The 57671-nt window shown below is 54.2% G+C and carries 48 protein-coding genes and 1 pseudogene (2 of these 49 cut by a window edge); 23 read left to right on the top strand and 26 right to left on the bottom strand.

What is annotated here, in order from left to right:
* The 4 genes from ACZ1HF_RS11290 to ACZ1HF_RS11275 all read left to right on the top strand — a co-directional run.
* Nucleotides 1–1002 carry the 3' portion of an ammonium transporter gene (locus tag ACZ1HF_RS11290; protein ID WP_472657595.1) on the top strand. It extends 339 nt beyond the left edge of the window, so 1002 of the gene's 1341 nt are visible here — the last part of the coding sequence; its start codon lies beyond the left edge, outside the window; its stop codon occupies nucleotides 1000–1002.
* Between the two features lie 253 nt (nucleotides 1003–1255).
* The gene (locus ACZ1HF_RS11285; RefSeq protein ID WP_472657594.1) at nucleotides 1256–2230 is read left to right on the top strand and encodes a tripartite tricarboxylate transporter substrate binding protein; all 975 of its coding nucleotides are present in this window, start codon (nucleotides 1256–1258) and stop codon (nucleotides 2228–2230) included.
* A 104-nt stretch (nucleotides 2231–2334) separates the two neighbouring features.
* Nucleotides 2335–2793 carry a tripartite tricarboxylate transporter TctB family protein gene (locus ACZ1HF_RS11280; protein WP_472657593.1) on the top strand — a complete coding sequence of 153 codons (459 nt, stop codon included), beginning with the start codon at nucleotides 2335–2337 and terminating at the stop codon, nucleotides 2791–2793.
* Nucleotides 2794–2796: 3 nt separating this feature from the next.
* Nucleotides 2797–4332 (top strand): tripartite tricarboxylate transporter permease, encoded by a 1536-nt coding sequence (locus ACZ1HF_RS11275; RefSeq protein ID WP_472657592.1) that lies wholly within the window; start codon nucleotides 2797–2799, stop codon nucleotides 4330–4332.
* 209 nt (nucleotides 4333–4541) lie between these two features.
* Here the strand turns inward: ACZ1HF_RS11275 and trxA are convergent, their stop codons facing one another.
* The 9 genes from trxA to regB form a co-directional block, all read right to left on the bottom strand.
* The gene (gene trxA / locus ACZ1HF_RS11270) at nucleotides 4542–4862 is read right to left on the bottom strand and encodes a thioredoxin (RefSeq protein WP_472657591.1); all 321 of its coding nucleotides are present in this window, start codon (nucleotides 4860–4862) and stop codon (nucleotides 4542–4544) included.
* Nucleotides 4863–4927: 65 nt separating this feature from the next.
* Nucleotides 4928–8287, bottom strand: coding sequence for a double-strand break repair helicase AddA (gene addA, locus ACZ1HF_RS11265; protein ID WP_472657590.1), 3360 nt, complete (start codon nucleotides 8285–8287; stop codon nucleotides 4928–4930).
* Entirely contained in the window at nucleotides 8284–11220 is a 2937-nt protein-coding gene (gene addB / locus ACZ1HF_RS11260) for a double-strand break repair protein AddB (RefSeq protein WP_472657589.1), read from the bottom strand. Before addB ends, addA begins: the two co-directional genes overlap by 4 nt.
* On the bottom strand, nucleotides 11213–11908 hold the full coding sequence (locus ACZ1HF_RS11255; RefSeq protein ID WP_472657588.1) for a nucleotidyltransferase family protein: 696 nt from the start codon (nucleotides 11906–11908) through the stop codon (nucleotides 11213–11215). The genes addB and ACZ1HF_RS11255 overlap by 8 nt, the downstream gene beginning before the upstream one ends.
* Nucleotides 11901–12917: an aminoglycoside phosphotransferase family protein gene (locus ACZ1HF_RS11250; protein WP_472657587.1), complete on the bottom strand. Its 1017-nt coding sequence runs from the start codon at nucleotides 12915–12917 to the stop codon at nucleotides 11901–11903. The genes ACZ1HF_RS11255 and ACZ1HF_RS11250 overlap by 8 nt, the downstream gene beginning before the upstream one ends.
* Nucleotides 12907–13407, bottom strand: coding sequence for a tRNA (adenosine(37)-N6)-threonylcarbamoyltransferase complex ATPase subunit type 1 TsaE (tsaE, locus tag ACZ1HF_RS11245; protein ID WP_472657586.1), 501 nt, complete (start codon nucleotides 13405–13407; stop codon nucleotides 12907–12909). Before tsaE ends, ACZ1HF_RS11250 begins: the two co-directional genes overlap by 11 nt.
* A gap of 185 nt (nucleotides 13408–13592) precedes the next feature.
* Nucleotides 13593–14624, bottom strand: a complete 1032-nt coding sequence (locus ACZ1HF_RS11240) for a PAS-domain containing protein (protein ID WP_472657585.1) — start codon at nucleotides 14622–14624, stop codon at nucleotides 13593–13595.
* On the bottom strand, nucleotides 14621–15037 hold the full coding sequence (locus ACZ1HF_RS11235; RefSeq protein ID WP_472657584.1) for a hypothetical protein: 417 nt from the start codon (nucleotides 15035–15037) through the stop codon (nucleotides 14621–14623). Before ACZ1HF_RS11235 ends, ACZ1HF_RS11240 begins: the two co-directional genes overlap by 4 nt.
* 54 nt (nucleotides 15038–15091) lie before the next feature.
* On the bottom strand, nucleotides 15092–16489 hold the full coding sequence (gene regB, locus ACZ1HF_RS11230; protein WP_472659037.1) for a sensor histidine kinase RegB: 1398 nt from the start codon (nucleotides 16487–16489) through the stop codon (nucleotides 15092–15094).
* 92 nt (nucleotides 16490–16581) lie between these two features.
* Between regB and ACZ1HF_RS11225 the strand changes: the two genes are divergently transcribed.
* The 3 genes from ACZ1HF_RS11225 (at nucleotide 16582) to ACZ1HF_RS11215 (ending at nucleotide 18180) form a co-directional block, all read left to right on the top strand.
* Nucleotides 16582–17196, top strand: a complete 615-nt coding sequence (locus ACZ1HF_RS11225; protein ID WP_472657583.1) for an SCO family protein — start codon at nucleotides 16582–16584, stop codon at nucleotides 17194–17196.
* Between the two features lie 70 nt (nucleotides 17197–17266).
* A complete protein-coding gene (locus tag ACZ1HF_RS11220; RefSeq protein ID WP_472657582.1) occupies nucleotides 17267–17821 on the top strand; it encodes an ActR/PrrA/RegA family redox response regulator transcription factor in 555 nt (184 codons plus the stop codon).
* A 2-nt stretch (nucleotides 17822–17823) separates the two neighbouring features.
* Nucleotides 17824–18180 carry a hypothetical protein gene (locus tag ACZ1HF_RS11215; protein WP_472657581.1) on the top strand — a complete coding sequence of 119 codons (357 nt, stop codon included), beginning with the start codon at nucleotides 17824–17826 and terminating at the stop codon, nucleotides 18178–18180.
* 9 nt (nucleotides 18181–18189) lie between these two features.
* Here ACZ1HF_RS11215 and trhO read toward each other — a convergent pair whose 3' ends face one another.
* Complete coding sequence (gene trhO, locus ACZ1HF_RS11210) at nucleotides 18190–19095, bottom strand: oxygen-dependent tRNA uridine(34) hydroxylase TrhO (protein ID WP_472657580.1); 906 nt, start codon at nucleotides 19093–19095, stop codon at nucleotides 18190–18192.
* A gap of 103 nt (nucleotides 19096–19198) precedes the next feature.
* Here trhO and pncA point away from each other — a divergent pair, with 103 nt between their 5' ends.
* Together pncA and pncB are read left to right on the top strand one after the other, a co-directional pair.
* On the top strand, nucleotides 19199–19807 hold the full coding sequence (gene pncA / locus ACZ1HF_RS11205; protein ID WP_472657579.1) for a bifunctional nicotinamidase/pyrazinamidase: 609 nt from the start codon (nucleotides 19199–19201) through the stop codon (nucleotides 19805–19807).
* Nucleotides 19800–21092, top strand: coding sequence for a nicotinate phosphoribosyltransferase (pncB, locus tag ACZ1HF_RS11200; protein ID WP_472657578.1), 1293 nt, complete (start codon nucleotides 19800–19802; stop codon nucleotides 21090–21092). The genes pncA and pncB overlap by 8 nt, the downstream gene beginning before the upstream one ends.
* Here pncB and ACZ1HF_RS11195 read toward each other — a convergent pair.
* The 10 genes from ACZ1HF_RS11195 to leuC form a co-directional block, all read right to left on the bottom strand.
* On the bottom strand, nucleotides 21089–22039 hold the full coding sequence (locus ACZ1HF_RS11195) for a phosphotransferase enzyme family protein (protein ID WP_472657577.1): 951 nt from the start codon (nucleotides 22037–22039) through the stop codon (nucleotides 21089–21091). The genes pncB and ACZ1HF_RS11195 overlap by 4 nt on opposite strands.
* Nucleotides 22032–23300, bottom strand: a complete 1269-nt coding sequence (locus ACZ1HF_RS11190; RefSeq protein ID WP_472659036.1) for an aspartate aminotransferase family protein — start codon at nucleotides 23298–23300, stop codon at nucleotides 22032–22034. The genes ACZ1HF_RS11195 and ACZ1HF_RS11190 overlap by 8 nt, the downstream gene beginning before the upstream one ends.
* Nucleotides 23293–23715, bottom strand: a complete 423-nt coding sequence (arfB, locus tag ACZ1HF_RS11185; RefSeq protein WP_472657576.1) for an alternative ribosome rescue aminoacyl-tRNA hydrolase ArfB — start codon at nucleotides 23713–23715, stop codon at nucleotides 23293–23295. The genes ACZ1HF_RS11190 and arfB overlap by 8 nt, the downstream gene beginning before the upstream one ends.
* Before the next feature lie 33 nt (nucleotides 23716–23748).
* Entirely contained in the window at nucleotides 23749–24708 is a 960-nt protein-coding gene (locus ACZ1HF_RS11180) for a DMT family transporter (protein ID WP_472657575.1), read from the bottom strand.
* A 64-nt stretch (nucleotides 24709–24772) separates the two neighbouring features.
* Nucleotides 24773–25654 (bottom strand): DUF2167 domain-containing protein, encoded by an 882-nt coding sequence (locus ACZ1HF_RS11175; protein WP_472657574.1) that lies wholly within the window; start codon nucleotides 25652–25654, stop codon nucleotides 24773–24775.
* A gap of 151 nt (nucleotides 25655–25805) precedes the next feature.
* Nucleotides 25806–26915, bottom strand: a complete 1110-nt coding sequence (gene leuB, locus ACZ1HF_RS11170) for a 3-isopropylmalate dehydrogenase (RefSeq protein ID WP_472657573.1) — start codon at nucleotides 26913–26915, stop codon at nucleotides 25806–25808.
* Nucleotides 26916–26973: 58 nt separating this feature from the next.
* Nucleotides 26974–27951 carry an endonuclease/exonuclease/phosphatase family protein gene (locus tag ACZ1HF_RS11165; RefSeq protein WP_472657572.1) on the bottom strand — a complete coding sequence of 326 codons (978 nt, stop codon included), beginning with the start codon at nucleotides 27949–27951 and terminating at the stop codon, nucleotides 26974–26976.
* Nucleotides 27952–28040: 89 nt separating this feature from the next.
* Nucleotides 28041–28967 (bottom strand): hypothetical protein, encoded by a 927-nt coding sequence (locus ACZ1HF_RS11160; protein WP_472657571.1) that lies wholly within the window; start codon nucleotides 28965–28967, stop codon nucleotides 28041–28043.
* 161 nt (nucleotides 28968–29128) lie between these two features.
* Nucleotides 29129–29734 carry a 3-isopropylmalate dehydratase small subunit gene (leuD, locus tag ACZ1HF_RS11155; protein WP_472657570.1) on the bottom strand — a complete coding sequence of 202 codons (606 nt, stop codon included), beginning with the start codon at nucleotides 29732–29734 and terminating at the stop codon, nucleotides 29129–29131.
* Nucleotides 29735–29904: 170 nt separating this feature from the next.
* Nucleotides 29905–31308, bottom strand: a complete 1404-nt coding sequence (gene leuC / locus ACZ1HF_RS11150) for a 3-isopropylmalate dehydratase large subunit (protein ID WP_472657569.1) — start codon at nucleotides 31306–31308, stop codon at nucleotides 29905–29907.
* Between the two features lie 249 nt (nucleotides 31309–31557).
* Here leuC and ACZ1HF_RS11145 point away from each other — a divergent pair.
* A pseudogene (locus ACZ1HF_RS11145) lies at nucleotides 31558–32945 on the top strand (mechanosensitive ion channel family protein).
* A 33-nt stretch (nucleotides 32946–32978) separates the two neighbouring features.
* On the opposite strand, the gene rsgA reads toward ACZ1HF_RS11145, so the two are convergent.
* Complete coding sequence (gene rsgA, locus ACZ1HF_RS11140; protein ID WP_472657568.1) at nucleotides 32979–34034, bottom strand: ribosome small subunit-dependent GTPase A; 1056 nt, start codon at nucleotides 34032–34034, stop codon at nucleotides 32979–32981.
* A gap of 681 nt (nucleotides 34035–34715) precedes the next feature.
* On the opposite strand from rsgA, the gene ACZ1HF_RS11135 reads away from it, so the two are divergent.
* Nucleotides 34716–35546: a LysR family transcriptional regulator gene (locus tag ACZ1HF_RS11135; RefSeq protein ID WP_472657567.1), complete on the top strand. Its 831-nt coding sequence runs from the start codon at nucleotides 34716–34718 to the stop codon at nucleotides 35544–35546.
* Between the two features lie 13 nt (nucleotides 35547–35559).
* Here the strand turns inward: ACZ1HF_RS11135 and ACZ1HF_RS11130 are convergent, their stop codons facing one another.
* Nucleotides 35560–36720: a DegT/DnrJ/EryC1/StrS family aminotransferase gene (locus tag ACZ1HF_RS11130; RefSeq protein ID WP_472657566.1), complete on the bottom strand. Its 1161-nt coding sequence runs from the start codon at nucleotides 36718–36720 to the stop codon at nucleotides 35560–35562.
* A gap of 220 nt (nucleotides 36721–36940) precedes the next feature.
* On the opposite strand from ACZ1HF_RS11130, the gene ACZ1HF_RS11125 reads away from it, so the two are divergent.
* The 6 genes from ACZ1HF_RS11125 (at nucleotide 36941) to ACZ1HF_RS11100 (ending at nucleotide 43949) form a co-directional block, all read left to right on the top strand.
* A complete protein-coding gene (locus ACZ1HF_RS11125; RefSeq protein ID WP_472657565.1) occupies nucleotides 36941–38824 on the top strand; it encodes a polysaccharide biosynthesis protein in 1884 nt (627 codons plus the stop codon).
* A gap of 1 nt (nucleotide 38825) precedes the next feature.
* On the top strand, nucleotides 38826–39644 hold the full coding sequence (locus ACZ1HF_RS11120) for a trypsin-like serine peptidase (RefSeq protein ID WP_472657564.1): 819 nt from the start codon (nucleotides 38826–38828) through the stop codon (nucleotides 39642–39644).
* Between the two features lie 129 nt (nucleotides 39645–39773).
* Nucleotides 39774–41093, top strand: coding sequence for a UDP-glucose dehydrogenase family protein (locus ACZ1HF_RS11115; protein ID WP_472657563.1), 1320 nt, complete (start codon nucleotides 39774–39776; stop codon nucleotides 41091–41093).
* A 67-nt stretch (nucleotides 41094–41160) separates the two neighbouring features.
* Nucleotides 41161–42579 carry a pyridoxal phosphate-dependent decarboxylase family protein gene (locus tag ACZ1HF_RS11110; protein WP_472657562.1) on the top strand — a complete coding sequence of 473 codons (1419 nt, stop codon included), beginning with the start codon at nucleotides 41161–41163 and terminating at the stop codon, nucleotides 42577–42579.
* 87 nt (nucleotides 42580–42666) lie between these two features.
* Nucleotides 42667–43320 carry a peroxiredoxin gene (locus ACZ1HF_RS11105; protein ID WP_472657561.1) on the top strand — a complete coding sequence of 218 codons (654 nt, stop codon included), beginning with the start codon at nucleotides 42667–42669 and terminating at the stop codon, nucleotides 43318–43320.
* A 119-nt stretch (nucleotides 43321–43439) separates the two neighbouring features.
* A complete protein-coding gene (locus ACZ1HF_RS11100) occupies nucleotides 43440–43949 on the top strand; it encodes a hypothetical protein (protein WP_472657560.1) in 510 nt (169 codons plus the stop codon).
* Here the strand turns inward: ACZ1HF_RS11100 and ACZ1HF_RS11095 are convergent.
* The 4 genes from ACZ1HF_RS11095 to ACZ1HF_RS11080 all read right to left on the bottom strand — a co-directional run bounded on the left by ACZ1HF_RS11095 (nucleotide 43946) and on the right by ACZ1HF_RS11080 (nucleotide 49100).
* Nucleotides 43946–44506: a L,D-transpeptidase gene (locus tag ACZ1HF_RS11095; protein WP_472657559.1), complete on the bottom strand. Its 561-nt coding sequence runs from the start codon at nucleotides 44504–44506 to the stop codon at nucleotides 43946–43948. The genes ACZ1HF_RS11100 and ACZ1HF_RS11095 overlap by 4 nt on opposite strands.
* A 159-nt stretch (nucleotides 44507–44665) precedes the next feature.
* Nucleotides 44666–46690: a PhoX family protein gene (locus ACZ1HF_RS11090; RefSeq protein ID WP_472657558.1), complete on the bottom strand. Its 2025-nt coding sequence runs from the start codon at nucleotides 46688–46690 to the stop codon at nucleotides 44666–44668.
* A gap of 152 nt (nucleotides 46691–46842) precedes the next feature.
* Entirely contained in the window at nucleotides 46843–48258 is a 1416-nt protein-coding gene (gene ppsR / locus ACZ1HF_RS11085; protein ID WP_472657557.1) for a transcriptional regulator PpsR, read from the bottom strand.
* A 65-nt stretch (nucleotides 48259–48323) separates the two neighbouring features.
* The gene (locus ACZ1HF_RS11080) at nucleotides 48324–49100 is read right to left on the bottom strand and encodes a hypothetical protein (RefSeq protein WP_472657556.1); all 777 of its coding nucleotides are present in this window, start codon (nucleotides 49098–49100) and stop codon (nucleotides 48324–48326) included.
* A 311-nt stretch (nucleotides 49101–49411) separates the two neighbouring features.
* On the opposite strand from ACZ1HF_RS11080, the gene bchF reads away from it, so the two are divergent.
* The 6 genes in view from bchF to bchM are tightly spaced (at most 28 nt apart) and all read left to right on the top strand, a layout consistent with a single transcriptional unit that may run on beyond the window.
* The gene (bchF, locus tag ACZ1HF_RS11075; RefSeq protein ID WP_472657555.1) at nucleotides 49412–49876 is read left to right on the top strand and encodes a 2-vinyl bacteriochlorophyllide hydratase; all 465 of its coding nucleotides are present in this window, start codon (nucleotides 49412–49414) and stop codon (nucleotides 49874–49876) included.
* Complete coding sequence (locus ACZ1HF_RS11070) at nucleotides 49873–51138, top strand: ferredoxin:protochlorophyllide reductase (ATP-dependent) subunit N (protein WP_472657554.1); 1266 nt, start codon at nucleotides 49873–49875, stop codon at nucleotides 51136–51138. The genes bchF and ACZ1HF_RS11070 overlap by 4 nt, the downstream gene beginning before the upstream one ends.
* On the top strand, nucleotides 51135–52643 hold the full coding sequence (gene bchB, locus ACZ1HF_RS11065; RefSeq protein WP_472657553.1) for a ferredoxin:protochlorophyllide reductase (ATP-dependent) subunit B: 1509 nt from the start codon (nucleotides 51135–51137) through the stop codon (nucleotides 52641–52643). The genes ACZ1HF_RS11070 and bchB overlap by 4 nt, the downstream gene beginning before the upstream one ends.
* Entirely contained in the window at nucleotides 52633–56184 is a 3552-nt protein-coding gene (locus ACZ1HF_RS11060; RefSeq protein ID WP_472657552.1) for a magnesium chelatase subunit H, read from the top strand. Before bchB ends, ACZ1HF_RS11060 begins: the two co-directional genes overlap by 11 nt.
* A 28-nt stretch (nucleotides 56185–56212) precedes the next feature.
* Nucleotides 56213–57100, top strand: coding sequence for a ferredoxin:protochlorophyllide reductase (ATP-dependent) iron-sulfur ATP-binding protein (gene bchL, locus ACZ1HF_RS11055; RefSeq protein ID WP_472657550.1), 888 nt, complete (start codon nucleotides 56213–56215; stop codon nucleotides 57098–57100).
* A protein-coding gene (gene bchM / locus ACZ1HF_RS11050) for a magnesium protoporphyrin IX methyltransferase (RefSeq protein WP_472657549.1) crosses the window boundary here: on the top strand, nucleotides 57101–57671 show its 5' portion. The gene runs 104 nt beyond the window's last position; the window shows 571 of its 675 coding nt (coding positions 1–571); the start codon lies at nucleotides 57101–57103; its stop codon lies off the right edge, out of view. It begins immediately after the preceding gene.

The raw sequence follows: 57671 nt of genomic DNA, 5'->3' as shown, positions 1-57671 counted from the left end.
ACAGGGCTTGAACCGGTGGGCCTTGATGGGGCGGAGCCTGATCTAACCTACGCTTCGGTTGGGTCCGACTTCTTCTTTCAATTGATGTTCTGCGCAACCACAGCATCCATTGTGTCAGGGACATTGGCAGAGCGGATCAAGCTTTGGCCGTTCCTTTTGTTTGTTATCGCTCTGACTGCGTTCATCTATCCAATTCAGGCATCCTGGAAATGGGGCGGTGGTTTCCTTGCACCAGGCGTTGAAGGCCAAACTGATTTTCTCGACTTTGCCGGTTCCACAGTAGTCCATTCGGTCGGTGGCTGGGCGGCTTTGACAGGGGCGCTGATCCTTGGACCGCGCATTGGGAAATATGCAAAAGACGGCAATATCATCCCGATGCCAGGCTCGAACCTTGCGCTGGCAACATTGGGTACATTTATCCTGTGGATGGGGTGGTTCGGCTTTAATGGTGGCTCTCAGCTTTATATGGATACGGCCGGCAATGTTGCTGATATCTCTCGCATCTTTGCCAACACCAATACGGCTGCTGCCGGAGGTGCTGTGACGGCGCTAATCCTGACCCAGTTACTGTACAAAAAACCTGACCTGACCATGGTTCTGAACGGCGCTCTGGCTGGCCTCGTGTCTATCACTGCCGAGCCTCTGACCCCGTCCTTGGGTGCGGCGACTCTGATCGGTGCCGTGGGCGGCGTGATTGTGGTCTTTGCGGTTCCATTCCTTGACAAGCTGAAAATCGATGATGTTGTCGGTGCAATCCCGGTTCACCTGTTCGCAGGGATATGGGGAACAATCGCCGTGGTCTTCACAAATAGCGACGCGTCGCTGGGCGTGCAGCTTTATTCCATACTCGTTGTCGGGATTTTCACCGTCGTTGCTTCCGGTCTGGTCTGGTTCATCCTTAAAGCGGTCATGGGTATCCGTGTAAGCGAAGAAGCAGAGAGCGTGGGACTGGATATCTCTGAACTGGGTATGGAGGCCTACCCGGAGTTTTCCAAAGGCTGAGTTCGTTCCTTATCAGCCAAACTTTGACCCGAACTGCTTTAGCGCAGTTCGGGTTTTTTTAAGGGCGTATCCATAGCCAGACTAGCCATGTGGCGTCACGCTATAGTCAGGCTCGGCACCTATGAGCCACTTGCCCCAAGGGGACACTTCCTAAATTTTTAGCTTGATTTGTCAGGCTCCCGTCGATTTCATCTGCTGATATATCAGAACGTACGCACCAAAGTGCGAACGCAATATCCGTGGGAGGAAACAAATGTCAAAAATTCTTAAGGTAGCGCTTGCTACCGGCGCACTGCTGTGTGGGACGCTTTCAATCGCGCAAGCTGATGGTCATCAGGTTGTTGGCGAAATCAAATTTCTCATTCCTGGTGGTGCTGGCGGTGGCTGGGACGGGACAGCCCGTGGCACAGGGGAAGCGCTGACCAAATCCGGACTTATCGGTAGCGCGACCTATGAGAATATGTCTGGCGGCGGTGGCGGCAAGGCAATCGCGCATATCATCGAGACCGCAGATCCGGACACTTTGATGGTGAACTCTACGCCGATTGTCATTCGGTCGCTCACCAAAGTTTTCCCGCAGAGCTTTCGCGACCTGACACCAATCGCAGGGACGATCGGTGATTATGGTGCAATTGTTGTCGGCAAAGATTCTGAAATTGCGGATCTTGCAGGTTTGGTAGAGGCTTACACAGCCGACCCGACAAATGTTGCTGTTGGTGGCGGTTCGGTTGCTGGTGGTATGGACCATCTGATCGTGGCTCTTGTCATGAAAAACGCAGGCACTGATGCCACAAAAGTCAAATACATTCCTTATGACGCGGGTGGTAAAGCTATGGCTGGCCTTCTGTCTGGTGAGATCAAAGCGCTTGCCACCGGATTTGGCGAGGCAGTTGAGCTTGCACGTCAGGGTGAGGTGAACATTCTTTGCGTGACATCAAAAGAGCGTAACGCGGCAATGGAAGATGTGCCCACCTGCGACGAGGCTGGATCAACCGGCACAGAATTCGTCAACTGGCGTGGTTTCTTTGGTGCGCCGGGTCTTTCGGATGAAAAGAAGGCCGCCTATATCGACGCGCTTGAGAAAATGTATGACACAGAAGACTGGGCAACCGTTCGTGATCGCAACGGCTGGGTCGATATTTTTAATTCAGATGCTGATTTTGTGAAATTCCTTGAAGATCAGGAAAAGCAAATCGGTGATCTGATGAAGGAACTTGGCTTCCTTTGATCTGCTGACGCTTCTGACCCCGGCCATACCAGTGCTTTGGGCACGTGTGGCCGGGTATCTTCCCCTTTAGCCTCGCATGATCCTTTCGTGATCTGGAGATCGGCATGACCTTATCCAAAGACCGCCTTGGTGGCATTTTTCTTCTGATATTCTGCTGCTTCTACGCCTGGAAGATTGGTGATATTCGGTTGTTACCCTTTCAGGCCGCTCAAGCTTTCACACCGCGCACGATCCCGGAAGTTCTGGCCGTTTTGGGAGTCGGGTTGTCTCTGGCCGTTATTGCTTTTCCTTCTAATCGTGAAACTCTGCAATTACGCGATCTGAACTGGCCGCTTGGTCTTGCCTTTCTTGTCCTGATGTCCGCCTACGGATTTCTTGTGAGACCTTTGGGCTTTATCCTTGCGACCTCGCTGTTTCTGATGATCGGCTTTGCCATGCTTGGCGAACGCAGCATTCCCCGCCTTCTTTTGGTTGCTGTTCCCCTGGTTGTCATCTTCTGGGCACTTATGACGCTGGGTCTGAGCGTGTTCATTGAACCACTTCCAGCATTTTTGAAAGGCTGACCGATGATTGATGGCATACTCATCGGTCTTGCGACCGCACTTACATTCCAGAATTTGCTTTTCGTGTTGATGGGCTGTCTTGTCGGGACATTCATCGGAATGTTGCCGGGGCTTGGTCCGATGTCAGCGATCGCGCTGATGATCCCTATCGCCGCCTCGCTTGATCCTTCAGCCGGGATTATCCTGATGGCCGCGGTCTATTATGGCGCGATCTTTGGTGGCTCGACCTCGTCTATCCTGATTAATGCGCCGGGGGTTGCCTCGACGGTTGCCACGTCTTTCGATGGCTACCCGATGGCGAAATCTGGCAAGGCTGGCAAAGCTTTGGCCATCGCCGCGTATTCCTCGTTCTCTGGCGGGGTTATCGCAGCCCTTCTTTTGCTGGTCGCGGCTCCGTCATTGGCGTCGGTTTCGCTGTCTTTCCATTCAACCGATTACTTTGCCCTGATGGTGTTGGGCCTGTCCGCAGTCGCCGCCTTTGCGGGCAAGGGCGAGGTATTGAAAGCCCTGCTTATGACAGTCGTTGGCTTGATGCTGTCCACTGTTGGCACAGACCAGACCGTTGGCGTTCCGCGGTTTACGCTGGGTATGCTTGATTTGGTCGACGGTATTTCCTTCCTGTTGCTTGTTATGGCGACCTTCGCTTTGTCTGAGGCACTGATGGCAATCATCAAAAAGATTGACGAGGCCAAGCGCGAAGAAGAACGCAAAGCTGCTGCCGAACTGGGATCTATGGCCATCTCGCGTGAAGAGGTAAAAGAAATGGTGCCGGTGATTGGCCGATCATCTGTGCTTGGTTTTATCATTGGCGTTCTACCCGGTGCCGGGGCCACAATCGCAAGCTTTCTTGCCTATGGCACCGAACAGCGTCTTGCAGGGCCGGAGAAAGGTAAAGAGTTCGGCAAGGGCTCCGTGCGGGGGCTATCTGCGCCGGAAACGGCCAATAATGCCGCTGCAACCGGCTCTTTTGTACCGCTGTTGACACTTGGTATTCCGGGGTCTGGAACCACGGCGATTATGCTTGGGGCGCTCATTGGATACGGCATCCAGCCCGGCCCGCGTCTTTATATAGATCAGCCAGATGTATTCTGGTCAGTTATCGTATCGATGTGGATCGGCAATATCATCCTGTTGGTGCTCAATCTGCCATTGATTCCATACATCGCGCGCATTCTGGCGATCCCTGCGCGGTTCTTGTTACCGCTGATCCTGTTTTTCTCGCTGATCGGCGTCTATTTCGTATCCTTCAACACGTTCGATATTCAGTTGATGGTTCTTTTTGGCCTTGCAGCGACGATCCTGCGGCTGCTCACGTTTCCAATGGCACCTATGATCCTTGGATTCATTCTGGGCGGCATGATGGAGGAAAATCTGCGTCGGGCGTTGTTGATCAATAATGATAGCTGGTCATTCCTATGGGAACGCCCGCTAACGCTTTCGATCCTGCTTATCGCTGTGGCATGCCTGTTCGTTCCGATGTTGGTTCCCCTGTTCAAGAGGCTTCGTAACAAGACCAGCGACTCTCCCTCAGCGGATTGATGGATACGGTGGCTCAGTGTGGAACGTCGAGTATATTTGACCGGAGTTAGTCTTGCGGGCTTTGAGGCACTCATCACGGTTTTGGTCACGGATACCGCAACTTCGACAAATCTCTACATAGTAGCCATCAGCCCAAGGCTGGCTTTAAGTAAGTCAAAAGCGAAAAAGCGCCCCAGAGGGGCGCTTTTAGAAGAGATTTCAGAAAGGACTCAGACGGTTTCGTCGATCCAGTTCTGATATGTAGATTTTGGCGCTGCTCCGGACATATTGGACACCACTTCGCCGTCCTTGAACATGAACAACGCGGGAATGCCCCTTACACCCAAAGCCGCTGCTGTGTTCGGCGCATCGTCAAGGCGCATTTTGACGATTTTCACTTTGCCTTCATACTCTGAAGACAGCTCTTCCAGCGATGGGCCGATCTGTTTGCACGGACCACACCATTCAGCCCAGAAATCAACAAGAACCGGGACGTTCGACTCGCGAACTTCAGTGTCGAAAGTGTCATCTGTGACAGCAACAGTTGCCATGATTGTAGCCTCCTGGCGAGTTTAGGTGAGTTGGACACAGACCCTATGAAGCGCACGTCCGAAGGTCAAGATGTATGGTGTTGTGACAGTGCATACCTCACGATGTCGTGTGGTAGCAACATAAGTTGCGCTGTCTGTGTCCAAACAATTGCGGTCTCTATTTTTTTCTGTGGATAGATCAAGCTCAAAGCCGCTGCATAGGCACCCATCTGTTGCAAAAGGCCATCCGGAGTTTCCTGAGGGGTGCGTGGCACAAGGATGTTCGTTTTGAAATCCACAGCAAGGATTCGGTCAGGTTCGATGATCAACCTGTCGATGGCTCCACTAATCTGCCGGCCGCCCAAGGCGTCGAGTCTGGCGGTGATCGGCACCTCTGCCAATGTGCTTTGGGAAAACAAACTGGCCAGATCTGGGTTGGTCAGAACGCGCAACGCAATGGCGTAGAGGTCTTCGTCCAACGGGTTGTTATAGTCTTGCAGCAGCACATCTGCGGCATCGCGCCATTCTGCTTGTGGCAGGTTTGGCAGGTGCTCCAGCAATCTGTGAATGACCGTGCCACGGGCTTTTGCCTGATCTTCGTCCAGCCCGTTGGTTGGGCCGGGCAAAACCTTTGCGCCGCCAAGATCAGACGGGAATAAAATGTCAGGGGCTTTGATCGGCGGTGGGGTAGGCTGCAATGCCCATTGGGGTAGATCAGACAGGACAGGGTCCGTCACCAGGTCAGTATTTTCCTGATCTTTGGGCCAGTCGAGATACTCAAGCCTTTTGTGTTCCGTATCAGAAGGGCCAAGCAGGTCCATTCCGGCCTCGATGATGTCATACCAGCTTTTGCTGCTGGTCTTGTTACGCTTGCCTGCACCGCAAACCACCAGCCAACTTTCCGCCCGCGTCATCGCGACATAAAGAAGTCGCATCCGTTCTTCGGTTTGGCGCTCTTTCAACGCCACATTGAGCTGGCTTTGCACAAGCGGCATATCCTGCGCGCCCATTTTCCAAACGGGCATGCCTTCCAGATCGAAGATATTATTTTTCACGTCATTTTTGTTTTGCCCGGTGTCCGGCAGAATGACGACCGGGGCTTCCAGACCTTTGGCTCCATGCACGGTCATCACGCGTATTCTGTTGAATCTGTTGTCGATCTGGCGTTTGATTGTCACCTCATCCGAGGCAAGCCAAGTCAGAAAGCCGGTAAGGCTTGGGATATCTGTCCTTTCATAGGCCAGCGCTTGGCTGAGCATTGCGTCGATGCCTTCCTCGGCCTCCAACCCGAGACGGGCCAATAGCTTTTCACGGCCGCCATGCAGAGTCAGGGCGCGCTCCAGAATATCGTAAGGGCGCAGATAATCTGCCTGTTTGCGCAGGTCCTGTAGCATATTATATGCTGGCGCAAACTGCGCTTTCTGATCTTCCAAAGCCTGCCGCAAATACCCTTTTCGCCCATGGGCAAGATCATAAAGCTGCGCTTCGCTGATACCCCCCAGCGGGGATCGCAGAATGGTCGCCAAAGACAGATCATCTTCGGGTGTTGCGAGGTAGGACAAAAGCGCGGTGAGGTCTTTCACTGCAAGCTCTGCCCCGATGCGCAGCCGGTCGGCCCCGGCCATTGGCAGGTTTCGATCTTTGCAGGCGCGGATGATTTCGTGAAACAGAGCAGACCTGCTTTGCACAAGGATCAGAAAATCCCGCGGCTCCATCGCGCGTGTTTCTGGTTGGCCGTCCTTATTGATCAGCGTGATTTGTCCATGATCCAGACGGTCTTCGATAAAAGCCGCAATTTTGCGCGCAAGTTGAACGCTGTGATGGTTCTTGGCAATTGTATCGACTGGATCGAACCATGCTTTCTCGGCCTCGTCTTCGTTTTGATCGATCCATGGCCAAAGATCGACCCGCCCCGGCAGAGCGTCCTTGAAAGCCAGATGTTTTATATCTTCGCCCATGCCTTTGCGCAGGTCTGGTGTAAAAGTGACGTCTACAAGCTCAAGGATCGGTTTGGATGTTCGGAAGGAATACAGCAAATCCTGACGGTGCAGTTGGGTTTGTACTTTGCTCAACTCAGTGCTGAAATGGCTGCGCATACGCTCAAACGCGTCCGGGTCCGCACCCTGAAAGGAATAGATCGATTGTTTCTGGTCGCCTACGACAAAAACTGTGCGCTCCACCCCTTCGTGTGCGCTTTGTCCGGTTGTAAATTCTTGCGCCAGCAGGCGGATCACGTCCCATTGGTCTGGGGATGTATCCTGCGCCTCATCCACCAGAATGTGATCGATCCCGCCATCCAGACGGAACAGAACCCATGCGGCCACGCTGGGATCAGTTAGCAAAGCACGTGTTTTGAGGATCAAGTCATCGAAATCAAGCCAGCCAAGCTGCTGCTTGCGCCGTTCCAGACGCGGCAGGAAGCTATTAGCGAACAGATAGAGCGCAAGTGTTTTGTCATATGCAGAAAGGCGTAGCTGCATATCGCGCGCGTCCGCGACACGTTGCATGAAAGCTTGAAGCGGTTGTAGATCAGCGCCCAGCGCATCTTGAGCTTTCTTGGTTGGGACACTGGTGAATTTCGCTTCCGGCCTATGGCGGCCGTCCGATTTATAGAGAAAACAGTCAAACAGAAGGTTCAGATCAGCATCGCTGGGTGCATCAAAGTTCAAACTGGCAAGTTTTTCCGCCAAAGTAACCATCGTGGCGGTAAGCCCAGCAAGAACCGGACCAATACGCGTGATCAGATCGCGTTCTGAGCCATCAAAGGCAATCGATACCACGTTGTGTTGGGACAGCACATTGTCTGGTAAGTCAAACCGGTTTTGCAGTTTTGTCGCGTCGATCCTTGAGGCGAAGCTTTTTCGCTTCCCGGAAAGTTCTTGCAAAAATCTATCGGTCTCCTCGCCTGTGAAATACTTGGCGAAACCTGCCATGACAGCTGGCTCTGTCTCGGCGATCTGTTCCAGAATATCTGCGCGTAGGCGTTTCGCGGCACGGTCATCCATCTCGGTGAAGTTTGGCGATACACCTGCTTCTAGCGGGAAGCGACGCAAAAGGGATGCGCAGAACGAGTGGATCGTTTGGATTTTCAAGCCGCCGGGTGTTTCAATCGCCTTTGCAAACAAACGCCGCGCATTGCGCAGCATGTCGGGCGAGATATCACCGGGGGTAAGGCCTAGATCAACCAAGTTTGCCGACAAGTCCACATTGGGTTTCATTGCCCAAGCGCCAAGTTGCACGAAAAGGCGGTTCTGCATCTCGCTTGCGGCAGCTTTCGTGTATGTCAGGCATAGGATGCGCTGGGGTTGCACACCTTTCAAAAGCAACCGTGCTACACGGTTTGTCAGCACACGCGTTTTGCCTGATCCGGCATTTGCCGCCAACCATGTCGAGACATTCGGGTCTGCTGCCGCAATCTGGGCTTGGGTGGCGTCGTTTGCGATCATGGCCCCACCTCTTGCGGGTTAACCGGGTCGGTCTGATCCCATTCGCCAAAACGCGCCAGATGATCATAGTCCTGATCCCAGCGGCTTTCGTAAACGGCCCGGCGCGAGGAATAACCCCGTTCGCGATTGGTGTAGCTTGCAATCAGGCGGACAAGGCCATCCCAGATTTCGCCAAGCTGTCCGGGGTCGTATTCTGTGATCTGTTCATCGGTTTTTGCGCCAAGCCCGATATATCTGGTTTCAGCGATGCGGGTATCCATGATCCCCGTAAAACCACCCCGTTCCGCGATGCTCGCCAGAAGCGGAAGCTGTTTGTTAAAATGCTCTTGCTGATCTTTTGTAGGCAGAGCCCCGGTTTTGTAATCATAAAGGATCAATGTGCCGTCTGGCGTGCGATCAATCCTGTCGGCCCGGCCGTGCAGCGTAAATTCTGGTGCAATCATTTTCGTACTGCCGTCTATCTCGCAGGCGATTGGGGTTGCGATATCGCGTCGTGCAACCTCTGTATCCAGAAACCACGGGGCCACACTTAGCAGTTTCGCCCGCCACATGGCGCGTATGGCAGGCCATGGCACCTGATCGGCAAATACACGATCTGCGATAACCATCAGATGGTTCAGGGGATCATCCGGCAAGCCGTCTTTTGTGCTCTTGACGAAATCATGCAGCACATCGTGAAGTGCTTGACCTCTGAGTGGGGCATCAGCAGAGCTTTCAAGCTGGGTCAGCGGTTTCAGGTCCAACACATAGCGCGCATAAATCGCGTAAGGGTCGCGGATAAGCTTTTCGATACGGGTGACAGACAGTTTCTTGGGGCGTGCTGCCACCGGTGGGCGCGGCGAGGGTCTTGTAGCTGGTTTGACGGGTAGAACCGGTGTGTCGAGCTGGGCCGAGAGCTTCAGCCATTCATCACCCCGGGCCTTCATTGCGTCGTAACACCCCGGACCTTCGCCCGGCAGTCCGTTCAGAAGGTTTGACAGGCGATTGAGCCAGCGGGACGGGACAGTCTGTGCCTCAGCATCCCGGACCGCGCGGGTCAACCAGACCTGCGGTGCGGCGACGGCTTGCTGGAAATCATGGGCTGACAGGCCGATGCGGCGTTCTGGCAATAGCAGCCCTGCCTCTTGGCGCATCTTGCGGTTGAGCCAAGGATCAGGTTTGGGTGCTTCCGGCCAGATGCCATCGTTCAGACCTGCCAGAATAACCAGATCAGCCCCTTGAACGCGGGCCTCCAGCGTTCCCCAGATCATGATGGTCTCATGGGGTGTGAACGGATTGCGCACCTCTTCGCGCGCCAGTATCGCATGGATCAGATCCGCATATTCCGCAGGCGTCATATCTCCACCAGCGTGGGCGGCTTCTTTCAACGTCTCTACAGTTTGCAGCGCTTTTTCGCCGGGTTTTGCCAACCAAAGCCCGCCCGACCCCGGTTGATCCGGGCCTGCGGACAAGCGTTCGGTAATGCCAAGGTGATGGGCCAGCTGATCTGCTAAGGTTGCGGTGCCTGGGTGCATCAGACCCTCAAGGCAGGACCAGAGCCAGGTAATCCATGCCGTCACATCTGCATCATCTTTGCGTTTGGATGCCCATTTTTGCAGGTCTTCGAAAGACAGAAACGGAGGGCCACCCCGGAGCATTTCCAGCTCCAAATCGCGGGTGCGGCGTAGATGTTCGTTGCGCTGGGCTCCACAGACAAGCGGATGTTTCAGCAGCGCAAGCAACGCCTCTGGCGTGACACGTTTGCCCATAAGGCTTGCGGTTTGGCGCAACAGGCGGCCTGGTGCGGTCTGGGGCAAGGGTATGCCAGCGCTGTCATCCGGTTCGATCTTCCATCGTTGCAGCGCGGCTGTGACCTGCCGCGTCAAGGTCCGGTCCGGTGTGATCAGGGCTGCTGTGTGGCCGTCCTCGACGGCTTTTCGTAGTCGCAGGGCGATTGTGGTGGCCTCTGCGCGGGCGCTGGGCGCTTCAACCAATGTCAGCTGATCCGTGGCTTCGGTCAAATCTTTCAGGTTTGGCCCGTCTTCGAGCCAACGATCTGTGACGGGGGCAGGGCACAAGGCCAGTGAGATCAGTTTGTTGCGCGACCTGCTGACAGGTGTTTGGTCAATCCACGAGCCAATATCGTTTGGACCCAGTTCAAGATCCTGCATCAATCTGCGAAAGCGATATTGCGGATGATCTTCTCCTGTCAAAGCCTCATCAAGCTGAGCCCAAAGATGCGCCCCCATCTCAAAGTCAAATCCGGGCAGAACCACTGCGCCTTGGGGCAAACGCGCTACGGCTTCCATGAACAGTTTCGTTGTCCCGCGCGACCCGGTTGAGCCAGCCACAATGATCGGATGCTCTGGCGGGTGCATTTGCCAGCGTTCTATCAGACGGGTTACGATCAGTCGTTGCCGGGCCTCGGCATCCAGGGCGGTGTCATCGCCAAAGTAATCCTGCACAATAGTCAGAAACTTTTGGCTGCGCGCCCAATGGGCGGAATGTTGAGCCACATCTACGGAGGCAACTTTGTCCGGGGCGATGCCCTCGCCCTGCATTTCCTCCATAAGCGTCGCAAGGCTATCGGCCAGATCGAAGGCTGCGTCCTGCGGCGCGATATCAGGCTCTGCTGCGATCAGATGTTTAACCAGTTGTGCGAGCTCCAACCGCCTTGCCAACGGATTGGCGGCCGGTGTGACATCGGCAAAGGACATGTCATGTGCCAGATCGGTGATCAGGCGCAGGCGCGGCAGGAACGTGGCTGGCCCGTCCTGAAACAAGGTTTGCATCCGTCGTGCCATGCGGCGCGTATTTACGAAAAGCTCAACCTTTGCGATGACCTCGGGGGGCTGGCCTTGCAACCGTTGTATCAACCCGTCAATCAGGGCGCGCGGAAAGTCGATGCCGGGCGCAATGCCAAACAGACGGGGGGTCTTCGCGGGGTCAAACATCGCTACGGGCCAACATCTGTTCTGCTTTGAGAATACCGTCTGGTGTCCCCACATCGGCCCAATGACCGGGATATTCCACACCATAAAGTGCGCCATCCCGTTCCATCTGATCCCACACCTCATTGAGTGAGAACGCCTGTTTATCAACTTGCACTACACGTTCGGTTTTCAGAATTTGTGCGCCGGTATAAACAAGCCCATCAAGATTGCGTTGTAATTGCCCGGTGGTGGATCGTTGGAAGTTTCCGGCACGTGCGTAGGCGACCGTCCGGCTAAGGGGGACAAGCAGCAGCAAAGCTTCCATCCTGTCGGGGGCCCAGTGCTGATCTAGCAGGGATAGTGGGTTGGGACCGCGCCAGATCGCGTCCGGGTTCAGGGTGAAAACCGGGTGCGGTCCAAGGATTGGCAGTGCATTCTTCAAACCACCACCGGTTTCCAGAATGTCGGAGTCTTCTGTAATGATCGCGACATTATCCCGGCCTGCCAGATGGGATCGGATTTGGTCCGCTTTGTAGTGGGCGTTGACCAGCGCGGTTTTCTGACATGCGCTGACAAGATCCAGTGCATGGTCAATCAGGGGTCTGCCTGCCACGTTGATCAACGGTTTCGGGCGGTCTTTGGTCAATGCGCCCATACGTGTGCCGAAACCGGCCCCAAAGACCATAACTTGACGGGGCGTCTCAGACATGGGCTGCCTTGATATGATCAAGTATTTCGCGGGTTGGTGTCAGGAAACGCTGTGCCACAAAACTGCGCAGGTCTGACAAGGCAGGATGCGCCATATCATCCTGCAAATTGGCCCAGACACGTGGGATCAGGTCAGGGTAGTGACGCTTGTTATCGCGTACGCAAAGTCTGGTGAAGACGCCGATAATCCGCAAATTGCGCTGGGCACTGCACACAGCATATGCTGTGTGAAAGGCGGTTTTATCAACGCCGGTCTTGGTCATGAAATGATCGAGCATGGCTTGCTGCACATCCTGTGCGACGTCCCGGCGAGCGTCTTTCAGAAGGGATGCAAGATCGTATGCTGGATGCCCCAGCATAGCGTCCTGAAAATCCAGTAAACCCACACGGGTAAGACCGGAGCGATCTGGCATCCAAAGCAAGTTTTCTGCGTGGTAATCTCGGTGCACCAGAACCGGATCGCCAACAAGATGGGTCGTTAGCAAGTCATGGACCAGATCGTAATAAGTATCGCGATCCTTGCCAGAAGGCGCCGATCCAGCGCAAATGCGCATGTACCAGTCTATCGCCAGCATAGCGGTTTCAGACATTTGTTTCGGGCCATACTCTGGCAGACCCGCTGGCGCGCGCGTGTTTTGCATTTCTATTAGCGCGTCTACGGCAGCCTGATAAAGGGCCAGCTCTTGGGTTTGTTCATTTTCAAGAACACGCGCGAACAGAGCATCACCAAGGTCTTCCAGCAGCAGAAACCCATGCTTTGTATCGGCGCTGATTATCGTTGGGGCGCTTAGCGGAATGGTGTGCAGATGCTTGGCGATGGTCACGAATGCCTGGACATCTTCGCCCGTTTGCGGTGGTGCATCCATCAGAACGGCGGGTCCATGCTGTGGGTGATGCAGTCGCTCATAGCGTCTGTTGGACGCATCACCGGCCAAGGGAACGCGTTTTGCGTCAGTCCAGCCAGCATTTGACAGGAACGTGGCAAGATCAGTCGCGCGGTCAGGTATCATTGGAAAACTGCTCTGTAATACGGGTCAGCAAAGCCATCATGTCCGGACTGGTTGAAGACATGTGGCAAACCCGTGCGTCTACCTTGGGGCCAGATGTGAAGGTCAGGTTAATGGCATTGGGTGGCGTTAGATTGCCCAGCTTCTCGGGCCATTCAACCAGGCAAACACCTGCCTCAAAGGCTGTATCAAGGCCAAGTTCGATCAACTCATCAGAGCTGGTCAGGCGATAGAGATCAGCGTGCCAGATTTCCAGATCACCAGCGATGTAGGTTTGCACCAGTGTAAAGGTTGGGGAAGGTACGTCCTCGACAGTCCCGTGTTTTGCAAGACAGGTTTGGATAAGGGCGCGGGCGAAAAAGGTTTTACCGGCCCCCACGAATCCATGCAGTAGGAACACCATGCCAGGCTGAAGGTCCGCTGCAAATTTTTTGGCCAGCCGCGCCGTGTGATCGGGTGTCGGAAGCTCTATCTGTAGCTCTGGAAGGATCACATGTGGGATCATCCCACAAGTTTTACTGCAACTGGCTGCACCCGCAAGATGTTATCAGGGGCTCAGCATTGTTCCGGACAGTTTTGCCTCGATCGGTGGGGAGGCTACGGTTTCATTGGTGAAGCCTATCAATGTGGCTCCACCGGCCAGCGGGACCAGTCGACACGTCAATCCGCGGCCATCTGTTAGCTGTGCGTCTGTTTGCCAGGGCGCGCGTTCGCCAGTCCGCACGATGAAATTTCGTATCTCATTCCAAAGGGGGCTGGCGCACAGGCTTTTTGCCATATCCGCATGGCGTCAAGAATGCTGATCTGGCTAAGGGCGTCATTGGGATCAATCCCCCAAAGCTGTGCATAAGCAAGGTTCGACATGTTGATCACGCCATCGGCACCGAAAATTGCAATTGCCTCTTCAAAGCTGTCAAAAACGGATTGGCTGAGATCGAGTTCCTGCCGGAACTTCCGTGTGAGCGAGATTTCGGCCGTTATATCCTCAAACAGAAAGGCAATCGCACCTTCCGGGTGAGGGCGACCAAGTATGCGGTATGTCTGGCCCGATGGCAGTGTCCATGTCTCGCCATAGGTGCCATCAGTGGCGGATTTTTCCAGTGCCGTAATCTTCTGTCGCCAATCGTTGAAATCCTTGCGTTCTGGCAACATTCGACGTTCGCGCAGCATGTTCAAAAAATCATGCAGCGTCGGGCGCGCTATCAGCCATTGTGGCTCCAGAGAGGTCAGCTCGCTCAGTGCCGGATTGAAGGACACAAGCTGACGATTGCGATCAAATACAGCAAGGCCGGTAGGCAGATATGCAAAAGTTTGGGTCAGGGTTTGCATAAAATTGCGCCGCGATTCCTCGGCCTGAACAGCACTTGTCTCGTCAGACGCGAAATTCAGACTACCGCCTTCAATGCCAAAACTCGCGATTTCATACCACCTTGTATTACCGCGTCCTGTGTCCAGCGATACTCTATGAGGTTGCGCCGTATCCCCTGGCCGTGTGAGCGATGCGGGCATGAACAAACGCTTTGGCGGCCATGCCCCGCCATCATGCGATGCGCCTGCCTCTTCCAAGAGCGACAGATATGCGTGATTGACCCAGTCAATCACGCCGTTTCTGTCTTCACGCCAGATCGGGGTAGGGCATGTCTCAACCGTACCGCGCAGTGTTTTCAGCTCTTCCTGTGATGCTATCGCTTCCCTTTGATCAATAATCACTTTGCGAGAGAGGGGGCTGTGATGCCGATGATGGTGATCACCACACGATTGCCGGGAAAATCTGCCGTGAATTTTACTGGTCCATCTATGGTCACGTCAGACATTTTAAGGCTTGTCTTGTCGCGTTTCGCTGCGGCCATTTCGCTGCGCAGGTTTGGGAAGACCTGTTGCATTCGTGTCAAAAGCTGATCGTAGGCATCTTCATCAATATCTTCGATGTTCAACGCATCCTGTGCGGTTGGCGAAAGGGCCACCAGTTCACGGTTTTCGAATGTGAACACCTGCGCCGTTTCATTGATGACAGTGCTGGTCTGTGTGGTTTGCCTAAGGCGGTCAACCGCCCAGACAGCCAGAAAGCCCACGTAAAGGCTAAGACCGCACAGCGCAGTGATATCAAATACAGACCACATCATAGACCCCTGCTGGAAATCATCACTGCAAAGTGGCCTATGAGGGTTAATCTGACGTTAAATCTGGATTTGGCGGTTTTCACCCAACCCGGCAGAGCGTTGTTTATCGGGTGCGAGGATGCGCGCAGCAGGCCATGTGACCTCGGCAATAGCACCTCCACGATCTGATCGTTCCTGATCCGTCAGAAACGGATCTGATCCGTTGGCAAAGGAGATATCCGCGCCAGAGCGTTCAAGAAGCGTTTTGGCGATAAACAGGCCCAACCCCATTCCTTCATATTCCGGGCGTTCTGCAGTGTCGGAGTCAAAGCGTCTGCGGCGTACGAAAGGATCCCCGATGCGGCCCAATATATCCTGTGGATATCCCTCACCATCATCGATAACGCGGATGGAGATGCGATCCTTGCTCCAATTGACATCGATCCAGACAGTGCTTTTGCAGAAATCGACGGCATTCTGGATCAGGTTTCTTAGACCATGGATGATTTCGGGCTGACGCATGATATTTGGCATGGCCGTTTGATCTTCTGACAAAGGCGCAAAGCTGAAATGGATTTGTTTACCGCGGTCCAGATGCGGCTCTGCCGCTTCTTCCAGAAGGGCCCCCAAAGGCGCGCTGCGCAGATGCAGGTCATCCTTACCTGCCCGCCCCATGGATTGTAGAATATCCCGGCACCTGTCTGCCTGATCCCGGATCAGGGCTGCGTCTTCCTTCAAGTCCGGCCGGTCGTCCAGTTCTTCCAACAGCTCTGCACTGGTCAGCTTGATGGTTGCCAACGGTGTTCCAAGCTCATGTGCGGTTGCAGCGACCACACCACCCAGATCAGTTAATTTCTGTTCCCGCGACAAGGCCATCTGTGTGGCCAACAGGGCTTGGCTCATCGAATAGGTTTCTGTCGTCACGCGCCCTGCATAGATTGCAAGAAACACGATACCAATCATGATTGCGACCCAGAACCCAAAGGTGAAAAGGGGCGGCATTTGCAAAATGTCGCCCGTGTTTGACCTAAGCGGTGCATACCAAAATGCCAGAATGGTAATCAGAATAACCGCTAATACGCCTAAAAACAGTGTGGATCGTAGGCGCAATGTCATGGCCGATACCGTCACGGGGGCTAGGATCAATAACGCAAAAGGGTTGTTCAACCCACCCGTCAAATACAAAAGAAAAGCCAGCTGTGACACATCGAAAAGTAGGGTCAACATGACCTCGCGTTCGGGCAGACGCTTGTTGGGCGGATATATGAACCCGGCCACAAGGTTGGAAATTACTGACGCTGCGATTGCCAGAAAGCATAGGCCCAGTTCGATCTGAAGCCCCAGCACGAAACTGGCGATTAGGATTGTTGCGCTTTGCCCAACCACCGCCAGCCATCGCAATATGACCAGTGTTCTAAGACGAACAAGCCCATTGCGGGTCCTCTGCTGTAGCAGGTCAGACCGGGTGTCGGTCATCATGAAATTGTGATTGGGGGCGTCATAATGGCAGATTGATAGTCTGTTCGCGATGTTCGATCAATGGGTCAAGTTATATGAAGGACGCTATCATGAGCAAAGCATATGCCGTAACTGCCGCAAGCCTTGTGGTCGCCATGTTAGGTGGGATCGGGGCCTTTATATATATGAACAAGGGTCAGGAATACGGATCCTGCTCGGTCAGTACTATCGCTGAAGGAACCGCAATCGGTGGGCCGTTCACCCTTGTGGATAAGGATAGCCGAACTGTCACGGATACGGATGTCATCACTAAACCGTCTTTGGTCTACTTCGGGTATACTTTTTGTCCTGATGTCTGCCCGCTGGATGTTGCGCGGAATGCCGAGGCAGTTGACCTGCTGAAAGAAGATGGTCTGGATGTGCAGCCAGTTTTTATTTCGATTGATCCGGAGCGCGATACACCAGAGGTTGTCGGCGAATATGCCGATGTGATGCACCCTAATATGATTGGCCTGACAGGATCACCGGAACAGGTGAAAGCAGCCTCGCAGGCTTACAAGACATATTACAAACGCCAGCCCGGGGATGATGAATATTATCTGGTCGACCATTCGACCTTTACCTATTTAGTTATGCCAGACAAAGGATTTACAGAATTTTTTCGCCGCGAGGCAACGCCTGAAGATATGGCTAAAACGGTCGCCTGTTTTGTTGAGAATGGATGAGGTCGTTTGACGCGCTATCCTTTCAAACATAGATACTATTGCAGGTAATGTGGAAAAGGGACGAAACCCCATGACAGATCGCCCTTTGAGCGAGATAGGCGACGACAGGTCTCTTTTGATTGTCGATGATGACGAACCATTCCTGCGACGCTTAGCGCGGGCTATGGAAAAGCGCGGGTTTGAGCCCGAATGCGCCGAAAGCGTCGTCGCAGGCAAGGCGATTGCGACAGCAAGGCCACCTGCCTACGCCGTGATTGATTTGCGGCTTCAGGATGGTAACGGTCTTGATGTTGTAGAGGTGCTGCGCGCGCGTCGGCCGGAAGCAAAGATTATTGTTTTGACCGGTTACGGCGCGATTGCTACGGCGGTTGCCGCGGTTAAAATTGGTGCTACGGATTATCTATCAAAGCCGGCGGATGCGAATGATATTACGTCGGCCCTTCTGGCTGTGGGAAGTGAATTGCCGCCGCCGCCAGAAAATCCGATGTCAGCAGATCGTGTGCGCTGGGAACATATTCAGCGCGTCTATGAGCTGTGTGACCGCAATGTCAGCGAAACCGCGCGGCGGCTGAATATGCACCGACGCACGTTGCAGCGCATTCTTGCCAAGCGCAGCCCACGTTAAGTATGCGGGTTACGGTCGGAATATTTGGCATTGTCGTAAGTAGCCTGTTTGCAGCTTGCCAGCCCACAGAGCAGGCACCTACGACACAACGGACCAAACCGATTCCATATCAGTTTGACGGTGGCGGTGTGCAATTGGTGGGCAGCACCAAGCGCATCGATTTCGGCCGCACCGATCACAGCACGATCCCGGCGATGACCAAGCTGGTGGGTGCAGGGCCTGTCGCGCAATCCCAATGCGCCAATGGTGCCTCAAGAGTTACATGGCCTGGCGGGGTCACGCTGATCTTCGCGCGTAGCGAGTTTCGCGGCTGGGCATCCGGGGGACGGACTGCGGGTGTAGGATGTAGCGGGGCCTAATCCCTATGATCAGATTTCGCCCAAATGCGGTTCACCCCGTTCACGGGACAGGCGAATTTGCTTCTGGCGTTCTCTGAAACGGGCCCGGTCTTCGTCGGAATACTCATCAATGCATTGGTGGCATTGCACGCCCGCCTCGTATTCCGGGCGTTTGACATCTTCGGGCTGGATTGGGCGACGGCAGGCGAAGCATAGTATATGCGGACCTTCTTTCAGCCCATGCCCGACCGAGACACGGCCATCGAACACGAAACATTCCCCATTCCATGTGCTTTTGTCACGGGGCACCTCTTCCAGATATTTCAAGATACCGCCTTTGAGATGAAATACATCCTCCACCCCCTGCCCAAGCAGGTAGTTGGTGGATTTCTCGCAGCGGATGCCGCCTGTGCAGAACATCGCGATTTTCTTGTTGTGAAAGCGGTGTTTGTTCGCTTCCCACCACGCGGGGAATTCGCCGAAGCTTTTGGTATTCGGGTTAATCGCGCCATCGAACGTGCCGATCGCCACCTCGTAATCATTACGCGTGTCAATCACAGCAACATCGTTGCTGGTAATCAAATCGTTCCAGTCCGCTGGGGCAACATACTGCCCTGTGCCAGATGCCGGGTCTACGTCGGGTTGACCCATTGTAACGATTTCGCGCTTCAGACGCACCTTCATGCGCTTGAATGGCATCTCGCTGGCATGGCTTTCTTTATGTTCCAGATTTGCACATCCCGGAAGGGTTCGGATTAAAGCCAAGATGGCATCTATCCCGTCACGTGACCCGGCAATCGTGCCATTGATCCCTTCCCGCGCGACCAGAATTGTGCCTTTGATGCAGTGTTCGGCGCAGCATTCCACGATTCCAGACCGCAAGGCATCAGGATCGTCGAACTTGGTAAAATGATAGAGAGCAACAACGGTAAACATACTCTGCGAGATAGTGCAGGAACAGACCATATGGCAAGGGGCAGAGTTGACGCCCGCCTGCAGGGCGCATAGCAAGTTTGGGCGAATACCAAAGGGGGCCACTATGCGCGACGCAAATGAAGCGCTGATTGTCATTGACGTGCAGAACGATTTTTGTCCGGGTGGTGCCTTGGCTGTTACCGGTGGTGATCAGATCGTCGCGGGTATCAATGCGCTGATGACAGAGTTCCAGGCGGTTGTTCTCACACAGGATTGGCACCCGGCGGGGCATTCGTCTTTTGCCTCTTCCCATGCGGGTCAGTCGCCTTATGAGGTAATCGACATGGCGTATGGCCCGCAAGTTCTGTGGCCTGACCATTGTGTCCAAGGCACCGATGGCGCATCTTTTCACGCTGATCTGGCAGTGGACCATGCCCAGATGATCATTCGCAAAGGGTTTCGCCGTGACATCGACAGCTACTCGGCATTCTTCGAAAATGATCACAAAACTCCGACAGGGCTGGACGGCTACCTGCGTACCCGTGGCATTGAGAAGCTTACGATGGTGGGGTTGGCGACGGATTTCTGCGTGCATTACTCGGCCATTGACGGCGCTGGTCTGGGGTTCGATGTGACGGTCGAGCAATCTTTATGCCGCGCGATTGATCTGGACGGATCATTGGCCGCCGCTCAAAATGCCATGACATCATCTGGGGTGCGGTTGGATGGTTGATATTGCAACACGCGTCTATAACCACAAATGGAAGATTGACCCGATTGTGCGGTCACTGATCGATACGGATTTCTATAAGCTGCTGATGTGTCAATCGGTGTTTCGCAACAAGCGTGAAACCGATGTCACCTTCTCGCTTATCAACCGTACCAAAGATATCCGTCTGGCTGAGCTGGTAGATGAAGGAGAGCTGCGCGAACAGCTTGACCACATACGCTCACTCTCGTTGTCGCGGGGGGAAAGTACCTTTTTGCGCGGGAATACGTTTTATGGCAAACGTCAAATGTTCCGCCCCGACTTTATGGAGTGGTTCGAGAATTTCCGTATGCCAGACTACCATCTGGAAAAACGCGACGGGCAGTATGAGCTGACATTTGAAGGCAAATGGCCCGAGGTCATGCTGTGGGAAATTCCGGCTCTGGCCGTGTTGATGGAGCTGCGGTCGCGCGCTGTTCTGAAAGACATGGGCCGGTTCGAGCTGCAAGTGCTTTATGCGCGTGCGATGACGCGGCTTTGGGAAAAGGTAGAGAAGCTTCAGCATGTCGATGGCTTGCGCCTTGCTGATTTTGGTACACGGCGCAGGCATAGCTTCATGTGGCAGGACTGGTGCGTGCAAGCCATGCAGGAAGGTTTAGGGGATAAATTCGTTGGAACCTCGAACTGTCTGATCGCCATGCGCCGTGAGGTTGAAGCGATTGGGACAAACGCGCATGAGCTGCCGATGGTTTACTCCGCCCTGGCGGACAGTGATCAGGCTTTGCGACAAGCACCCTATGATGTTCTGGCCGATTGGCACGAAGAACATGAAGGCAATTTGCGCATCATTCTGCCTGATACGTATGGCACCGAAGAATTCCTGCATTGCGCGCCTGATTGGCTTGCAGGCTGGACGGGGATACGCATTGATTCCGGCGATCCTGCGCAGGGTGCTGAAACGGCAATACGTTGGTGGAAAGAGCGGGGCGAAGATCCGCGAGAGAAGCTTGTGATCTTTTCAGACGGGCTTGATGTAGACAAAATCATTGAGTTGCAGAAAAAGTTTGTTGGCCGGGTGAAGGTCTCATTCGGGTGGGGCACCTTACTGACGAATGATTTCCGTGGATTGGTGCCGGGCAACGGTCTTGCGCCATTCTCACTAGTTTGCAAAGCCGTACAGGCGAACGGGCGTCCTACGGTCAAACTGAGTGACAACCCCCGCAAAGCAATGGGGCCAGAGGCCGAAATTGAGCGCTATAAGCGTGTGTTTAACGTGGGCGCTCAGGCCGAGATGGAAGTTGTGGTTTAACGCAGATAAAGTGCTGCACATCGCAAAGCGCGTTCTGCATAAAAGCGTTGACGGGGATCGTCGGGTTTTGCACGCGATATTATCCACCCGCATGACGCCATAGCCCGCAACATCAGAAACAGTTTCAACGATTGTGTAGTTTGACCCATTTTCAAAGAGCTGTAACCCGATAGCAAGGCAGCGCTAAGACCGCGCAGCGCGGGATGCTCTGCGTGTTGGACAAGCGCTGTGCCTAAGTCATATCCGCGATATCCGATGCCACTATCATCGAAATCAATCAGCCACAGCCCATCCTGCTTTTGCAAGATATTCTCTTGTAACAGGTCTGCATGGATCAGCCCCATATCGGGCTGGTCAAACTCATGCAGATCGTGACGCGCTTGTGTTCTGGCGTCTTGCAGAAACGCTGTTTCCTTTGGCATCAGCGCAGGGTTTTCCCAAAATCTTCCCCATTGGGGCGCGTTTCCCAGCAATGCCTCAGTCGTCCAAGCCGGGCGGGTCATCTGGCTTGTGTCGATTGCGTCTGTTTGAAGATGCAGACGCGCAGTCAGGGCACCGACCTGTTCATAAAGCGTAAGCTGGTCTGCAATTGAACCCGTGAAATGCAAGCCATTCTCCCCTATGGGCTGAGCGTCAATCCAAGTAATGAGCGAGACGACCGTTCCGTCTGTTTGAATATGCGTCAGTTTACCTTGGACAGTGCGGATTGGGCGCGGGCAAGGGAACCCGCCTTCGGCCAGGGCATCGATCCAGAGTAGCTCTGACCGGATCGAGTCGTTGGTTTGGTAGCCCGTTCTGTGTAGGCGCAGGGCTGCGCGGGTCTGGTCCCGTAAAACAACTTCGAAAACAGCGTTTTCTCGGTTTCGGATCAGGCGAGGTGCGCAGGCGAGGCCACCCCAAGCCACTGCAGCGCTTTTGGCTAGTGCGATGATCTCAGCCTCAATCATAAGGTGTTGTCGCCAAAACATGGTCCAATATATCCATGGCCAAGTCTGCATTGTCCTTTGAGAAAGGCATTGGTGGGCGCATTTTCAGCGTATTCATGTGCCGTCCAATCCTGTTCAAGAGAACGTCGTTTTCACGCATAGCTTCTACAACGCGCGCGGTGAAGTCAGTGGCGGGTGTGCCATCGTCATTTACAAATTCAAGGCCAAAGAACAGCCCCAATCCGCGCGCTTCAGCCTTCAATGGATGGGATATGCTGTGCAGCCGTTCTAGGGCATACTCACCAACATTCCGGGCTTTGGTGATCAGGTCTTCTTCTTCGACCACATCCAGCGTTGCCAATGCGGCGGCGCAACTGACCGGGTTGCCACCGAATGTATTGAAATACCCAAAGGCGTCGCGGAAGGTTTTCATCAGGTCAGGTCGCGTGATCAGCGCCGCACAGGGATGACCGTTTGCCATCGGTTTGCCAAGCGTCACGACATCAGGGGCAAACCCTAGCCATTCATGGCCCCACCAATGGGTGCCTATGCGGCCAAATCCGGGCTGAACCTCGTCACACAGGATCAAACCACCTGCCTGCCTGATTACCTTCACAGTTGGGTCCAGAAATCCCGGCGATAGGGCTGGAAACCCCTCATTGGCGAAGGTTGGGCATAGCATTAAACCGGCGAAACCATGACCAGCGACTTCCAGTTCCCGAATGGCGTGGGCTACGTTTTCCGCAAAAGCGTCGGCTTGACCATCGTGCGTGCCGCCTACGGGGCGGACAGTATCCGGCGCGGGAACAAGCCGGATGTGATCCGGGTAGCCACCAATTGGCGGTCTGCGGGTTGATAGCTGTGAGACAGCAGTCGTATTGCCATGATATGTGTTGTCTGTGGCAATGAACCCGGTTTTGCCTGTTACGGCCTGTGCAATGCGTAAAGCGATGTCGTTCGCCTCGGACCCTGTGCAAACCATAATCATCTGGCTCAGATCATGGGAAAATTTTGCAGTCAGCCGTTCGGCATAGTCCAGAATACCTTCATGCAGATAGCGAGTGTGGGTGTTCAGTGTGGTGGCCTGTCGCGCGATAGCATCGACGACCTTGGGGTGACAATGACCGACATGAGGGACGTTATTGTAGCAATCGAGATATTTGCGCCCGTCTGCATCCCACAGCCAGACCCCTTCGCCTTTCACGATATGAACAGGGGTATCATAAAAGGTCGGCACATTGGGCCCCAGAAGGCGCGTGCGGCGGGTCAGAAGATCACTCATCATCCTGCACCTTCCCGCGCAGCAATTTAACAACGCCGCGTTGTTTCTTTGAAGCAATCCGGCGTCGCTTTGCCCCCAAAGTTGGACGTGTCGCAATTCGGCGTTTCGGCGTTTTCAGCGCTTCCCGGATCAGGTCAATCAGTCTTTGCTGGGCAATTTCACGATTTCGCGCTTGGGAGCGTGTGTCCTGCACAAAAATGATCAGCGCCCCATCCGCTGTCCAGCGCCGCCCTGCTAGCCGTTTCAGGCGGGCTTTGGCGGGTGCGGGCAGGTTGGGGGATCTTGCTGCCTCAAACCTCAGCTCAACGGCGGTAGAGACCTTGTTGACGTTCTGCCCACCCGGCCCCTGCGCGCGGGTAAAGCTTTCAGTCAGTTCCCAATCTTCAAGGGTGATGGTGTCATTCACGCGGATCATGGGCGCAAATTAAACATGATTTCCAACAAAGGGCTATTGGTCCGAGTTGCGGCGTAACATAGGACCTATACGCAGGGATGTGCCGGTCTCTGGGCGGCTGCGCGTGCGCAGTACGGGTTGTTCGGATGTATCGGATCGCCCTTCGCGCAACAGGATGTACAGCCCACTTGCGATAATGACGCCAGCACCAATGCCGGTTGGCCAATCGGGTTGTTCGTCGAAAAACAGATAGCCATAGGCAGTGGCCCAAAGGATTTGCGAATATTGCATCGGTGCAACAATCACTGCCTCGGCTGATTTGTAAGCGGCGATGATGCAAATCATCGCTATGAAGGCCAGCGCCGAGATCATCGCGAAGGCTCCAAAATGTACGATTGGCATCGGTTTGTAGACGAAGGGCAGAATCGCGGCCATGACGATGCAATTCGCAAGCATCGGATAGACAAGTAGAACCACGCTGCGTTCATCCCGCCCGATCTTGCGCACAATGATCGATGCCAAGGCGCCAAAAACCGCAGCGGTCAGCGCTGCCAGATGACCAAGCTCAAGCTCGGCCTGACCCGGCCTCAAAACGATCAACACACCGATTAGCCCAACGATGACCGCAAACCAGCGCCGCAGACGCACGGTTTCGCCAAGAATAGGGATGGACAGAACGGTGATCAGCAAAGGGGACGCAAACAGGATTGCATAGACCTGTGCCAGCGGCAGGGTCGAGAAAGCGTAGAAAGCACAGACCCCTGTTATCAATGCCGCAGATGTTCGCAAGGCTGTCCACCATGGGTGGCGTGGGCGCAGGTTTCCGTCACGTTTGTCCTGTATCAGCATCACGGTCACAAATGGAAACCCCAGCAAAACGCTGAAAAAGACAATCTGAAAGGCGCTATATTCCTGACCGACAAATTTTACGATCACGTCATGGCTTGCAAATATCGCAAACCCCGCAAGGGCAAAAAGCGCACCTTTAACATTTGAGGGTTGCTCTTGTGACATAGCAATATCACTTCGTTATGAATGCCCTCATGCAAAGCGCAAAACCGTGCGGGACTCAAGTGCGTTATCTTCTAAAAAGTTTCCGAAGACTCAGGATCGGCAATAAAGCGACGAACCAGAACTTTTTCAGCAAAAGCAGAGCGACCGCCAAAAATCCGGACTTGGCCAGAACTTTGCCCGCGATCAGACCACCGATACCAACAGCCGCGACCTGATCAATAGAAGGGTCAAAGTCTGCATAGGTGTTTCCCGGTGTGAATTCAGCCATGTTCAAAACATCGGGCAGGGCTGCGTTCACGGTTTCAAGCTGATCCATGCCGGCAATAAAATTCATAACCAAAACACCTTGCCGTCCAAGGGCGCGAACATTGTAATTCAACGTGTTTTGTTCGCTTCCTTCAAATAGAAGCTCTTTTGCCCAGAACAATTTACGCGTTTGTGCATCATAGTGAGGGGCTGTGGCCCATCCGATAAGCTCGATCCGCGCGTAGCCATTTTCTTCCAGCCAATCGCTTTCATCGATGGTGTCTTGTTTCATTTCGCCCAGAAGTGCGTCGTAATCATATCCGGCAGCATCTTCGTCCGCGACATAGCCGATATCTTCATACCAGACTTCAATCCCCCAGCTTTCGGCGTCTGTCGGGGTGGCGTTTGCCGGAAAAATCATCCCAAGCGTAGTGTCGTCCGGTGGGTTGCCCCAGAGCTGGCTCAGCACATAGCCTGCATCATCGCTATCAAGGAAATAATAGTCGTCAGTCACGGTTAACTTGGCGACACCGCCCGGCAAGACAATCTCACCCTGCTGGAAATCCAGGTGATCAATCGCATCTCGTTCTTCCTGCGAAATGCTGCTGATCCTGTCAGGAAACATTTCGGAAAATGTCTTGGCGTTCGCGGTGACAGTAAAGGCAGTAAGAATAGCTGCAGCACATATCGTCTTAAGCATGGGTATCTCCGAACAATGCGAGTCCCCAAATCCGCGATTTTGCAATCTGCGCAGTTTAGACAAGCCGTTGCCTTATGTAAGACTTTATGGCGCTATCAGGTGCAACAGCAGCGTTCGTTACCGATTTGCAACAACCTCTGTGACGTAGTTATCACAGGGTGGCGTCCAATGCCTTCAGAATTTCATCGCCCATCTCAACGGTGCTGACAAACTTTCCGTCGCCTGCCTGCATCAAATCAGCAGTTCGTACACCCTGTGCCAGCACGGCTTCGACAGCGTCTTCCAATCGGGTTGCTTCCCCACCCTGATCAAAGGAATAGCGCAATGCCATTGCAAAGCTGAGGATGCAGGCAATCGGGTTGGCTTTGCCTTGACCAGTTATATCAGGGGCAGACCCATGAACTGGTTCGTACAATGCCTTGGGGCGACCGTTTTCCATGGGCGCGCCAAGTGACGCTGATGGCAGCATACCCAGCGATCCGGTTAGCATCGCCGCGCAATCACTGAGGATGTCGCCAAACAGATTGTCTGTGACTATCACGTCAAACTGTTTGGGCGCGCGGACCAGCTGCATGGCGCCGTTATCGGCGTACATATGGCTCAGCTCTACATCGGGGTATTCGTTCTGGTGAACCCACGTGACTTCCTCGCGCCACAGAATCCCGCTTTCCATGACATTGGCTTTCTCCATCGAGCAGACCTTGTTGCTGCGACGGCGCGCTAATTCGAATGCGGACCGTGCCACACGGCGGATTTCGGCAGTTGTATACCGTTGGGTATTAACCCCAACCCGTCCACCTTCATTGTCATCCTGAATGCCGCGGGGTTCACCGAAATAGACGCCGGATGTCAGTTCGCGCACGATCATGATATCAAGACCCGAGACGATATCTTTCTTGAGGGACGAGAAATCGGCCAAAGCATCAAAGCATTGGGCCGGGCGCAGGTTTGAAAACAAATCCATTTCCTTGCGCAGACGCAAAAGACCGCGTTCAGGTTTTACGCTGAAATCCAGATCGTCATATTTTGGGCCACCCACAGCACCAAGCAGAACTGCATCAACCTCAAGGGCTTTTGCCATGGTTTCATCAGCAAGCGGGACGCCATGTTTGTCATAGGCCGCGCCGCCAACCAAATCTTCGCTGACGTCGAATTGCAAGCCGCGCTTTTCGCCAAACCAATCAATAATACGCTGCACCTGCGTCATGACCTCGGGGCCAATACCGTCGCCGGGAAGGATCAGAAGGGATGGGTTCGACATCAGGTACGCTCCGTCAGAAAATTATGTCATCGGGGCGTATCGTGACAGGTGGATCAGGTCAAGATGATCCGTCCCTGTTCCTCCAGATGACGTCCACCCAAACAGGTCTGTGCCGCGACCCAAATTCGGTGCCTGTGACTGGCCATGCCACCCCGGCGACTTTCACCCCAAGGGCGGCGGATGGCAACATGTAGTCCACGCGCAGGTTGCCTGGATCAATATCGCGGGGCCAATAGGCGGTATCCAGTGCGGGCGGCCCAAGATGATCCGGGTCTGCAAGCGCAACAGCACCGTCGCTTTGCGGCAACGGGTCTTGCAGCTTTTCGTGGCGCAAAAGCGCATGCAAGTTCGGCTTCAATCCGTCTCCATCGATGGGGTCATTGTTCAAAACCCCAGCCAGCACAAAATGCGTTTTGTCGAATGCGTGGCCATCAGGCGACCACCCGTCGAGGTACTGTAGCCAAAAGCCGATTTCATCGCTGTTGCGTAATCCGTTTCGATCCTCTGGCCCGTCAAAGACGGGCGGGCTGGTGGCAGAGGTTAGTAGGTGCAAGACACCTTCTGGCAATCGGATCGGAACATCCCACGCGGCGACGGAATGCAATCTGAGAACAGCCAGTTCATCTTCGCTAAAATAAGGTCCATCAGGTGTCTGTGGCAGCGAGGCGTCTGGCAGGTCTTTCCATAGAAGGTCCGAGAAATCGCGCACCTGATCCACTAGAATGGCATGGCGCGACAGGATCGCTATACCGTCTTGCCCTGCATAAAGGCCATATCCCTGTTTATCACGGGCTTCCCCCAAGCGATTGTTGCGGTCCAGATCGAACCCTGTTGGGTGGCCAGTATTTGGGTGTGAAGCAAAATGATAGGGCAGGTTCAGCCCCATCCGGGCAAGTTGTTGTTTGATTAGCTTTAAAGCCACACCATCATGATCATAGTCCACGCCCTGCAGTACAAGTATATCTGGTCGCACTGAAACAACCTGACGAAGTGTAGTTTGCACATCAGGGTCGTCTCGCATCAGGTCACGGACCAACAGGCCTGGCCCTTTGCGCGAAAGTTCAGTGTCAAAGGTGGCTATTCGGTAGCTATCAGCAATGACGGCCCAAGCTGCACATAGCCAAATCAGGCAGCTTGCAAGGCAGCATTGACCGCGTTTTTGCCACGCTCGCGTTCTTCGCGGATCATGTCGGCAATGCGGTTCATCGCGATACCGCGCATGAACAGGCTGGCCGGAAGAAATGCCCATAGAGAAACCATCCAGATCAGCGTCTGAGGTGAATGCACCATGGAGGCATCAAACAAACCAGACGCAGCTTTTGCTGCTGTTGGCATCAAGAATGGCAGGAAAAACCCTAAAGCAATGTTAAAGCGTGCATCACGGATCAATCGCGTGACCACATCATCCCCCATAGTCGGGTCAAAGGTCGGAAGGTTGGTCCAGAAATTAAACCGCTCAAACCTGTTTGGCCAGCCATTCAGGCGGAGCAGAACGCTGAATATAGCAAGCGAGACCAACGCGACAAGATAGCTTAGCCCAACGCAGGCGCGCATCAGCATTTCATGCTGTTCGGTACTGTTTTCGGGCACCAACAGCATGATCAGGCGGACGGGGCTATAGGGGAAATCAATCAGGTGGCCGATCAGTACGCCAACGGCGGTGACGATCTGGGTCAGCGTTGACGGATCATACAGTCCACGAAATACGATGGACAGCAAACCGACTGTGACGAAAAGCGAAATGAAACGCACACGATTAAAAGGCGGGGCGTAACGAAACTCAATCAGGCCGGGGTAAGAAGCTGCATATTCGATCAGTGTGATCGCGGCGCCGAAGAGGGCCAGAAGGGCAACAATTTGCGCTGTGTCTGGCGTAACAGAGGGCAAGATCATTGATGGAACCGCGACAAGGATCATGACCAGAGTTGCCCGGAATGCAGCACCGGCAACGCGGCGCGCTACGGACTTCACGCCCTCAATCTGTTCGCCTACGTCTGTAATCTGGGATTTTGCCCAATTCGATCCGCGCGTGTGTAATGCAAAATGCTTCATAACGGAATATCTTCGCCCTCATCAGATACAAAGGGGACTATCGATAACACTGGGGGAATTTATTAGGAGAATTCGTGGTTTTCTTGTGTCAAACTTGCATGCGTCTGACGTAAACAGGCCCCAAAACTGGCGCTCGGGGCCTGAATTTTGTCCGAATTATGTCAGACCCAAGGTCTGGAAGCGCTGGCCTGTGCTTCAAACGTCTTAATGGAATCGGCTTTCTCCATCGTCAGGCCAATGTCATCGAGCCCATTCATCAGGCAATGCTTCCTGAACGGATCAACGTCGAAGCTGAATACCTCTCCGTCCGAGGTCGTGACAGTTTGTGCCTCAAGATCGATGGTCATCCGTGCGTTGGCACCCTTTTCGGCGTCTTTCATCAGGATATCTACTTGTTCCTGCGGTAGAGCAATCGGCAGGATGCCGTTCTTGAAGCAGTTGTTGTAAAAGATATCCGCATAGCTTGGCGCGATGACGCAACGGATGCCGAAATCCTTAATCGCCCAAGGCGCATGTTCACGGGACGACCCACAACCGAAATTGTCGCCAGCCACAAGGATTTCCGTTTCGCGATATTGCGGCTTATTCAGCACGAAATCGGCAATCTCATTGCCGTCGCGATCATAGCGCATCTCGTCGAAGAGGTTCACGCCGAGACCTGAGCGCTTGATGGTTTTCAAGAACTGTTTTGGGATGATCATATCGGTGTCGATATTGACCATCGGCATCGGGGCAGCGATGCCAGTCAGTGTTTCGAATTTATCCATTCCAGCGATTCCTTTTCGCTAATTTGGCTTGTCGGATTCCTGTCGGACATGTGTCGGACTTTTGTCGGACCCCTGCGAGCGGTGATCCTTGCCAAATGGTTAAGGTAAATGCCGGGTTACCGTTCGGTGCGGTAAGATGTCCCGGCATTGATTTTCCTCGTTTCTTTTTCTCAGAGCATCTCACGCACATCGGTCAGCTTGCCAGTGATCGCGGCGGCGGCCGCCATGCCGGGGCTGACCAGATGGGTACGGCCTTTGTAGCCCTGACGTCCCTCAAAGTTGCGGTTAGAGGTTGAAACGCAGCGTTCCCCTTCGGACAACTGATCGGGGTTCATCGCGAGGCACATAGAACAGCCTGCAAGTCGCCACTCAAATCCGGCTTCTTTGAAGACGTCTGCCAAACCTTCTTCTTCGGCTTGTGCTCGCACAAGACCTGAACCGGGCACAACCATGGCGCGCAAGCCATCCTTGATCTTCTTGCCTTTCAGGATTGCTGCTGCGGCACGCAGATCTTCGATGCGGCCATTCGTGCAGGAACCGATAAACACTGTGTCGATCTTGATGTCAGACAAAGGTGTGCCTGGCTCCAACCCCATATAGTCGAGCGAGCGTTTCGCGGCCTCGACCTTGCCACCTTCGAAATCTTCGGGCGCAGGAACTTTCGCGGTGATCGGCAGCACGTCTTCTGGGCTGGTCCCCCATGTTACAACGGGCGCAATGTCTTCGCCTTTGATCGTTACGACCTTGTCGAAATGCGCGCCTTCATCGGTATAAAGCGTGCGCCAATAGGTCTCGGCAGCTTCCCAAGCGGCACCCTTGGGCGCATGGGGACGACCTTTGCAATATTCAAAGGTCTTCTCATCCGGCGCAATCAGCCCGGCGCGGGCACCGCCCTCAATAGCCATGTTGCAGACCGTCATACGGCCTTCCATGGACAAATCGCGAATGGCTTCGCCGCAATATTCAATGACGTAGCCGGTGCCGCCGGCAGTGCCGGTCTCGCCGATGACGGAAAGTGTGATGTCCTTTGCGGTCACACCGGGGCGCAGCTTGCCGGTGATCTCGACCTTCATGTTTTTGGACTTCTTCTGGATCAGCGTTTGCGTGGCAAGCACGTGTTCAACCTCGGAGGTGCCGATACCGTGGGCCAACGCCCCGAAAGCGCCATGGGTTGCTGTGTGACTGTCACCACAAACCACCGTCATGCCGGGCAGGGTCCAGCCTTGCTCGGGGCCAACGATATGCACAATGCCCTGACGAACATCTGAGACAGGATAATAATGGATGCCGAAATCCTTGGCGTTTTTATCAAGCGCCTCGACCTGAATGCGGCTGTCCTCATTCTCGATCCCATTGGCCCGGTCCAGCGTTGTTGGCACATTGTGGTCAGGCACAGCGATCGTCTTGTCAGGGGCATGGACATTACGACCGGTCATGCGCAGGCCTTCAAATGCTTGCGGGCTGGTCACTTCGTGAACAAGGTGGCGGTCGATATATAAAAGGCAGGTGCCATCCTCGGCTTCATGGGCGATATGGTCGTCCCAGATTTTATCATAGAGGGTCTTGGGGGACATGGGTGGTCCTCTCGCATATAAGTGGAATGGTTCAGGTGACGTCGAAGGCGCGCTTATAGGCGGGCAAGCACAGAGAATGTAGCCCCGTAGAACCGTTCGCGCAGGCGTGCGCGGTCATCTATATCGAAAACAAGCGTCATAAAACTCAGATACACGCGCAGGCTGAGTCTCGCAAGGCTTGTCGCGCGTCGCGGCTAAGTGCACAATGTCGCAAAACAACAGGTCCAAAACAATAGGATTGTCGCAGGGATGGAAGCAGCAGACAGGATTGCAGGTCCGGATGACGCGCGAGATGCGGTTGCTGCTGCTGCAGAAGCGACCAAGACACCTGATGTTTTTGCCTTAGGCCAGACCTTGCTGGAGTTTGGCACGGATATTGTGAACGGGCTGTTGCGTCCCTGGAACGCTTATCAGGCAATCATCTTCGTTGCGATCTTCGCAGTAGCCCATGTGTTGCGCACGCTTCTTGGCCCGCCAATCCGCCAATGGATGGGCACCCGTGAGGGTTGGCCGAAATGGCGGATGCGTATTCTGGTCGTGGTCCACCAGCGACTGAGGGCCATTTTCTTTGTGGCTCTGTTATGGATTGCCGTGCTGGTGATGCGCGAGGTGACGTGGCCCAGCCGTTCTTACTGGCTGACAATTGCGGCCAATCTTGCAACGGCCTACCTGATCGTCACATTCGCAACCCGGCTGATCCGATCAGAATCTTTTTGCGTAAGGTCGTGCGCTACGGGGCGTGGATATACGTCACGCTAAGTATCCTGAACCTGACGAAAGAGGCGGGTGAGCTTCTCGACAGTGCTGCGATAGAACTGGGTGAATTCCGCCTGTCGCTTTTGCTTATTATTCAGGCTGCTGCGCTATTGGGCGTATTGCTGGCCGTAGCGCGGTTTCTGACGAAAACGACGGCCTCACGCATTCAGGCGAATGAAGAGATTTCGCCATCGATGCAGGTGCTGATCGTCAAGGGCATGCAGATCGCGCTTTACGGGGCTGCGTTCTTTATCGGGGTGAAAACGATCGGTCTGGATCTGACCGGCCTTGCGGTTCTGTCAGGTGCCATTGGTGTTGGCCTTGGTTTTGGTCTGCAGAAGGTTGTGTCGAACCTTGTGTCAGGCGTGATTATTTTGCTGGACAAGTCGATCAAGCCTGGCGACGTGATTTCACTGGGCGAAACATTTGGCTGGATCAACTCACTGGGCGCGCGTTATGTGTCTGTGGTCACGCGGGATGGCCGCGAATATCTGATCCCGAACGAAGACCTGATCACCGGGCAGGTGGTGAACTGGTCGCATTCCAACGATTTCGTGCGCCTCGATATTTACTTTGGTACGGCCTATAGTGATGATCCCCATAAAGTCCGCAAGCTGGCGATTGAGGCTGCATCCGGTGTGGACCGAACGCTCAGCTTCAAGCCGCCCGTTTGTCATATCGTTGGTTTCGGTGACAGCTCGGTCGACTATATCCTGCGTTTCTGGATCAGGGACCCGACGGGCGGGCTGACGAATATCCGCGGCAATGTCTATCTGGCGCTGTGGGATACATTTCAGGAGAACGACATCTCGATCCCCTTCCCGCAACGTGAAGTCCGGATGTTGAAAGGGTCCGAGTTGCAGACCAAGGCGTTGGATTAGCGGGCGAAAACGCTTACACGAAGTGCATCCCCCTCAATTATTGCGCCGCTTATCCTTCAACACACCCTTGATCATCTTGCCAAAAGACCGATCACGGGCACGACGCTGCGATAGAGTTTCCGTGTTGCGGGCCTCTTCAGCGACCAGTTTCTGCCATCGCTTGAGCCTGTCTTCGTCCAACTGACCCGCATCAATTGCTGCACGAACAGCGCAATCAGGCTCACCTTCGTGGCGACAGTTCGTAAATCGACAGGCCTTTGCGATATCCGCAACATCGGCAAAAACCTCCTCCAGACCAGACTTAACATCTGTCAATTGTAATTCTCTCATACCCGGCGTGTCCAAGAGCCAGCCGCCTGTTGGCAGGCGATGAAATGCTCTGCCTGTCGTCGTATGCCGACCTTTGTCATCATCCGCGCGAATGCCTTGGGTCGTGATCTGTTCGACACCGGTTAGCGTATTGACCAATGTTGATTTTCCAACACCCGAAGACCCTACCAAAGCGACGCTTTGACCGGTCTTGCACCAAGGCTCAAGCACGGCCACGCTTTCGGGATCATGGGCGTTCACGGCTTCGACCAAGAGATCAGGCAACAGCTTGGTTGCAGGGCGCACGAAATCCTCTGTGTGATCTGACAGATCAGCTTTGGTAAGGACGATGATAGGTGTTACTTCTGCTTCACGCGCAAGTGCCAAATAACGCTCTAAACGGGCGATATTGAAATCCTGATTGCATGAGCTGACGATAAATAACGTATCGACATTTGCGGCAATGAGTTGCGTTTTTCGACCGCTTCCCGCAGCCCGGCGTTTAAACAGGCTTTTCCTATCGAGGAGACGCTGTGGTTGGAAGGTTTCCCTGTCAATCAAAAGCCAGTCGCCAGCAGTAGCAACCGTTTCCGGATCGTTTGCGTTCGCAATAAATGGCGATATCAACCTTTCATGGCCAAAGCCTGCTACTATCAGGCCATTGCGATGAACGGCCATGACCCGGACAGGGGCGGTGGTGGATAATTCATCCAGATCAAGCTGTGCGTTGAAGAAAGTAGTCCAGCCGAGATCGGCGAGTTCTGAGAATAAGTGCGTCATTGGTCTCTTACCAGCGTAGACGCCAAGTCATTATGACAGGCGCATAGAAATATGTCGCGAAGCACATGTTCGTGCTGCGTGATGCGAACGCTTTCAGCGTTTGGCCGGTAGAGATTAGGTATATAGGCGCCAACGACGTCGGCGTTTGATCAATACACTCTTGCGTGCATCACGATCAGATTTCCCGGTCTCCAACGACCAGTTGGGACGTCACTACAATCATAAACAACCCTTTCGTTTTTTATCGTGCCTCACAGTAACATGGAGTCGGGGCTTGCTCAATTCAAGTTCGATGCAAACTGGCTAGAGCGGCAGACTGCCTATTGGGGTTAGTTTTAGGTTTGTTATATCTGTTGGAACCACTTTTGCGGATCAACTGAGCTATAGCGCTGAAAGCAGATGAAAGTCCTTCAGCGATCCTGTAGATTGATCTGCTGCCAACTCCACCATGGGCGCGCATGAATTCGTCCTCATCGTTCAGTTCTTTCCTCTGTTTGGCATTCGGAAATGGTCGAAAGATATGCATGTTGGGATGAGATTTCTGCATATTGGTCCTTTCTTGAAATTTCTCAGCCAGCTGTATGGCTACTGGTTTGGTTTTCTGGTGCTGGCTCTTTACAGGGTTATGTTTTACTGGTGGTTTGACTGCATATAAATGAAACGATTTGAACGGTTCATTTCATGAATGAAAAGAATTTGGATTGGAGCGATCTTCATCTTTTCTTGGCTGTGGCCCGAGAAGGGGGATTGTCCCCGGCTGCAAGAACAACAGGGCGTAGTGCTGCAACCATCGGACGACGTATGCTTGCGCTTGAGCGATCAATCGGGCGTGAGTTATTCATTCGTCATGATCGCGGCTACGAAATGACCGCTGATGCACGTGAACTTCTAAATGATCTGACGGAGGTAGAAGCGCGCATTAATAGGCTGACCATATCTCGCGATCAGCAGGAAAGGCCGCTCGTCAAAGTTTCCGCTGGCACGTGGACAACTTTGTACCTGCTTGAGAGAATTGATGACATTATGGGTACGCCTGCCGACATCCGATTGCGTTTTGTCTCTGCCGAACAGGTTCTGGATATCCCTCGGCGTGAGGTTGTAATCGGTTTTCGGAACAGTCGCCCGACTGAGGATAGCTTGGCTGGCAGGAAAATGTCGCGTGTCGAGTTTGCGCCATATACCACTGTGTCTGCCCCGGAACGATGGATCAAAGTCGTGGCTGATACGCCATCTGCGCGCTGGCTTGATAAGATGATCGGCAAGGACGCTATTTGTGAAGTTAATGCCCCGCGCAACAGTCTGGACCTTGCGTTAGCGGGCAAAGGCATTGCGTTGCTGCCGACATTCATCGGTGACGCGCAGGCCGGTCTGCATCGATCAGGTGTCACCATCCCGGAGCTTGCCCATGATCAATGGATCGTCACTCATCAGGATGATCGTTATCTTCCTGAAGTCCGGCGCACGATTGATCGCTTGTATCGTGCTTTGGAAAGGCGGTCGCAGAAAACGTAATGATCAAAACCGTTCAGACAGCGTTGCGGATGGCTTGGGTGGTCTTGGCGATCTCGGCTTTGGTCAAGGTGGGGTGGACCAGAAACATCAGGCTGGTGTCACCCAATTCTTTCGCCACCGGCAGCAGGCCGGGCTCTTTCGCGCCAAATGCCTTCTCACGATAGATTTCCGAGCAGGAGCCCGAGTAGCATGGGACCCCTTGTTCATTGATCTTCGCCATGATCCTGTCTCGGGTCTTGGCGGTGCCATCGGCCACGAAGACATAGAGCTTATAGAACGCGTGTGTGATATCCTCGGGAATGTCTGGCACGCGAAACAGAGTATTGCTGCGGGCGGCGTCCAGCAATTGCATGGCATTGTCGTGACGTGCCTTGGTCCAATCGCCCATGCGTTTGAGCTGAATACGCCCAATGGCAGATTGCATTTCCGTTAGGCGCCAGTTGGTGCCGATACTTTCGTGCAGCCAGCGAAATCCGGGTGGGTGGTCCTTTTGATAGACAGCATCCCAGCTTTTGCCGTGATCCTTGAAAGACCACATACGGCTCCAGAGATCGGGCGCGCTGCATGTCACCATCCCCCCTTCGCCGCCAGTGGTCATGATCTTGTCCTGACAAAAGGACCAGGCCGCCACGTCCCCCAATCCACCGACAGGTCGCCCGCGTAGCAAGGCCCCATGGGCCTGTGCGCAGTCTTCGATCAGAGCAATGCCAAGAGGTGCAGTGAGCGTGCGCAATGCGTCCATATCACAGGGCCAGCCGGCCAGATGTACGCAGATCACAGCGCGGGTTTTGTTGGTAAGGTGCGGTGCAATCGTCTTAGGTGTCAGAACCTGACTGTCCCGGTCTACATCGGCAAAAACGGGTTTCGCCCCTGCGTTGGCTACGGCTGAAGCAGACGCAATGAAGCTGCGGGGGGTGACGATCACCTCGTCATCGGCTGTGCCCTCATAGGCTGACCCGATACGTAGCCCCTGTAGGGCGAGGTCGAGCGCCAATGTGCCATTGGCAACAGCAATTGCAAATTGCGTTCCGGCGAAATCAGCGAATTCCGCTTCGAACTGACGCCCCTCCTGCCCGGTCCAGTAGTTGACCTTGTTTGACAGAAGTATGTCATGAACGGCGGTTGCCTCTTCCTGAGTGAAAGAAGGCCAGGGTGAAAAGGGAGTATTCAGCATGATCAGTTCAAGACACTTGTTAAATCCATACCAGAGCCTTCTATCACAGTTTCAGGCAATGCGTCATTAAGGTTGAGCGCCAGGATTTTATACAACACAGTCACATCACAAAATTTCGTGAGGTCTCATTTTCAGCGCTCTTTTATGATAAGATATCAACAGATTGGCGTTTTAAGTAGGTTTTGCTTCAAGCTTTTGTTGTGTGTTGAAAGGGTTGCGTATGTACAGTTTGCTGGTCGGTTTACCACGGTCCGTCAAACGCATTGTGGTATTGATCTGTGATACGGCCCTTGTGCCCCTGACATTATACTGCGCATTTGCTCTGCGATTTGGGCAGCCTTACCCGCTTTTACATATTCAGCAGTCTTTCTGGCTGTTTCCACTTCTGACGCTTGTAGCGGTTCCTATCTTTCTGCTTGCAAATCTGCACCGCATTAAATTGATCGCGTTCGGAATACATGATCTGCGTCGCAGTGTATTGGCGACGTTGGCTTTAATGGGGACCGCGATTTTCTGCAGCTATATGCTAAAACTGGACGGGCCGCGATCTATTCCTCTTATCTTCGGGCCGCTGTTCTTGCTAAGCCATGTAGGGATACGCATGGGCGGGCTTGCCATTCTGTCACGTCTGTCACAACGCGACGGGATACATATCCCGGTTGCGGTCTATGGTGCGGGATCGGCGGGGGTGCAGCTTGTTGCATCCTTGCGGCGTGACCGTGAACTGCGCCCGGTTATGTTTGTGGATGATAACCCGACATTGCAGGGAATGACCGTGTCCGGCTTGCGGGTCCATTCCCGCAAAGTTCTTGAGGAAATGGTGCAAAAAGGCCGGATCAGTCAGGTCTTGCTGGCCTTGCCGTCTGTTTCTGAATCCGTGCGTCGCAGCCGTCTGGAGAGCCTTGCGGATATTGGATGCGAAATTCGCGCGCTTCCCTCGTTGAATGAAATGATTGATGGGCGCGGCTTAGCGGAAAGCTTACAGAATATCACGCCGGATATGCTGCTGGGCCGGGACAAGGTTGATCTGGATATCCCGCAAGTGGCCGATGCGTATGCCGGGCGATCTATATTGGTTACTGGCGCGGGTGGGTCCATCGGGTCGGAACTTTGCCGACAAATCCTGAGCTGTAAGCCGACCCGGCTGGTTCTGTATGAGCAAAATGAATTTGCCCTCTATCAAATTGACCGCGAATTACGTGCTATCGCCGAGGCGCGGAATATAGACCTTGTTACCCGTTTAGGCTCGGTCACGGATCGCAGTTTGCTAGACGCGGTTCTTGCAGAGGCGGAAACGAATATCATTCTGCACGCCGCTGCCTACAAGCATGTTCCTTTAGTAGAAGAGAATGAGATCGAGGGTATTCGGAATAATGTCTTTGGAACAAAGGCTGTAGCCGAAGCGGCCCGTGATGCAGAGGTGGAGCGGTTCATTCTGGTTTCAACCGACAAAGCCGTGCGCCCGACTAATATCATGGGTGCGACCAAACGGCTGGCAGAATTAGTGGTGCAAGACATTCAGACCCGCGCGCCTGAGACGAAATTTGCCATGGTGCGCTTTGGCAATGTGCTTGGATCCTCGGGCTCGGTCATTCCGTTATTTCAGGAACAGATTGCCGCAGGCGGACCTGTGACCCTGACCCATGACGATATAACCAGGTATTTTATGACAATCCCCGAAGCTGCGCGCCTTGTGTTGCTGGCCGGGGCTTATGCAGCAGGCGGTGAGGTATTTGTATTGGATATGGGCGAGCCGGTGCTGATCCGTGATTTAGCTGTGCGGATGGTCCAGATGTCCGGGTTGTATGTGCTTGATAAAAACAATCCCGAAGGCGATATCGAGATCAAGACAGTCGGTCTGCGCCCCGGTGAGAAACTTTATGAAGAGCTATTGATCGGCGATGACATGCAGCCAACGCCCCATAAGAAAATTCTCTGTGCGCAAGAAAGCAGTCTGTCCGAGATCGAAATGGCTCAGGTATTACAACAGTTGCAAAATGGCCTGAAATCCCGTGATGTAGCGAGTCTGCGTAAAGTGATTGAGGCACATGTGGATGGGTATCATGTGGAAGCTGCTCAGGTTGCTGGTAGCAAGGGCCATTAAGATGAAATCAGTGTTGAATGTCTTGACCTGCCTTCTGATGTTGTTGGGTGCTCCGAGCTGGGCGCAGGATGGGCCGCACACGCCGCTTGAGACGGATGACGCAGTGCGTGCGTGGCAAGCGGTTGGCCGGTTGGATATGGAAAGCGGCGGGTTTTGCACGGCTGCGCTGATCGGTCCCCGGCTGGTTTTGACGGCGGCACATTGTGTCTATGACCGGCGAACCGGCAAGCTGCGCAAGGCGGGCGATATGACATTCAAGGCTGGATACAGGAATGGCAATGCGGCGGCCATACGCAGGGGGCGTCGGCTGGCAGTTCACGATGACTATAAATATCGAGGGCGCAACTCGCTTGCCCGTATTGCGACAGATGTGGCCTTGATCGAGCTGGAAGAGCCGATCAATGATCCTGACATCAAACCTTTTGAACGGCATTACAAACCGCGCGAACGGGACCGGGTAATTGTCGTATCCTATGCCCGCGGGCGGGCAAGCGTGCCGTCGCTTGAGGATGGTTGCCAGATGGTACAGACCCGCGCAGACGTGTTGTTCTATACATGCGATACGGATTTCGGATCCTCTGGTGCACCAGTGTTCGTTATGACAACTGCGGGGCCAAAAATTTCGTCCATCATGTCTTCTGGCGGTGTTTGGAACGGTCATGAAAGGTCTCTGGGGCCAGCTCTGGACGCTTTGCTGAACCGTTTGGCGGCAAGCAATCCGGAATCCCGGTTTCTGTCCGTCGATCCCAAGGCACCAGCCAGCATAGGGGAGCAGTTAGGTCGCAGCTCTGGCGGGTCTCTCCCTCAGATCAAACGGTGAGACAGGGCATTTGCTGCGCAGGCGTCAAACCCTTGGTCACGTTTTAACTTGGTATTCACCAAACTATTTTCATAAACAGGGCTGGTAGAGATCCACCAACCCTATGAGAGACTTGGAAAGGGCCGTCATATGAAAATCGCGATGATTGGCGCGGGCTATGTAGGACTGGTCTCTGGCGTGTGTTTCTCGGATTTCGGTCATGATGTCATTTGCGTTGATAAAGACCCGGCCAAGATAGACCAGCTGCAGGATGGTGTGATCCCGATCTATGAGCCGGGGCTGAGCGACCTAATGGCCAAGAACGTGGCGGCCGGGCGGCTGACATTCACAACTGATCTTGGCGCGGCTGTTGACGGGGCGGATGCTGTTTTCATTGCAGTCGGCACCCCCACTCGGCGTGGCGATGGTCATGCTGATCTAAGCTATGTCTATGCCGCTGCCGAAGATATCGCCAAGGCTGTGACTGGCTATACGGTGGTTGTCACCAAATCTACGGTGCCCCTTGGAACGAACCGGCAAGTTAAGCAGGTCATCCGAAAGGCCGCGCCAGAGCTTGAGTTTGACGTGTCGTCCAACCCGGAATTCCTGCGTGAAGGGGCTGCGATTGACGATTTCATGAAGCCGGACCGGGTTGTGGTTGGCGTGCAATCAGACCGGGCTGCGCAGGTAATGCAGGATATTTATCGCCCGCTCTATCTACGGGATTTTCCGATTCTTCTGACTGATTTGGAAAGCGCCGAGATGATCAAATATGCGGCCAACGCGTTTCTGGCGACCAAGGTCACATTCATAAACGAGATTGCAGCTCTGTGTGAACGAACCGGCGCGGATATCAAACAAGTGTCGAAAGGCATGGGGCTGGACGGTCGGATCGGCAACAAGTTTTTGCACGCAGGGCCAGGCTATGGCGGGTCTTGCTTTCCGAAAGATACAAGCGCTCTGGCGCGTATCGGGCAGGAACATGCTGTGCCGATGCAAATTACCGAGACGGTGATCCGGGTAAATGAAAACATCAAAACGCGGATGATCGAGAAACTGCGCGATCTGTGTGAGGGCAGTTTCAATGGCAAGATCGTCGCAGTGCTTGGGGTGACGTTTAAGCCGAATACCGATGACATGCGTGAAGCGCCGTCGTTGACCATTGTGCCTGCGCTGGTTGGTGGTGGGGCAAAGGTTCGTGTTGTTGACCCGCAAGGTATGCGGGAAGGCAAGGACTTGCTGCCCGGCGTCAGCTGGCTGGAGGATCCCTATAAGGCTGCGCAGAATGCGGATGTTTTGGTGATCCTGACGGAATGGAACGAGTATCGGGCTCTGGATCTCAAGAAACTGGCTCGCAAGATGGCGCATCCGCGATTGGCTGATCTGCGCAATATCTATTCCGCCAAGGACGCTAAACGTGCTGGGTTTACTGGCTATGTCTCGGTCGGGCGGCAGGATTATCTGGGGTGATGCGGTTGACCTTGGCTGGCTGACCCGGCTTAGTCGCCCGGACAGATAGACAAGGGGGCATATCTTCATGGCTGAGGAAGGTCACAGACTAGACCCGGAAGATTGGGACGCGTTTGGTAGTCAGATGCACGCGCTTCTCGATCAATGCTTGTCTCGAATGCAACACGCACGAGATTTACCTTGGCAGCCCAAACCTGAGGATATGGGTGCGCGTATGGCACTTGATGATGTGGCGTCGGCACAGGATGCGGGGCAGGTCTTTGACCGACTGACGGGCGAAATCATGCCTTACGCGACAGGCAACACGCATCCACGCTTCTTTGGCTGGGTCCACGGCACGGGGCTGCCCGTTGCTGTTGGGGCTGAAATGGTCGCAGCGACCATGAACAGCAATTGTGGTGGGCGCGATCATGGCGCTGCCGAGGTCGAGCGTGCCGTGATCAACTGGCTATGCCAGCTTAGCGGTCTGCCCGAGACAGCTTTCGGCATTCTGACGACGGGCACGTCACAGGCCACGATACTTGCACTTTCTGCCGCACGGATGCGGCTGTTTGGACAGGATATTCGCAAGAAAGGCCTTAAGGTTATTCCGGATATGGCGGTCTATATTGTCGAAGGGGGACATTCGTGTATCTCGAAGGCGCTGGAGGTTTTGGGCCATGGCGCGCAGGCTTTGCGGACTATTCCCGTTGCCGCTGATGGGCGTATGGATTTGACGGCCTTGCAGGTCGCCGTGACACGGGACCGCGCGGCAGATATTGTGCCTCTGGCTGTGGTGGGCACAGCCGGGTCCGTCAATCTGGGCGTGTTTGATCCGCTTGATCAGATCGGCGCTTTTTGTCAGGCAGAAGATATCTGGTTTCATGTGGATGCGGCCTTTGGATTCTGGACTTTACTTGCCGATGCGCCCTGGTGTGATTTGCCAAAAGGTATCGGGCAGGCCAATTCTATCGCCTGTGATTTCCATAAATGGATGTCTGTGCCCTATGATTGCGGGGCCTGTCTTATCTCGGATCGGGACTTGCATCGTCAGACATTTGCAGAACGTCCCTCTTATCTTGCGTCCCAATCCGATGGATTGGCCGGCGGTGATCTATGGTTTTGCGACTACGGGCTAGAGCTGTCGCGCGGATTTCGGGCGCTGAAAGTCTGGACGACTGTGCAAGCCTGCGGCACGGATGCGTTGGGGGCCTCGGTCACGGATAATTGCAGGCAAGCGGCTTTGATGGGGCAGTTGGTCGAGGCATCCGACGTTTTGACCCTTGCGCGCCCCGTTGTGTCAAACCTGTGCTGTTTTTGGCCAGACCGTGGTGATCCGGGTCAGATTGCCGCAAAGCTTCAATTGCAAGGCATGGCAGTATTTTCGACCACTCTGGTTGATGGACGATCCTGCCTGCGGGCGGCTATTGTAAATCACCGCACCACGCAGGCCGACATCAAGCTGGCAGTAGAGGCGGCTGAGAGCGAAGTTCGCGCCTTGGGCTAATCTTTGCAGAAAGCCGCTGGAATGCGTGGTCCCTCTGCGCTGAGCAGGTTAGAATTGGCATGAGCGACTCGTATGAAAGGATACCCTATGGGACTGCGCATCAATGACACTATTCCTGACCTGACCGTTACAACGGATCAGGGGACGTTCGGTTTGCATGAATGGATCGGCGATAACTGGGCGATCCTGTTTTCCCACCCGAAAGACTTCACGCCGGTCTGCACCACAGAGTTCGGTGCCGTGGCGCAATTGGCGGATGAATGGGCCAAGCGTGGCACCAAAGTGATCGGTGTCTCGGTTGACGGTGTCGAAGACCATAAGAAGTGGAAGGGCGATATCGAGAAAGTTGCCGGCACAACGGCTGGCTTTCCGATTATCGCGGATGAGGGCCTTGAGGTCTCGAAAGCCTTCGACATGCTGCCTGCCGAGGCCTACTTGCCCGATGGGCGCACACCAAATGACAGCGCCACTGTACGGTCGGTGTTTATTATTGGGCCGGACAAGCAGTTGAAATTGTCGATGACATACCCGATGACCGTTGGGCGCAATTTTGCAGAAGTGCTACGGGCTTTGGATGGGTTGCAAACATCAGTTGGGCAGGGCGTTGCAACGCCTGCAAACTGGAATGTGGGCGATGACGTAATCATACCGGCCACACTCAGCGATGCAGACGCAAAAGCCAAGTTTGGTGAGTTCGAAACCGTGTTGCCTTACCTGCGTAAGACCAAGCTACCCGCTTAACCTTTGTGGCGCTGCGATGTCGATCGCGGCGTCATCAGCAAACCTTTTCCCTTATACTGCCCGATTATTGCCCATCTCCGGTTCCACCTTCGACTGCACGTTCAGACGGGGAGGTGTCCATGCAATTTCTGGTTCTGCTGATATTCGGGCTTGTTGCTGGTACTATCTGGTATCAAAGCAGTCCATCGACGACGACACGTCCCGTTGCAAGAGACGCCAGACAGCAAAGCGTATGGAAGAACACCTACAAACAGCGCCCGGGGGTTCATCCGGTTGATTGTCTGGAAGATCAGGTTCTTGCGGTCTCGGCGCTGATCGCGTCGACGCTGAAGCAGGATTATGAGTGGAGCGATACTGCCTCCAATGCAATCTACTCACAGATTCGAAAGCATTTCGATGTCAGTCTGAAAGACGCTGAAGAGATCGTTATGTTCGGCCATTGGCTGTCCGGACAAGGCAATCCGGACGAGACATTGCGCAAACTTGCCACACGTGTTGGCCAATTGGGCGGACCGGAACTGCTGCACACAAGCGCGGATGCGATCCGGTCGCTATGTGGACGTCAGGGTACAGTGTCGGACGACGCCAAGGCAGTCCTGAGCCGTATTCGCCGGATGGCGATGGCTTAATGCAAAACCGCCTTCGCGCCGATCTGTACCTGATTGTAGAGATGCCCGATGTGCGAATTGGTCAGACGCACACAGCCGTTTGAAACGGCAGAGGCAATGGTCCAAGGTTTCGGCGTACCGTGGATGCGCAGGAATGTATCGCCACGTTCAGGCGTGAACAGGTAAAGCGCGCGGGCGCCCAAAGGGTTGCCGGGGCCACCGGGCATACCATCTTCGAAGCGTTTATATTGGCCTGGTTCGCGCTCGATCATGTCTTGTGTCGGGGTCCAGCTTGGCCACTCTTTCTTGGCACCGATACTGAACGTGCCGCTTTCATACAGATTGCCCCGACCGATGCCGACTGTATATTGAATGGCCTTGCCTTCTTCGAGGGTCCAGTAGAGCGCGAACCGCGCCGGATCAACATGGATTTCGCCTGCCGGATAATCGCCAGCAAGTTTGATGATCTTGGGCTTGTATTCCTCGGGCAGAACCCAGCCTTCTCTGGCAAGTGAAGATGTTGCGCCGATAAATGGTGCGCAAAGTGCAGTTGTTAAAATATGGCGTCGTTTAAGCATTCAAAGTTTCCCCCTTCGTGAGCGTAAGGACTGAACCATAGGAGTTGATAAATAACCAGACATCTCGCCTCTTGCAGTACATTCCTTTTAAAAGAGTGTTGCAAAATGGAAAGCCCCGGCACGTGTGCCAGGGCTTCTCGTTATTATTGACGTCTTAGCCTACACGGCGATTTTGCCACCGCCCTGTTTTGTGACAACAACCACCGATGGGCGTGGGGGCATGTTATCGGCGAAGTCAGGCCACCGAGTGGCTGGGTCTTCGAAAGTGGAATCCCTTTCAAACCCTTTCAGGTCTTTGGTGCCGTCTGTGCCAGGGTGCTGAACTGCCAAAAACAGCGTTTCCGAATTGTCGGCAAAATATGGGCCGCATAGCTCTCCGCCCGTAGGGCAACGGAAGAACAGCTTGGAGTGGCCGCGCAGGTCACCTTCGGTTTCCACAGCGTACAGACCATCGGATTTACCGGTTTTCCCCCAGCTGCTGCCCTGATCGGTCGAAACCCAAAGCCGCCCATCCGTATCGATGGCGCAGTTATCAGGCGAGCCGAACCAACCGTTCTCGCTGGTTTCCGGGTTCCACTGTGCGCCGACCTCAGCAACACCAGGATCGCCGCATTTCACAAGGATGTCCCATGTCCCTTTGGTCGCAGCATGGTCACCGCCGTCTTCTTTGATCTCGATGATGTGACCGAACGAGGATTCAGGCCGTGGGTTTGCAGCATTCAGCTGATCGGATGTCCGCTTCGTATTGTTGGTCAGCATGACATAGGTCGTGCCATCCCCGCGCGGTTGCACATCTTCGGGCCGGTCCATCGGAGTTGCGCCCAGAAGATCCGCTGCAAGGCGAGTATCGATCATGACATCGGCCTGGCTGTTGAAACCGTTCTCTGCGGTTAACGGGCCTTCGCCATGAACCAATGGCATCCAGTCGAGAGAGCCGTCATCATTGAACTTGGCAACGTAGAGCGTCCCCTCGGACATCAGCTGCATATTGGCGGCCTTGTCGTCCCCAATCGTGCCAGCCGAGACGAATTTATAGGTGTAGTCGAAGCGGTTGTCGTCACCTGAATAAACTACGAGGCGATTATCGGCACTGATGGTTGTCTCGCATCCTTCGTGGCGGAAACGACCAAGGGCTGTGTGCTTGACGGGTGCTGCGTCTGGATCGGTCGGGTCAACTTCGACAATCCAGCCATAACGGTTCGCGCCATTTGGCTCTTTGTCCAGGTTCCATGCATCATAAAACTTACCCCAGGCGTACCAGTTGCCGGGTACGCCATAGCGTTTGTTCGATGCATAATGCGGCGCCTCGATATCACCCACCGGATCGCCATCTTCGTTTAGTATGTCAGTCCAGAAATAGCCGTGGAAGTTTTCTTCGGCCATCAGGTAAGTGCCCCAAGGTGTCATCCCGCCTGCGCAATTATTGATGGTGCCCATGACCGCCATGCCATCGGGATCAGCGCTGGTTTTAAGCCGGTCATGACCAGCGGCAGGGCCGTCAAAGGTCATCTCCGTGTTCAGAGGCGTCACCCGGCGATTGTATTGGCCATCCCGAACAACGGACCATTTGCCGTTATCGCCTTTGGCAATCTCAACGATTGTACCACCATGAGCCGCCATTTCGATGTCGACAATCTCTTTTGTCATGCCGGTGAAGTCAGCCTTGTCCTGACGGCCCAAGCCGGGGAACATAACCTCTTCATTGGTGTATTCGTGATTGACACAAAGCAGGCCGCGACCGGGCTCCAGCTCGGCAAAGCCAACATAGTCGTTGTTATAGCCGAACTGCTTGAGTTGTGCTTCAGCGGTCTGGTTCTGTGGATCGAACTCTGGCGCATCGGCTGTAATCGGATCGCCCCAGCGCAGAAGGACATCGGCATCGTATCCATCCGCAATATGGTGGGTTTCATCATTGCCCCAAGTCAGCTCTTCGAATTTGTAACGGCTCTCTGCCGTGCTTGCAGCGGCTTGATGCGGCGCAATCATTGCTGATGTTCCGAAAAGAGCGGTTGCAGCAGAAACGCCTAATGCGCCCCGCAGAATATCGCGTCTGCCGTAGCGGCGGTTGATTACGTCACCAATTGTATTGCCTAGATTCGGGTTGGTCGGAATGTCGTCGAAAGCTTCGAAAGCTTCGGCTTTATTCCCATGCTCTGGGTCGTTTACGATGTCCTTGCGGTGCATTTGGCAGCGTCCTTTTCTGGTCTAACAAAACTGGAAAGAAGCGGGGCCGGAATAGGTCCACACTGAGCATAAAATGATGCATCGATCCAAACAGATCATAACAGATTTACTTCAGTTTTGTAATAAAGGTAGGTTTTCGGGCCTGCGCAGCCTTAGCCTTTTTTGTCGAGAATGCCGTATTTCCGCAGTTTGACATAAAGGCTCTGCCGACTCAGCCCCAGCATTTCAGCAGCGGCAACGCGATTGTTTCCGGTCAGCTCCACCGCTGTTTCGATACACATCTTTTCGATGACATCGGTAGAAGCCGCGACGATGTCTTTCAGAGGGGATGCCCCAACCAGATCCACGACGTTCTTCACATCACCGGTGTCACTCTGCGCAGGTGTATCACGCAGCATATCAGATCGTGAGGTGTCGCGGATAACGAAAGCGAACCCACTTTTCGGCCGGTCATTCAACTGCGTCACCGAGATTTCAACTTGGGTTTCCTGCCCATGTCGCCCGGTCAATTTGGTGGCGTACATCCGCATCTTTCCGTTGCGGGCAGTATTTTCCAAAAGGACTTTCAGATCTACATTGCCGCGCGCCATGAAATCCGCAAGAGAACACCCTTTGACGTCCGTTAAAAGCGCGGCATCACACAGGTTTAGAAACGCGTCATTGGTGGTCTGAATATGTCCGCTCTCGTCAGTGAAGATCATTGCATCCGCACCATTACGGAACAGGATGCGTAGGCTGTCGGAAAACTCGGCAGCAACACTATTACCCGCTTCCCCTGTTTCCAGACGACATAGCAGCGTTCGGTCGCCCGCAGCCCGGAACAGGGTGGGGTAGAGCGCCACATCCTTCTGGCCGCGTTTGGTTTTCAATGTGACTGCCGCCATCCCGTCGCGGACAGCCGTATCCATCAATTGATCAAGAAACATCGCTTTGCGATTTGTATCGAACTCATTCGCCAGCAATGTGCCGGGCAGCGTGTCTGCATCGGTCCCTAAAATTGCAGCCGCTGCAGAGTTCACGTCGGCAACACGCCCAGTTTTGGCGTCAATCATGATGAGCGCATCCTGCGTTGATTCCATGACAACGCGATACCGCGTTTCATAGTCGCGCCTATTCTCATAATCTTTTTCAAGCGCCAGTTGCGCTTTGACAAGGCGTTGCTGGAGCTCTGCGATGGGGCGCATATCGCGGCCCAGCATCAACATCGTGTTTTCGGTCCCTGTCGGGTGAAAACTGTAGCGGAGCGGGTATTCCCAGTTTACATTATCGAAATGGTTGATCTCGATCTCATTACTGGTCACGAGGATGCCATTGCGATAATTTGCAAGCAGTTTTTCGAACCGTGTTACACTGTCCTCAGCAAGGAAATCTTTGAGGTCACGGTTAATCCAATGGTCAAGTTTGCCCATGGTCTGGTTAAGCGGGTTTACGACAATGGTTTCCACCCGGCCATCCATCGTGACGACAATGGCAAGATCAGCAGCAGTCGCGACGATTTCATTGAAATGCTCAGGCGCAATCTGCGGGTGCCGCGGACTTGCCCAGAAACTATGATCATTCGAATTCATACTTTATACCTGCTCAACCTTACAACACAGTGTACAGTATACTATACACTAGTAAAGATGACACGTTAATGCGTCAAAATAGCGGCATCAATCCCGCATTCCTTTAGAGCTTTGGACGGGTCAGACGTTACAATGTCGGCACCTGTTATATGCGCAACATCCATTTCCAGATGTGTCACCGCCCCGCCAATGGCAATTTGCACAACACGTGGGACATGGTTTCTGATCTCGGTTATCAAATCTGCTGCGGCGCCCAATGTTCTACTGCTTGAGATTGATATGCAGATCATTTCATAATTCTTGTTGCGTATGAGGTTAACGATTTCATTATCTGGCAAGCCAAGCGCAAGGCGCACATAACAGCCGAGATTCTGAAACTTTTCAGAGGCGATAAAGCCACCGAGCAGATGATCCTCTGCCATCGGTATCGCCATCAGTATTTCTGACCGTTCACGCGTCGCGTCAAAGTCAGCCCGTCGGGCCGCCAGACCGCGAACGGTTTCCTGAATGCGGGCAACGCCGATTGTAACAGTCGCAAAGCTGATCTTGTTATCTTCCCACAACGCGCCGATATGGCAAGCCATGTCGGCTGCATAGGTTGTGATAAAGTCATCGGCGGTTATGCCGTTCGCAAAAAGTTCTGCTATTGCGATGCGCCGGGTGTCCGGATCATCGTCCATGAATGCTTTGCTGAGATATACAATTTTGTCATTATAGTTCTGGCTGGTTGTCTGCGAACACTGAGCCATCACAAGTTCCAGCGCCTTGGTGGCAAGGCCGGTCACATCGTCAGAGCTGCAAGTGCTGGTAGCGCGAATAACCGTGTTGTTGTCTTTCGCCATTTCTCCCCCTCGCCAGACAAATGTTTCAATAACAACATCTGCATTGCCGCCGCGATTAATAATCACGTGTTCGCAACGACACTATGCGCCAAGAGTGTCAACTTGTCAAAAGCGCTGAAATAAAATGTGTAAACTTTGAAGAACACACCTCTAATTCACTCAGGAATTATGCAAGTTATTTCTTATTAGTATGTGTATGAAATCGTGATGTAAGCTTTAATTGTGTAAGTTATAATTGACACATTGGCATTCCGGGAAGTAGCCTTAATCAATACCAACGAGGCTGTCAGGGAATCGGAGAATCTCATTTCATGGGTAAAACAGCTCGCCACCAGCCGCTCTACACGGCAGAACAGCGTGCTAAACGTGATGCAACGCACTGGACAATCGTGCAGGGAATTCTTGCACCGTTGCAGTTTGTAGCCTTTGCAATTTCCCTGTTCCTTGTGGTGCAATATATGGCAACCGGCACTGGGTATGAGGCAGCGACAGCCTCGATCCTGATCAAGACCGCATTCCTATACGCGATCATGATCACTGGCGCGATCTGGGAGAAGATCGTCTTTGGTCAATATCTGTTGGCACCGGCCTTCTTCTGGGAAGATGTGTTCAGTTTCATCGTCATTGCGCTACATACGGCCTATCTTTGGGCGCTGTTCTCTGGATTGTCTCCGACGACGCAAATGATAATCGCGCTTGCGGCCTATGGGACCTATGCAATCAACGCGACGCAATTTCTTTTGAAACTGCGCGCCGCGCGCCTAGAGGCAGCATGAACAAGCAGACCCATATCACGCAAGGTGGGTGTCGCGACGCACCGGTCCTGAAAGAACGCGGCCAGCGCGAGGTTTTTTGTGGTCTGACCGGGATCATATGGCTACACCGCAAGATGCAGGACGCGTTTTTTCTGGTTGTTGGGTCGCGCACATGCGCACATCTTCTGCAATCTGCCGCAGGTGTGATGATTTTCGCCGAGCCGCGTTTTGGCACGGCTATTCTGGAAGAAGCTGACCTGGCAGGTCTTGCTGATGCCCACGACGAGCTGGATCGTGAGGTTGCCCGCCTTCTGGAGCGCCGCCCCGATATCAAGCAGTTGTTCCTTGTCGGGTCTTGCCCGTCCGAGGTTATCAAAATCGATCTGTCGCGTGCGGCAGAACGTCTGACAAAAGTCCATGCGCCCCATGTCCGGGTGCTGAATTATTCCGGTTCCGGCATTGAGACGACGTTTACGCAGGGCGAAGACGCATGTTTGGAGGCGATGGTTCCCGTTCTGCCTGAAACTGACGCGCAGGAGCTTCTGCTGGTGGGCGCGCTGCCCGATGTGGTGGAAGATCAGGCGCTGAAGCTTTTGTCTGACCTTGGTGTTGGGCCTGTGACTGTGCTTCCCGCAGGGCGCGCAGATGCTATGCCGCATGTCGGGCCGAATACAAGATTTGTACTGCTTCAGCCGTTTCTTGGTGATACGGCCGCCGCACTGATCCGTCGCGGCGCGTCCCATATCGCGGCACCATTCCCGTTCGGCGAAGAGGGGACAACCCTCTGGCTGCGCGCCATCGCCAGTGCATTTGGTGTAGATGACGCGACTTTTGATCGCGTCACTGAAGCCCCGCGCGCCCGTGCGCGCAAAGCTGTCGCTGCCCATGCCAAAGACCTTACAGGCAAGTCGATCTTCTTCTTCCCCGATAGCCAGCTAGAGCTGCCCCTTGCCCGCTTCCTGACCCGTGAATGCGGTATGCACGCGCTTGAAGTTGGTGCGCCCTACATTCACAAGGGCCTCGTCGGCCCTGATATGGATATGCTTGACGCAGAGACGCTTTCCGAAGGTCAGGACGTAGACAAGCAGCTAGACCGTTGCCGCGCTGTTCGCCCTGATCTGACGGTTTGCGGTTTGGGCCTTGCCAACCCGCTTGAGGCTGATGGCCTGACGACGAAATGGGCTATTGAGTTGGTCTTCACCCCCGTCCATTTCTACGAACAGGCAGGTGATCTTGCTGGCCTGTTCTCGCGGCCCCTTCGTCGTAAGGCGCTGCTGTCATGAAGCTGACCGTCTGGACATATGAAGGTCCACCTCATGTCGGCGCAATGCGCGTCGCAACCGCGATGAAGGGCCTGCACTACGTCCTGCATGCACCACAAGGTGATACTTACGCCGATCTTTTGTTCACCATGATAGAACGGCGCAATCATCGCCCACCTGTTACCTACACCACATTTCAGGCCCGTGATCTGGGTGCTGATACGGCGCATTTGTTCAAAGATGCGTGCCGTGACGCTTTCACGCGGTTCCAACCGGAGGCGATTATCGTCGGTGCCTCTTGCACGGCTGAGTTGATACAGGACGATCCCGGTGGCCTTGCTGAAACGATGGGCCTGCCGATCCCTGTGATCCCGCTGGAGCTGCCATCCTATCAGCGCAAGGAAAATTTCGGCGCGGATGAGACTTTCTTCCAGATCACGCGCGCCCTTGTGAAACCTGTTGAGAGAACCGCTAGGCTGTCCTGTAACATTCTTGGCCCAACCGCGCTGGGCTTTCGCCACCGCGATGATATAGAAGAGCTGTCCGGACTACTTTTTGAACTTGGTGTGGACGTCAATGTCATCGCCCCGTTCAATGCAACGCCCGCAGATATCGCGCGCCTTGGGGCGGCGCACTTCAATGTCATGCTCTACCCTGAGACATGCGAGACCGCCTGCCGTTGGCTTGAGCGGGAGATGGGCCAACCCTATACCAAGACGGTTCCAATTGGCGTTGGTGCCACGCGTGATTTCATTGCCGAGGTGCAAGCCTTCGGTGCGACAGGCACGCCGGATGACGCGCGATTGCGCCTGCCGTGGTACTCGGCTTCGGTCGATAGCACCTATCTGACCGGCAAACGTGTTTTCCTGTTTGGTGACGCAACGCATGTCAAAGCTGCTGCGCGTATAGCACGCGACGAGATGGGCTTCGAGGTCGTGGGTCTGGGGTGTTATAACCGCGAATTTGCCCGTGATATTCGCGCACTTGCCAAGGAATATGGGGTCGAAGCGCTTATTACCGATGACTACCTTGCGGTTGAGCGCGCTATTGAAACGCTTGCGCCCGAGATGATCCTTGGTACGCAAATGGAGCGCCATATAGGCAAACGCCTTGGTATCCCCTGCGCTGTAATCTCTGCACCCGTGCATGTGCAGGATTTCCCGGCGCGCTATTCGCCACAGGTCGGGTATGAGGGTGCGAATGTCATCTTCGACACATGGGTCCATCCGCTTGTCATGGGGTTGGAAGAGCACCTGTTGCATATGTTCCGTGAAGATTTTGAGTTTCACGATGATGCTGGTGCCTCCCACCATGGCGGCAAGGCCGTTGCGCGTGCCGCTGAACCGGAAAAACCCGTCTCTGACGTTGTCACATGGCTTTCTGAAGCTGAGCGTGAGCTGAAAAAGATCCCGTTTTTTGTCCGCGGAAAGGCCCGCAAAAATACCGAGAAATTCGCGTGCGAACAGGGCGTCACCGAAATCTCTGTCGAAACTCTCTATGAGGCGAAGGCTCACTATGCGCGATAGCAGTGATCATATCGGCTACCGCGTTGTGATTGTGACGCTGGATGCCCATGCTGCCGGGCCTGCCTCGCGGGTCAGTGATCGTCTGTTTGCTGATTTTCCCGGCCTCAGTGTAACAGTTCATGCTGCCGCTGAATGGGGCGAAAACCCCGTAGCGCTTGATGCCGCACGCGATGCTGTGCGCCATGGTGATATTGTCATTGCGAACCTTCTGTTTCTTGAGGAGCACGTAAAAGCTATCCTGCCTGATCTGATGGCGCGTCGGGATCATTGCGATGCAATGATTGGCATGGTCGCTGATGGGGACGTTGTGAAATTGACCCGCATGGGTGATCTGGATATGTCCAAACCGGCTTCCGGCGCGATGGCCTTGTTAAAAAAGCTACGCGGAACGGCTAAACCGTCAGCTGGCTCTGGCGAGAAGCAAATGAAAATGCTGCGCCGCTTGCCGAAGATCCTGAAATTCATCCCTGGTAAGGCGCAGGATCTGCGCGCGTGGTTTCTGACCATGCAGTACTGGCTTGGAGGATCGGACGACAATGTCGAGCATATGATCCGGTTTTTGGTGTCGCGTTATTCACACGAAAAGGCTTGGCACAAAACCGAGGCACTGGCTCCGATCGACTACCCCGATGTTGGCCTTTATCACCCTGACCTGTCAGAACAGATTTGTACCGACCTTTCAGACCTTCCGGGTCCGGCACAACCAGTCGCAACAGTTGGTTTGCTGATGTTGCGTTCCTACATTCTTGCCTCTGACACCGCACATTATGATCAGGTTATCCGCAGTTTCGAGGCGCAGAGTATCCGGGTTATTCCTGCCTTCGCAGGTGGGCTTGATGGCCGCCCTGCCATTGACGCCTATCACAAAGGTCATATCGATGCGCTGGTATCTCTGACCGGGTTCTCGCTGATCGGGGGTCCGGCCTATAACGACAGCGATGCCGCCGTCGAAGTGCTGTCTGATCTTGATGTGCCTTACGTTGCTGCACATCCGCTGGAATTTCAGACACTTGATCAATGGGGCAACAGTTCTGGCGGGCTGGGGCCTGTTGAGACCACAATGCTGATCGCGCTGCCCGAGATCGATGGTGCGACCAATCCCACCATGTTTGCTGGCCGTCACGGGGATAGCGTCTGTACCGGCTGTGACCGTAATTGCCAGAAAACCGACGACCACCGTGCCATGGCCCCCTGTTACGAGCGGATTGACGCGCTGGTCGCCAAGGTCGCGAAGCTTGCACATCTGCGCCGGTCCGACCGGGCCGCGCGCAAGGTTGGCATCGTCCTTTTTGGCTTCCCACCTAATGCTGGTGCCATTGGCACTGCAGCGTATCTCAGCGTGTTTGAGAGCCTGCACAACACGCTGCATCGTTTGCAGGCCGAGGGTTATGACGTTACGCCGCCCAAAACCGTTGATGAGTTGCGCAGTCTGATCCTGAGCGGCAATCAGGCGCAATTCGGAACCGAGGCAAACGTCGCCGATCATGTTTCTGCTGACCAGATCGTGCAGCAAACCCCTTGGCTGAATGAGATTGAACGTGCTTGGGGGCCTGCGCCTGGCAAGGTGCAATCTGATGGCCGCGGCGTGTTCATACTTGGCGCGCAGATTGGCAATGTATTTATCGGGGTTCAGCCGGCTTTTGGCTATGAGGGCGATCCGATGCGTCTTCTGTTTGAGAAAGGGTTTGCCCCGACCCATGCCTTTGCGACCTTTTATCTTTGGCTCAAGACCCAGTTTCGCGCCGATGTTCTGCTGCATTTCGGTATGCACGGCGCGCTGGAATTCATGCCTGGACGTCAGGTTGGTATGGGCGCAAGTGACTGGCCCGACCGGCTGATTGGCGAGATGCCGAATATTTATCTCTATGCGTCCAACAATCCATCCGAGGCGACGCTTGCAAAGCGTCGCTCGAATGCAATTACCGTCACGCATATGACGCCGCCTTTGGCGACATCCGGTCTCTATAAAGGGCTTTTAGAGTTGAAAGACAGCCTGACACGCTGGCGCAGCCTTACCCCGGATGCCGCTGACCGGGCAGAGCTTGAAGTTCTGATTGCGACGCAAGCCGAGGCTGTGGATATGGGCGGGGCTGACCCTAAGACGCTTTGGCTGAAATTGCTCGAAACTGAAGATGCGCTGATCACAGACGGGCTGCATGTTGTTGGGCAAACGCTGAGCAAAGAAGCCCGCGCCGAATATATGCGTATCATGACCGAGACGGACCCGGATACCCGTACAAGCATTGATGCCATCTTGCAGCAGGATCATGAACTGCCCGCGCTTATGCGCGCCTTGGATGGACGCTACATAGCTCCGGTTCCCGGTGGTGATCTCATTCGCAGCCCTGATGTCTTGCCGACCGGGCGCAATATCCATGCATTTGATCCGTTCCGCATGCCAACGGTCTTTGCTATGCAGGATGGTGCAAAACAGGCTTTGGAATTGCTTAAAACGCATAAATCTATGCCTCGCACCGTTGCGTTGGTCCTTTGGGGATCTGACAATATCAAATCTGACGGCGGCCCTATCGCGCAGGCCCTTGCGTTGCTGGGTGCGACACCGCGCTTTGATAGCTTTGGCCGTCTTTCGGGTGCTGATCTTGTTCCACTCGAAAAACTCGGTCGCCCCCGGATCGACGTTATCATGACCCTTTCGGGCATTTTCCGTGATCTTCTGCCATTGCAGACCCGAATGCTTGCCGAAGCCGCTTACAAGGCGGCAATAGCGGACGAACCGTTAGAGCAAAATTTCATCCGCGCCCATGCGCTTGCCTATGCCAAAGAGATGGGCGTTGATATGCAAACCGCTGCTTTGCGTGTTTTCTCGAATGCCGAAGGGGCCTACGGGTCCAATGTTAATCAGCTTGTCGATAGTTCCGCATTCGGCGATGAGGATGAGCTTGCCGACGCCTATCAGGCCCGCAAGAGTTTTGCCTATGGCGTGAATGGCAAACCTGCACCGAATGCGGCGCTTTTGCAAAAAGCACTTAAGGACGTCGACCTTGCCTATCAGAACCTTGAGTCGGTAGAGCTTGGCGTCACAACGGTGGACCACTATTTCGATACGCTTGGTGGCATTTCCCGCGCTGTCAAACGGGCCAAAGGTAAATCCGCGCCCGTTTATATCGGTGATCAGACCCGTGGTGGCAGCAAGGTGCGGACCCTGCAGGAACAGGTCGCGCTTGAAACCCGCAGTCGCGCGCTCAACCCGAAATTCTACGAAGGCATGTTGAAGCATGGTCATGAAGGTGTCCGCGCTATCGAGAGCCATATCACCAATACAATGGGCTGGTCCGCCACAACAGGGGAGGTGGAGCCATGGGTCTATCAGCGCCTGTCTGAAACCTTTGTTCTGGATGAGATGATGCGCAAACGGTTGGCTGATCTGAATCCGCAGGCATCGGTTCGTATGGCGAACCGGCTGATCGAAGCGCATGAGCGCAACTATTGGAGCCCTGATGACGCGACCCTTGATGCGCTTCAGGCCGGAGCTGATGAACTAGAAGACGCAATGGAAGGCGTTGGAATGGCAGCCGAATAAGCTGCGTTACAGATGAAAGGAGGCTCTGATGAGCCCCAAAGACAATATCCCTGATCTGGTCGGTGACGGCGAGGGATCTTTGCAGGTCCATGATGACGCCCGGATCGAGGGCGCGAAGGTCTTCAGTGTCTATGGTAAAGGCGGGATTGGAAAATCGACGACATCGTCCAACCTTTCAGCCGCTTTTTCGATGCTTGGCAAACGTGTCCTTCAGATCGGCTGCGATCCGAAGCATGACAGCACATTTACTCTGACGGGCAGTCTTGTTCCGACCGTTATCGACACGTTGAAAGAGGTAGATTTCCATGCCGAGGAGCTACGCCCGGAAGATTTCGTCCATGAAGGTTTCAACGGTGTGAAATGTGTCGAGGCGGGTGGGCCACCTGCTGGCACAGGATGTGGTGGTTATGTTGTCGGTCAGACCGTGAAACTGCTGAAACAACATCACATGCTGGAAGATACCGATGTCGTTATTTTCGATGTTCTTGGCGATGTGGTTTGTGGTGGTTTTGCCGCGCCGCTACAGCATGCTGACCGGGCGCTGATTGTTACGGCGAATGATTTCGACTCGATCTATGCGATGAACCGGATCATCGCGGCTGTGCAGGCCAAATCCAAAAATTACAAAGTGCGGCTGGCGGGCTGTGTTGCGAACCGGTCCCGCGAGACTGATGAGGTGGATCGTTACTGTAAAACGGTCGGTTTCAACCGCGTGGCTCATATGCCTGATCTCGACGCGATCCGGCGATCGCGTCTGAAGAAAAAGACCCTGTTCGAGATGCCCGATGACGAGGAAATCGTACAGGTCCGCAAGGAATATATCCGCCTTGCCGAGACACTTTGGAACGGCACTGAACCTCTTGCGCCAGCGCCTTTGCCTGACCGCGATATTTTTGAGCTGCTTGGATTTGATTGAATGATAGCAAGCCCCGCATATCTTCGCACACGCGAACGGGTCGAGACCTATTTCGACAGTACCGCAACCAAAACCTGGGAGCGCCTGACCTCTGATGCGCCTGTGTCAGGGATCCGTGCGACCGTGCGGGCAGGACGTGATCAGATGCGGGTGATGATGCTAGATGCGTTACCTGATGATCTGGCGGGTGCACGCGTTCTGGATGCAGGTTGTGGAACAGGGGCAATGGCTGTTGAGTTGGCGAAGCGGGGGGCGCAGGTGGTGGCCATCGATATTTCGCCTTCGCTTATCGAGATTGCGGCAAACCGCTGTCCAGATCACCTTCATGCGAAGATCAATTTTAAAACGGGCGATATGTTTGATCCGGAGCTTGGCGTCTTCGACCACGCGCTGGCGATGGACAGCATGATTTACTACGGCGCCAGTGATATCGGTCCTGCTTTGACCAGTTTTGCGCCTCGACTGGGTGGCGCGATGATTTTCACCCTTGCGCCTCGGACACCGTTGTTGATGGCGATGTGGCGGATCGGGAAACTGTTTCCACGCAAGGATCGCTCACCAGTGATGGTCC

This window comes from Litoreibacter sp. GN1-5, from assembly GCF_055693805.1.
The sequence above is the reverse complement of the archived record's forward strand: the minus strand, read 5'-3'. Positions and strand labels throughout refer to the sequence as shown.

Excerpts from the sequence above, each read along its gene's own strand:
- ACZ1HF_RS11160 (WP_472657571.1), bottom strand. The coding sequence starts at position 28,967 with ATGAAGCATTTTGCATTACACACGCGCGGATCGAATTGGGCAAAATCC.
- ACZ1HF_RS11060 (WP_472657552.1), top strand. The coding sequence starts at position 52,633 with ATGCGCGATAGCAGTGATCATATCGGCTACCGCGTTGTGATTGTGACG.
- ACZ1HF_RS11220 (WP_472657582.1), top strand. The coding sequence starts at position 17,267 with ATGACAGATCGCCCTTTGAGCGAGATAGGCGACGACAGGTCTCTTTTG.
- ACZ1HF_RS11285 (WP_472657594.1), top strand. The coding sequence starts at position 1,256 with ATGTCAAAAATTCTTAAGGTAGCGCTTGCTACCGGCGCACTGCTGTGT.
- pncB (WP_472657578.1), top strand. The coding sequence starts at position 19,800 with ATGGTTGATATTGCAACACGCGTCTATAACCACAAATGGAAGATTGAC.
- ACZ1HF_RS11275 (WP_472657592.1), top strand. The coding sequence starts at position 2,797 with ATGATTGATGGCATACTCATCGGTCTTGCGACCGCACTTACATTCCAG.
- ACZ1HF_RS11090 (WP_472657558.1), bottom strand. The coding sequence starts at position 46,690 with ATGCACCGCAAGGACATCGTAAACGACCCAGAGCATGGGAATAAAGCC.
- addA (WP_472657590.1), bottom strand. The coding sequence starts at position 8,287 with ATGATCGCAAACGACGCCACCCAAGCCCAGATTGCGGCAGCAGACCCG.
- bchL (WP_472657550.1), top strand. The coding sequence starts at position 56,213 with ATGAGCCCCAAAGACAATATCCCTGATCTGGTCGGTGACGGCGAGGGA.
- ACZ1HF_RS11080 (WP_472657556.1), bottom strand. The coding sequence starts at position 49,100 with ATGGCGAAAGACAACAACACGGTTATTCGCGCTACCAGCACTTGCAGC.
- ACZ1HF_RS11280 (WP_472657593.1), top strand. The coding sequence starts at position 2,335 with ATGACCTTATCCAAAGACCGCCTTGGTGGCATTTTTCTTCTGATATTC.
- ACZ1HF_RS11250 (WP_472657587.1), bottom strand. The coding sequence starts at position 12,917 with ATGATACCTGACCGCGCGACTGATCTTGCCACGTTCCTGTCAAATGCT.
- ACZ1HF_RS11135 (WP_472657567.1), top strand. The coding sequence starts at position 34,716 with ATGAATGAAAAGAATTTGGATTGGAGCGATCTTCATCTTTTCTTGGCT.
- leuC (WP_472657569.1), bottom strand. The coding sequence starts at position 31,308 with ATGTCCCCCAAGACCCTCTATGATAAAATCTGGGACGACCATATCGCC.
- ACZ1HF_RS11215 (WP_472657581.1), top strand. The coding sequence starts at position 17,824 with ATGCGGGTTACGGTCGGAATATTTGGCATTGTCGTAAGTAGCCTGTTT.
- ACZ1HF_RS11195 (WP_472657577.1), bottom strand. The coding sequence starts at position 22,039 with ATGATTGAGGCTGAGATCATCGCACTAGCCAAAAGCGCTGCAGTGGCT.
- ACZ1HF_RS11105 (WP_472657561.1), top strand. The coding sequence starts at position 42,667 with ATGGGACTGCGCATCAATGACACTATTCCTGACCTGACCGTTACAACG.
- trhO (WP_472657580.1), bottom strand. The coding sequence starts at position 19,095 with ATGTTTACCGTTGTTGCTCTCTATCATTTTACCAAGTTCGACGATCCT.
- addB (WP_472657589.1), bottom strand. The coding sequence starts at position 11,220 with ATGTTTGACCCCGCGAAGACCCCCCGTCTGTTTGGCATTGCGCCCGGC.
- ACZ1HF_RS11110 (WP_472657562.1), top strand. The coding sequence starts at position 41,161 with ATGGCTGAGGAAGGTCACAGACTAGACCCGGAAGATTGGGACGCGTTT.
- ACZ1HF_RS11180 (WP_472657575.1), bottom strand. The coding sequence starts at position 24,708 with ATGTCACAAGAGCAACCCTCAAATGTTAAAGGTGCGCTTTTTGCCCTT.
- ACZ1HF_RS11100 (WP_472657560.1), top strand. The coding sequence starts at position 43,440 with ATGCAATTTCTGGTTCTGCTGATATTCGGGCTTGTTGCTGGTACTATC.
- leuD (WP_472657570.1), bottom strand. The coding sequence starts at position 29,734 with ATGGATAAATTCGAAACACTGACTGGCATCGCTGCCCCGATGCCGATG.
- ACZ1HF_RS11095 (WP_472657559.1), bottom strand. The coding sequence starts at position 44,506 with ATGCTTAAACGACGCCATATTTTAACAACTGCACTTTGCGCACCATTT.
- ACZ1HF_RS11115 (WP_472657563.1), top strand. The coding sequence starts at position 39,774 with ATGAAAATCGCGATGATTGGCGCGGGCTATGTAGGACTGGTCTCTGGC.
- ACZ1HF_RS11070 (WP_472657554.1), top strand. The coding sequence starts at position 49,873 with ATGAACAAGCAGACCCATATCACGCAAGGTGGGTGTCGCGACGCACCG.
- ACZ1HF_RS11190 (WP_472659036.1), bottom strand. The coding sequence starts at position 23,300 with ATGAGTGATCTTCTGACCCGCCGCACGCGCCTTCTGGGGCCCAATGTG.
- ACZ1HF_RS11175 (WP_472657574.1), bottom strand. The coding sequence starts at position 25,654 with ATGCTTAAGACGATATGTGCTGCAGCTATTCTTACTGCCTTTACTGTC.
- ppsR (WP_472657557.1), bottom strand. The coding sequence starts at position 48,258 with ATGAATTCGAATGATCATAGTTTCTGGGCAAGTCCGCGGCACCCGCAG.
- ACZ1HF_RS11225 (WP_472657583.1), top strand. The coding sequence starts at position 16,582 with ATGAGCAAAGCATATGCCGTAACTGCCGCAAGCCTTGTGGTCGCCATG.
- ACZ1HF_RS11120 (WP_472657564.1), top strand. The coding sequence starts at position 38,826 with ATGAAATCAGTGTTGAATGTCTTGACCTGCCTTCTGATGTTGTTGGGT.
- ACZ1HF_RS11255 (WP_472657588.1), bottom strand. The coding sequence starts at position 11,908 with ATGTCTGAGACGCCCCGTCAAGTTATGGTCTTTGGGGCCGGTTTCGGC.
- ACZ1HF_RS11235 (WP_472657584.1), bottom strand. The coding sequence starts at position 15,037 with ATGATGTGGTCTGTATTTGATATCACTGCGCTGTGCGGTCTTAGCCTT.
- bchF (WP_472657555.1), top strand. The coding sequence starts at position 49,412 with ATGGGTAAAACAGCTCGCCACCAGCCGCTCTACACGGCAGAACAGCGT.
- ACZ1HF_RS11125 (WP_472657565.1), top strand. The coding sequence starts at position 36,941 with ATGTACAGTTTGCTGGTCGGTTTACCACGGTCCGTCAAACGCATTGTG.
- pncA (WP_472657579.1), top strand. The coding sequence starts at position 19,199 with ATGCGCGACGCAAATGAAGCGCTGATTGTCATTGACGTGCAGAACGAT.
- bchB (WP_472657553.1), top strand. The coding sequence starts at position 51,135 with ATGAAGCTGACCGTCTGGACATATGAAGGTCCACCTCATGTCGGCGCA.
- rsgA (WP_472657568.1), bottom strand. The coding sequence starts at position 34,034 with ATGACGCACTTATTCTCAGAACTCGCCGATCTCGGCTGGACTACTTTC.
- regB (WP_472659037.1), bottom strand. The coding sequence starts at position 16,489 with ATGACCGACACCCGGTCTGACCTGCTACAGCAGAGGACCCGCAATGGG.
- leuB (WP_472657573.1), bottom strand. The coding sequence starts at position 26,915 with ATGTCGAACCCATCCCTTCTGATCCTTCCCGGCGACGGTATTGGCCCC.
- arfB (WP_472657576.1), bottom strand. The coding sequence starts at position 23,715 with ATGATCCGCGTGAATGACACCATCACCCTTGAAGATTGGGAACTGACT.
- ACZ1HF_RS11130 (WP_472657566.1), bottom strand. The coding sequence starts at position 36,720 with ATGCTGAATACTCCCTTTTCACCCTGGCCTTCTTTCACTCAGGAAGAG.
- trxA (WP_472657591.1), bottom strand. The coding sequence starts at position 4,862 with ATGGCAACTGTTGCTGTCACAGATGACACTTTCGACACTGAAGTTCGC.